The following is a 57671-nucleotide window of genomic DNA, read 5'->3' as shown; positions in this document are numbered from 1 at the left end:
GGATGGTCTTTAAAGGGCTGGAGACTGTGCGTACCGACTGGACGCCCCTGGCGCAGCAGTTCCAGCAAACACTCTATCTGCGGGTGTTTCGCAATGAGCCCTATCAGGATTACGTGCGCGAGACGATAGCCAGCCTGATGGCGGGTGAGCTTGACGCACAGCTGGTCTATCGCAAGCGCCTGCGCCGCCCGCTCGCAGAGTACCAGCGTAACGTCCCTCCCCACGTTCGCGCCGCGCGGCTGGCGGATGAAGAAAACGTGCGCCGGGGTCGTGCGCCGCAGTATCAGAACCGGGGAACCATTAAATATGTCTGGACGATTAACGGCCCGGAACCCGTGGATTATCAACACTCTCCTCTGGATTACGATCACTATCTGACGCGTCAGCTTCAGCCCGTCGCAGACGGAATTTTGCCCTTCATCGACGACGATTTTGCTACACTGGTTACAGGGCAACTTGGCCTATTTTGACGCGTGACGAAATGGCTGCCATCCAGTACCATAGCGCCCTTTCCATTCCCGGACCCATTTTTCGATGACCGTCTTTTTTGACGGGGTCGAACTATTGCCTGCAATTAAAGATTAGAGCCGAACAACTATGCCTTTTACACTTGGTCAACGCTGGATCAGCGATACAGAAAGCGAACTTGGATTGGGAACCGTCGTTGCTGTCGATGCGCGTATGGTTACCCTCCTCTTCCCCGCCACCGGTGAAAACCGCCTGTACGCTCGCAATGACTCCCCTGTGACCCGCGTAATGTTTAATCCGGGTGACACCGTGACCAGCCATGATGGCTGGCAGCTCAAGATTGAAGACGTAAAAGAAGAGAATGGACTGCTCGCCTACATTGGCACTCGCCTGGATACCGACGAGACCAATGTCGTCCTGCGTGAAGTGCTGCTCGACAGCAAACTGGTTTTCAGCAAACCGCAGGATCGCCTGTTTGCCGGGCAAATCGATCGAATGGACCGCTTCTCGCTGCGCTATCGCGCACGTAAGTTCCAGAGTGAACAGTACCGTATGCCGTGGAGCGGCCTGCGTGGCCAGCGCACCAGCCTGATCCCCCACCAGCTGAACATCGCCCATGATGTAGGCCGTCGTCACGCCCCGCGCGTGCTGCTGGCAGATGAAGTGGGCCTGGGTAAGACCATTGAAGCAGGTATGATCCTGCATCAGCAGCTGCTTTCCGGCGCCGCCGAGCGCGTGCTGATTGTGGTTCCTGAAACCCTGCAGCACCAGTGGCTGGTCGAAATGCTGCGTCGCTTTAACCTGCGCTTCTCCCTGTTTGATGACGAGCGCTATGCCGAAGCCCAGCACGACGCGGATAACCCGTTCGAAACGGAACAACTGGTGATCTGCTCCCTGGACTTCGTACGCCGCAGCAAGCAGCGTCTTGAGCACCTGTGTGATGCAGAATGGGATCTGATGGTGGTCGATGAAGCGCACCATCTGGTCTGGAGCGAAGAGGCGCCGAGCCGCGAATATTTGGCTATTGAGCAGCTTGCCGAACGCGTGCCTGGCGTCCTGCTGCTGACCGCAACGCCGGAACAGCTGGGTCTGGAAAGCCACTTCGCCCGTCTGCGCCTGCTCGACCCTAACCGTTTCCACGATTTTGCGCAGTTCGTCGAAGAACAAAATAACTACCGTCCGGTCGCGGATGCCGTCGCCCTGCTGCTGGCGGGCAAGCGTCTCTCTAATGACGAACTTAATACCCTGAGCGATCTGATTGGCGAGCAGGACATTGAGCCGCTGCTGCAGGCTGCCAACAGTGAAAGCGATAACGCAGAATCCGCGCGTAAAGAGCTGATCGACATGCTGATGGACCGCCACGGCACCAGCCGCGTGCTGTTCCGTAACACCCGTAACGGTGTGAAAGGGTTCCCGAAACGCGAACTGCATACCATAAAGCTGCCGCTGCCGACGCAGTATCAGACGGCGATAAAAGTCTCCGGCATCATGGGCGCACGCAAAACTCAGGAAGAGCGTGCCCGTGACATGCTCTATCCGGAACAAATCTACCAGGAATTCGAAGGTGATACCGGCACCTGGTGGAACTTCGATCCGCGCGTGGAGTGGCTGATGGGCTACCTGACCGCCCACCGTTCCCAGAAAGTGCTGGTGATCTGTGCCAAAGCGGCGACTGCGCTACAGCTGGAACAGGTTCTGCGTGAACGCGAAGGTATCCGCGCCGCCGTGTTCCACGAAGGCATGTCCATCGTTGAACGCGACCGCGCCGCGGCGTGGTTTGCCGAAGAGGACAGCGGCGCTCAGGTGATGCTGTGCTCTGAAATCGGTTCTGAAGGCCGTAACTTCCAGTTCGCCAGCAACCTGGTCATGTTCGATCTGCCGTTCAACCCGGATCTGCTGGAACAGCGTATCGGCCGTCTCGATCGTATCGGCCAGGCGCATGATATTCAGATCCATGTCCCTTATCTGGAAAAAACCGCCCAGTCCGTGCTGGTCCGCTGGTTCCACGAAAGTCTGGATGCGTTTGAACATACCTGCCCGACGGGCCGCACGATTTACGATCAGGTGCATGGCGATCTGATCGGCTATCTTGCCGCACCGGAAAACGTGGACGGGTTCGATGAGCTGATCGCTTCCTGCCGTGAGAAACACGAGGCGCTGAAAGCGCAGCTGGAACAGGGCCGCGACCGTTTGCTGGAGATCCACTCCAACGGCGGTGAAAAAGCGCAGGCGCTTGCCGAGAGCATTGAAGAGCAGGATGATGACACCAGTCTGATCAGCTTCTCCATGAATCTGTTCGACATCGTGGGCATTAACCAGGACGATCGCGGCGAGAACCTGATTGTCCTGACCCCGTCCGATCACATGCTGGTTCCGGATTTCCCGGGCCTGCCAGAAGATGGCTGCACCATCACCTTCGAGCGTGATGTGGCGCTCTCCCGTGAAGACGCTCAGTTCATCACCTGGGAACACCCGCTGATCCGCAACGGCCTGGACCTGATCCTGTCCGGCGATACTGGCAGCAGCACCATCTCCCTGTTGAAAAATAAGGCGCTGCCTGTCGGCACCCTGCTGCTGGAGCTGATTTATGTGGTGGAAGCGCAGGCGCCGAAACAGCTGCAGCTCAACCGCTTCCTGCCGCCAACGCCTGTCCGTCTGCTGCTGGACAAAAACGGCACTAATCTGGCAGGACAGGTTGAATTTGAGAGCTTCAACCGCCAGCTGAGCGCGGTGAACCGCCATACGGGCAGCAAACTGGTTAACGCGGTACAGCAGGATGTGCACGCCATTCTGCAACTGGGTGAAACCCAGATTGAAAAATCGGCCCGAGCGCTGATTGATGCCGCGCGCAATGAAGCCGACGAGAAACTGTCTGCGGAGCTGTCACGTCTGGAAGCGTTAAAAGCGGTTAACCCCAACATCCGTGACGACGAACTGACGGCGATTGAAAGCAACCGTCAGCAGGTGCTGGAAAGCCTGAATCAGGCGAGCTGGCGTCTGGACGCCCTGCGTCTTATCGTTGTGACGCATCAGTAAACGGAGCGCAAGATGGTGATGGAGCCGTACAATCCGCCGCAGGATCCCTGGCTGGTCATTCTGTATCAGGATGAGCATATTATGGTGGTCAACAAGCCCAGCGGCCTGTTGTCCGTACCGGGGCGTCTGGATGAGCACAAAGACAGCGTGATGACGCGTATTCAGCGTGATTATCCTCAGGCGGAGTCCGTCCATCGCCTGGACATGGCCACCAGCGGCGTGATTGTGGTGGCGCTGAATAAAGCCGCGGAGCGCGAGTTAAAACGCCAGTTCCGCGAGCGTGAGCCGAAAAAGCAGTATGTCGCCCGCGTCTGGGGTCATCCCGCGCAGGCGGAAGGGCTGGTGGATTTACCGCTGATTTGCGACTGGCCGAACCGGCCAAAGCAGAAGGTGTGCTATGAAACCGGCAAGGCCGCGCAGACTGAGTATGAAGTGCTGGAGTACGCGACGGATAACACTGCGCGCGTCCTGCTTAAACCGATTACCGGACGTTCACATCAGCTGCGCGTGCATATGCTCGCTCTGGGACATCCGATTCTGGGCGACCGGTTTTACGCCCCGCCTGAGGCGCTGGCGTTAGCGCCACGTCTTCAGCTCCATGCGCAGACGCTCACCATCACCCATCCGGCCTTCGGTAACGCGATGACGTTTAAAGCCCCGGTGGACTTCTAAAAAAAAGCCCGACATCGTCGGGCTTTTTTTATTTGAAACCTTTCTTCTCTTTAATGAGCTCGTAGGCCTTCTGGATTTCCTGCGCTTTTTGCTTCGCCATCTCCATCATCTCCGGCGGTAAACCTTTCGCGACCAGCTTGTCCGGGTGATGTTCACTCATCAGCTTGCGATAGGCACGTTTAATAGTGGTGACATCATCCATGGGCTTCACGCCAAGTACGTTGCAAGCATCTTCCAGCGTCGGGCCACGCTGCGCCTGCTGCCAGGTGCCGCCAGACGACTGCTGGTGATAACCGCCGCCAAACTGTGCCCCGCCCTGCATCATGCGCAGGAACTGGTCGAACTGCATACGGGAGATACCCAGCTCTTCCGCAATGACGTACAGCACGTCGCGTTCATTGGGGTGCAGGGAACCGTCGGCGAAGGCCGCCTGAATCTGGATTTCCAGAAACATCCGAATTAAATCAAAGCGACCAAAGCAGATGCTGCGGAACTGACGCATTTTTTCACGCAGCGGATAGTTGTCCGATTTGCCGATGCGAAACGCATTTTGCGCTGCCAGACGGGAGTCACCATGCAGGTTCATGCGATCCATAAAGACGCTGGCAATCTGAATATCGGCTTCTGTCACACGTCCTTTGGATTTGGTTAAGTGCCCCATGACCTCAAAGGTGGTGGAGAAAAAGAGCGACTGACGCTCGCGCTGATTGGCAAACCAGGCCATTTTGCGGCTGCGCGCCTTATCAAACATATGCCCGATAATCAGCCCAAGCACGATTCCCCAGAACCCGGCACCCATGATGATGGCGAACGCAACGCCGATTATTTTACCCCAATACTGCATATACTCCCCGGATAGTCATATTCCTTGCCGACGCAACGTCATCATCACTGTGTTCAAGTCACGGTCAATTGAAGGACATCGCCTATAATTTGCTTTATCATACTCGTCATTCGATAGCGAGCCTAACACTCTGGCACGCAAACAGGCAGGATTAACGCTGGTACTGCGCAGATGAGTAAGATAGTCTCTGAGCGTTTGTAAGCCGTAGCCACTGATGACGGAACAATAAAATACAACGTATGAAAAAACGTATCCCCACCCTCCTGGCCACAATGATTGGCTCCGCCCTGTACAGTCAACAGGGGCTGGCGGCCGATCTCGCCTCGCAATGTATGCTTGGCGTCCCAAGCTATAATCGTCCACTGGTGAAGGGCGATACAAATAGCTTGCCGGTAACCATTACTGCCGACAGTACGAAAGGTACCTATCCTGACAATGCCACGTTTACGGGCAATGTGGATATTAACCAGGGCAACAGCCGCCTGCAGGCAGATGAAGTGCAGTTGCACCAGAAGCAGCCGGAAGGTGCGGCCGAGCCGGTACGAACGGTGGATGCGCTGGGTAATGTGCACTATGACGACAATCAGGTCATCCTGAAAGGTCCGAAAGCCTGGTCAAACCTGAACACCAAAGACACTAACGTCTGGGAAGGTGATTACCAGATGGTGGGTCGTCAGGGGCGTGGTAATGCAGACCTGATGAAACAGCGCGGTGAAAACCGTTATACGATCCTGGAAAATGGCTCCTTTACCTCCTGTCTGCCGGGTTCTAATACCTGGAGCGTGGTCGGAAGCGAGGTTATCCACGACCGTGAAGAGCAGGTCGCGGAGATCTGGAATGCCCGCTTCAAGCTGGGTCCGGTGCCCGTTTTCTACAGCCCTTATCTGCAGCTTCCTGTCGGTGACAAACGTCGCTCAGGCTTCCTGATCCCGAATGCCAAATACAGCACCTCGAACTATTTTGAGTTCTACCTGCCGTATTACTGGAACATCGCGCCCAACATGGACGCGACCATCACGCCGCATTATATCCATAAGCGCGGCAACGTCATGTGGGAGAACGAGTTCCGCTACCTGACCCAGGCGGGTGCAGGCCTGATGGAGCTCGATTATCTGCCGTCAGATAAAGTCTTCCAGGATGAGCATCCGACCGAAGGGGACAAACACCGTTGGTTGTACTACTGGCGCCATGCGGGTGTGATGGATCAGGTCTGGCGTTTTAACGTCGACTACACCAAGGTCAGCGATCCTTACTACTTCAACGACTTTGACTCCAAATACTATTCAAGTACCGATGGTTATGCGACGCAGAAATTCAGCGTTGGCTATGCTATTCAAAACTTTAACGCCACGGTCTCAACGAAACAGTTCCAGGTCTTTAGTACCCAGACGCGAAGCACTTACGGCGCAGAGCCGCAGCTGGATGTGAACTGGTACCAGAACGATGTTGGGCCATTTGACACCCGCGTTTACGCGCAGGCGGTCCATTTCGTGAATACCAACTCGGATATGCCGGAAGCCACGCGTATCCACCTGGAGCCGACCATCAACCTGCCGTGGTCTAACGACTGGGCAAGCCTGAACACAGAAGCCAAGCTGATGGCGACACACTATCAGCAGAAAAATGTGGATGATTACAACGCCAGTAACAACACCGATCTTCAGGAATCGGTTAACCGTACCCTTCCGCAATTTAAAATGGACGGTAAGCTGATCTTTGAACGTGATATGGGGTTACTGGCTGATGGCTATACGCAAACGCTGGAACCGCGGATGCAGTATCTCTACGTGCCGTATCGCGACCAGAGCAAAATCCAGAACTACGACTCGTCCTTCCTGCAGTCTGACTACAGCGGCCTGTTCCGTGACCGTACCTACGGCGGTCTTGACCGTATTGCCTCCGCTAACCAGTTAACGACCGGTGTCACAACGCGCGTATATGATGACGCTGCCGTTGAACGTTTTAACGTTTCTGTTGGTCAAATCTACTATTTCACCGAGTCTCGCACCGGTGATGACAACATTAACTGGGAGAAAGACAACAAGACCGGTTCCCTGGTCTGGGCGGGCGATACCTACTGGCGCATGACGGACCGCTGGGGCTTACGCGGTGGGCTGCAGTACGATACGCGTCTCGACAACATTGCGACCAGCAGTGCGGCAATTGAGTACCGTCGTGATGAAGACCGTATGGTGCAGCTGACGTACCGTTATGCCAGCCCGGAATATATCCAGGCGACATTGCCAGACTATGCGAACAGAGAACAGTATAAAGACGGTATTTCGCAGGTCGGTGGCGCAGCAAGCTGGCCTATCGCCGACCGTTGGTCAATCGTAGGTGCTTACTACTTTGACACCAATACCAGTAAGCCTGCCGACCAGATGGTCGGTTTGCAATATAACTCCTGCTGCTACGCGCTGCGCGTCGGTTACGAACGTAAGCTTAACGGCTGGAATACTGACAACAATCAGAGCAAATACGATAACGTGATTGGCTTCAATGTCGAACTGCGCGGCCTGAGCTCCAACTATGGCCTGGGCACGCAGCAGATGCTGCGCTCGAACATTCTGCCTTACCGCAGTTCCTTGTAATGTGCTTGATTTGCAACGTAATCCGCTTTGCGGTTAATTGAAATGGAAAAAGTATGAAGAACTGGAAAACGCTGCTGCTCGGTGTCGCTATGGTTGCGAATACCAGCTTCGCGGCCCCCCAGGTTGTTGATAAAGTCGCCGCTGTGGTTAACAACGGCGTTGTACTCGAAAGTGACGTTGACGGTCTGATGAAATCGGTGAAGCTCAATTCCGGCGAAGCAGGTCAGCAGCTGCCGGATGACGCCACATTGCGCCACCAGATCCTGGAGCGTCTGATCATGGATCAGATCGTTTTGCAGATGGGTCAGAAAATGGGCGTGAAGGTCACTGACGAGCAACTCGATCAGGCCATCGCTAACATCGCGAAGCAGAACAATATGTCTTTAGACCAGATGCGCAGCCGTCTGGCCTATGACGGAATCAGCTATGCCACCTACCGTAACCAGATCCGTAAAGAGATGCTGATTTCGGAAGTGCGTAACAATGAAGTGCGCCGCCGCGTCACGATCCTGCCGCAGGAAGTGGACGCGCTGGCAAAACAGGTGGGCAACCAGAATGACGCCAGTACAGAGCTTAACCTGAGCCACATTCTGATCCCGCTTCCTGAGAATCCAACCTCCGACCAGGCTGCAGAAGCCGAAAGCCAGGCGCGTTCCATTGTAGAGCAGGCGCGTAATGGCGGTGACTTCGGCAAGCTGGCCATTACCTACTCCGCTGACCAGCAGGCGCTGAAAGGCGGCCAGATGGGCTGGGGTCGTATTCAGGAGCTGCCTTCCATCTTCGCTCAGGCACTGAGCACCGCGAAGAAAGGTGATATCGTCGGTCCAATCCGTTCAGGTGTGGGCTTCCATATTCTGAAAGTGAACGATCTGCGTGGACAGAGCCAGAGTATTTCCGTCACCGAAGTGCATGCTCGCCACATTCTTCTGAAACCGTCACCGATCATGACTGACGATCAGGCACGTGCAAAGCTTGAGCAGATTGCTGCTGACATTAAGAGCGGTAAAACCTCGTTTGCAAATGCGGCAAAAGAGTTCTCTCAGGATCCCGGCTCTGCTAACCAGGGCGGCGATTTGGGTTGGGCGGCTGCAGATATTTACGATCCTGCGTTCCGTGATGCCCTGATGAAGCTGAACAAAGGCCAGATCAGTGCGCCAGTACACTCTTCATTTGGCTGGCACCTTATCGAGCTGATGGACACCCGTAACGTGGATAAAACCGATGCGGCGCAGAAAGACAGAGCCTACCGTATGCTGTTTAACCGTAAGTTCTCTGAAGAAGCGGCAACCTGGATGCAGGAACAACGCGCCAGCGCTTACGTAAAAATTCTGAGCAACTAATGAAACAGCATCGTGTTGTGATCACGCCCGGCGAACCCGCCGGGATTGGGCCTGACCTCGTCGTTCAGCTTGCCCAGCGCAGCTGGCCGGTAGAGCTGGTCGTTTGCGCTGATGCAACACTGTTACAAGACCGGGCAACGCTGCTCGGTCTGCCTTTAACGCTCATCCCCTACGTTGAAGGTCAACAGCCTGCACCACAGCAAGCCGGTACGCTCACGCTCCTTCCTGTTCCCCTGCGTACGCCTGTTATTCCGGGCCAGCTCAGCACGGAAAACGGCCACTATGTCGTTGAAACGCTTGCGCGCGCCTGCGACGGTTGTCTGAAGGGTGAATTTGCCGCCCTGATTACCGGCCCGGTCCACAAAGGCGTCATTAACGAAGCGGGTATTCCCTTTACCGGGCATACGGAGTTTTTTGAAGAGCGCTCGCACAGCCCGAAAGTCGTCATGATGCTGGCAACGGAGGCGATGCGTGTTGCGCTTGTCACAACCCATCTGCCCATCAGAGCCATTCCGGATGCCATTACCCCGGAACTGCTGCGGGAGATCATCGGGATCCTGCATCATGATCTGCAAACCAAATTCGGCATCAAGCAGCCGCACGTTCTGGTCTGCGGCCTGAATCCGCACGCCGGTGAAGGCGGGCATATGGGTACCGAAGAGATCGACACCATTATTCCGGTCCTTGAAGAAATGCGCGCAAAAGGGATGCACTTAAGCGGGCCGCTGCCTGCTGATACCCTTTTCCAGCCGAAATACCTGGATAATGCCGACGCCGTGCTCGCGATGTACCACGATCAAGGCCTGCCCGTGCTAAAATACCAGGGCTTTGGCCGCGGGGTGAATATCACTCTCGGTTTACCCTTTATTCGAACGTCCGTTGACCACGGTACTGCGCTGGATCTGGCAGGCCAGGGGAAAGCGGATGTCGGCAGTTTTATTACGGCGCTTAATCTCGCCATCAAAATGATTGTTAATACTCAATGACTAATCGAGTCCATCAGGGCCACTTAGCCCGTAAACGTTTCGGGCAAAACTTCCTTAACGATCAGTTCGTGATCGAAAGCATTGTCTCGGCTATTAACCCGCAAAAAGGTCAGGCGATGGTCGAAATCGGCCCGGGCCTTGCCGCGCTGACCGAGCCGGTCGGCGAACGCCTTGACGCACTGACCGTCATCGAACTGGACCGCGATCTGGCCGCACGCCTGCAAACGCACCCGTTCCTTGGGCCGAAGCTGACCATTTATCAGCAGGATGCCATGACCATGAACTTTGGCGAGCTGTCGGAGAAAATGGGTCAGCCGCTGCGCGTGTTCGGCAACCTGCCGTACAACATTTCCACCCCGCTGATGTTCCACCTGTTTAGCTATACTGATGCCATTGCCGACATGCACTTCATGTTGCAAAAAGAGGTTGTGAACCGTCTGGTTGCAGGCCCGAACAGTAAAGCGTATGGTCGTTTAAGCGTGATGGCGCAATATTACTGCAACGTGATCCCGGTTCTCGAAGTTCCGCCATCCGCCTTTACGCCACCACCGAAAGTGGATTCTGCGGTTGTACGCCTGGTGCCGCATAAAACGAAACCGTACCCGGTAAAAGATCTGCGTGTACTGAGCCGCATCACCACAGAAGCCTTTAATCAGCGCCGGAAAACGATCCGCAACAGTCTGAGCAATTCGTTCACCGTTGAGGTGTTAGCGGAACTGGGGATCGACCCGGCAATGCGTGCGGAAAATATTTCCGTAGAGCAGTACTGCAAGCTGGCTAATTACATCAGCGAAAATGCGCCGCCGAAGGAGAGTTAAGCCATGATTGATTCGCCCCGCGTATGTGTCCATGTACAAAGCGTCTATGTTGAATCGCAATCCTCGCCGGATGAAGAACGTTTTGTCTTTGCTTACACTGTGACCATTCGTAATCTGGGGCGGGTGCCCGTGCAGCTGCGTGGGCGCTACTGGCTTATTACCAACGGCAATGGCCGCGAAATCGAAGTTCAGGGAGAGGGTGTGGTCGGTGAACAACCCCACATCGCCCCTGGTGAAGAGTATCAGTACACCAGCGGTGCAGTGATTGAAACGCCGATGGGTACCATGCAAGGCCATTATGAAATGGTCGACGTCGATGGCAATGGATTCCGCGTTGCCATTCCTGTGTTCCGTCTCGCCGTTACAACACTCATTCATTAATCTAATGTCTACATATCTGATTGGCGACGTTCACGGTTGCTACGATGAACTGATCGCATTATTAAAACAGGTCGACTTTACGCCAGGGCAGGACACGCTCTGGCTGACGGGCGATCTGGTCGCGCGTGGCCCTGGCTCACTGGAGGTTCTGCGCTTCGTAAAATCACTCGGCGACAGTGTACGCATGGTGCTGGGCAATCACGATCTGCATCTGCTGGCGGTCTTCGCCGGGATCAGTCGCAACAAGCCTAAAGATCGCCTCACTCCGCTGCTGGATGCGCCGGACGCCGACGATCTGATTAACTGGCTGCGTCGTCAGCCCTTGCTGCAGATCGACGAAGAGAAAAAGCTGGTCATGGCGCATGCCGGGATCACGCCACAATGGGATCTGGAGACGGCGAAAACCTGTGCGCGTGACGTGGAGGCGGTGCTGGCGAGCGACTCCTATCCTTTCTTCCTTGATGCCATGTACGGCGATATGCCGAACCACTGGAGCGAGGATCTCAGCGGCCTGGCTCGTCTACGCTTTATCACCAACGCCTTCACCCGGATGCGTTTCTGCTTCCCGAACGGGCAGCTGGACATGTATTCCAAAGAGACGCCGGAAAGCGCGCCAGCCCCGCTCAAGCCGTGGTTTGCCATTCCGGGGCCGGTGACAAGCGAGTACAGCGTGGTATTTGGTCACTGGGCGGCACTGGAAGGAAAAGGGACACCGGAGGGGATCTACGGTCTGGATACCGGATGCTGCTGGGGCGGAGAGTTAACCTGCCTGCGCTGGGAAGATAAAGCTTACTTTGTTCAGCCATCCAACCGACAGCTGGACTTAGGGGAAGACGAGGCCGTTGCCTCCTGATACGTCATTCCCTCTCCCAACCGGGAGAGGGTACATCACTTAACGACGTTCCAGAATCTCGAAGCAGTAGCTGTGGGAGTTCTGAGCATCCGCGTCGTGGAATTCGCTGAATACTGATTCCCACTCGTCCGGATCGTAGTCCGGGAAATGGGTATCCCCTTCCACTTCCGCATCAATGTGGGTCAGATACAGCTTCTGCGCTTTTGGCAGGAACTGTTCATATACACGCCCACCGCCAATCACCATGATCTCTTCGGCATTGCCACACGCAGCAATCGCCTCGTCGACAGATTTTACCCATTCGACGCGATCGTCAGTGCCTGGCTGGCTACTGATAACGATATTCTTCCGGCCCGGCAATGGACGACCAATCGACTCCCAGGTCAGGCGGCCCATCACTACCGGCTTGTTTAACGTAGTACGTTTAAACCATGCAAGATCGGCAGGCAGGTTCCACGGCATGGCATTTTCCATACCGATAACGCGGTCCACCGCCAGCGCTGCAATCAGACTGATCATTGAAAATTTCCCGGATGCAAAAAATTGCCGCCACTATACGGAAAGCTTAATCTTTCGTCGACTGGCGGTAGGGTAAAGATAAAGAAATTTTTTATTATTGCTGGCAACTCCACTTCACGCGGAAGGTTTACTCTCAGGCTCATCAGCCGGATCGCCGGTATGCTTGCCCTCTTCCGTGCCCTGCCAGCCGTGACGCTGGATCAGCGACAGATGATTGCGGTCCTCATTAATGATTTCCGTCAGCATCGCACTGGTGCGTTTGAACACGGCCGCGCGCTCCGTGGCCGAGCTGCCAGCCATTGCCGCCATCTCTTCCACCATCCCGGTATTAAAGCGGCGGAACAGGTCTGCACGCTCGCGCGCTTCATACGCGCCGAGCCCCAGATTTTCCAGCGCCATACGGCCAGATTTCAGCGCACCTTCAAACGTTTCACGCTCCGGTGCTTCTACCCCCGCCTGCCGCAGCCGGATATAGTGATCCACATCGCGGGCGCGGGAGATAATAGTCAGCGCCGGGAAATGTTCTTTGACCAGTTCCACCATCTGCATGCTGGTTTCCGGATCGTCAATGGCGTTAATCAATACCTCGGCTTTTGCCGCGCCTGCAGATTCCAGCAAATCGACACGCGTTGCGTCGCCGTAAAAGACTTTCATGTCGAACTTACGCAGGGTATCGACATGGTCGGGGTCGTGATCGAGGATGACCATTTTCACGCCGCTCGACAGCAGTAAACGGCCCACGATCTGCCCATAGCGACCAAATCCGGCGATGATCACGCGCGGCTGCTCCTCGTCGATCTCATCAGCTTCGCGCTCCTGTTCGCTGCCCGATTTTTCCAGGCGCGTCAGTACAACCAGCAGAACGGGCGTCGCCGCCATCGACAGGGCGACCGCCAGCGTCAGGGCTTTCGCCCACTCCGGATCGAGAACATTTGCCATCTGCGCTGCGCCGAAGACCACAAACGCAAATTCGCTCCCCTGCCCCAGCAGAACCGCAAACCAGCTGCGCTGCTTATTCGGCACCTTCAGCGGACGCGCAATCAGCCACAGCATCGCCATTTTAATAACCAGGAAGCCGACAAGCAGGATGACAATCCGCAGCGGGTGCGTCACCAGCGTGCCGAAGTCAACGGACATCCCCACGCCGATGAAAAACAGCCCCAGCAGCAACCCTTTGAACGGCTCGATATCGCTTTCCAGCGCGTGACGATATTCAGAACTCGCCAGCAGAACGCCGGCAAGGAACGCCCCCATCGCCATCGACAGCCCGGCCTCTTCCAGCAGCAGACCAAAGCCAAACACCAGGAACAGCGCCACGGCGCTGAACACTTCGCGTAAACCGGAGCGGGCAACAAACCGCAGCAGAGGGCGAGTGACATAGCGTCCAAGCAGAACCACCAGCGCCAGCGCACCCACCACTTTCAGTGCGGACAGCGCGAAAGCGCCCAGCGTCGTCGAGGACCCACTGGCCGCCAGCAACGGGATCATCGCCACCAGCGGAATAGCGGCAATGTCCTGGAACAGCAGCACTGAGAACGCACTGCGCCCCATCTGCGAAACCGTCAAATTACGCTCGTTCATCGCCTGCATGGCAATCGCCGTTGAGGAGAGCGCCAGCGTCATGCCGATAAGCTCTGCCACTTTCCAGTCCATTCCCAACAGGATACAGAACCCACCCAGCAGCAGGCCGCAGGCCACCATCTGTAACGCCCCACCACCAAATACCGAAGCGCGAAGTTTCCACAGGCGCTGCGGATCGAGTTCCAGGCCAATCACAAAGAGCATCAGCACGACGCCAATCTCAGCGAAGTGGAGAATCGCCTCGGCATCCGTCACCAGACGAAAGCCCCACGGACCAATGACGCAGCCCGCAATCAGGTAGCCAAGAACAGAACCCAGCCCCAGGCGTACCGCGACGGGCACAATCAGCGCCGCCGCGCCGAGGTAAATCAGCGCCTGTATTAGCGTATGGCTATCCATGATGCGTCTCCTGCCATTCAAGTAAGCGTTGTTTATAATGACGAGCCTGCGCCTGCAGCGTTTCATCATCGCAGACAAACGTACAGTGCATCGCAAATGGCGGGAGCCAGTTCAGACCACAGTAGAGCGCCGTCGCCTGCAGCGGCTGCGCCAGGACGTCAAACCCCGGGAAGGTGCCAATATCAAAATGGCTTTCCCCGCCGCCGGTGGTGACCGCCCACATCAGGCTTTTCCCTTTTAGCGCATGGCCATTGTGGCCATACGCCCAGCCGTGGGAGAACACTTTATCAATCCACAGTTTCAGAAGCGGGGGCGTGCTATACCACTGCATGGGATGCTGCCAGACGATCAGATCGGCACGGGAAAGTGCCTCCTGCTCGGCGGCGATATCGATATTAAAATCGGGATAGAGTTGATACAGGGAGCGTATCTCTACGTTATCAAGCGTCCTTACCTGCTCAAGCATCCGCTTATTCGCATGCGAGTGTTGCGGATAAGGATGGGCGTAAATTATCAGAATCATCAATGGGCCTGCGTTGACTGGCTTATCTCTCTTGTAGGTGTGAGTGTAGACAGTTAACCAGCCTGCTGAAAGTGTTGATTGGCATCGCAGATGCAAAACGCAAGTATTGCTACTCACGGCGCCCCATTCACATGATTATGCCAGCACTTATCTGAACATCGTTAATCTTATTAATCTCACCAATAAATGACTCTTTTTCATTTGCACATATGAAATATTAAGAATAATTAAAATCGCATTTTAATAAATAGATGTATACATAACCCATTGAAAATATAATAATTTAACCCCTTTCCGAATAACAACTCTCTTTAAAAGAGAACATACTTCTTTGTTCTTCAACTTTCATTTTAAATGGATGTGAATATGAGTGACAAACACCACATATTAAACAGGACAACCCAATTACTGGGAAAGTTATTTCCCGTCCTGTTAGTTTTTACGCCAATAATAATCCATGCAGCAACCATTGATCAGTCGACTTCTGTCCCGCAAGATTTTTCCTCAGAATCTGAATATATCATTAATAAAAACGTCACGATTTCCTCTCTCGATAATGTTGCCGCAGTAACTGTTTCTGGTATGGACGTTACCTCTGTCACCAATAAAGGAAAAATCACCGCAAAAGCGGACGGACTTGATATTAATACTAACGCACAGCGTGTTGTGATTAACAACGAGGAGGGGGCAACTATTTCCTCAACAACCGCAAACGCAGTGAACATTCAATCCATGCAGGGCGAACTCAATAACAATGGAAGTATCATTGGTTTTGAAAATGGTATTTATATTGATGAAGAGTCCTCAGCAGTAAATATTTCAAACAGCGCAACAGGCCTTATTGAAGGCAAGACGGGTATGCTGGTGAATATCGGCACGCCAATTAACAACGAGGGTTCTATCAAAGGCACTCAAAATGATGGAATTGCCCTAAGTGACGGAAACTCGAAAATTATCAATAGTGGTATTATTGATGGTTATCAGAATGGTATTAACGTCATGGGCTCATCCAAAATTGAGATCATTAATACTGGTTCAATTGGCGGCGGTAGTACTGCAATCCTGTTCGCCAGCAACAAACATAATACACTGACGCTTAATACAGGATCGTCACTGTCAGGTGATGTCATTTCTACCCTCTCAAAAGGGAACATCCTAAGGCTGGTGGGAACCGGCGCCGAGGACAGCAATTTTATTGGGCTAAACGAAGGTGACGGTTTCGCTTCTCTTGCTATGGACGGGGAAGACTGGACGCTCACTGGTGATGTCGACATTATCGGCACGGGTGATTCACTGCAGGTCAATAGCGGCAATCTGACCCTGGCTGGAACCGTCGCAAATGCGGGGAACACGCTGGTCGCTGAAAATGCGGCTCTGCAATTGGGTAATGGCGAAAGCGTCGCAAACCTGAGTGGGGGACTCACGAATAACGGCTCGGTTATCTTCAACCAGGGTGATAATTTCACCTTCACCACTAACATGACCGGCAGCGGGAGTGTTGAAAAAAGGGATTCGCATACGCTGACGTTGACCGGTAACAACAGCTATAGCGGTGATACTACCCTGTATAGCGGCACCACGCTGGTCGCGTCCGGTGCGACCCTGGGCGTTGAAAACAGTCATGCCACGGTGACCGTGCAGAGCGGAGCCAGGTTTGCTACGGCCGGGACGGTATACGATAACATCACTATTCTTAGCGGCGGCACGCTGGCTGCATGGAATGCCATTCAGGGCAACCCGACATTGCGCAACTCGGGCGCGGATACCATCAACGGCAACGTGACCAACAGCGGTACGCTTTTACTGAGCGCAGCGGATAATTCAGTCGGCAATGACTTTACCATCAATGGAGATTATACCGGCACTGCGGGGAGCCAAATCGTATTGAACAGCACGCTGGGCGCGGATGATGCACCTACCGATCATCTTACGATTACGGGCAGCAGCTTTGGGCAGTCAGGCGTTACTGTCTCCAATATGGGTGGGTTAGGCGCTCAAACGGTCAATGGCATGGAAATTGTCAGCGTGAGTGGAAGCTCTGAAGCTCAGCTGACGCTTGCCAAACCCGTCGTTGCCGGCGCGTGGGAATATAATCTTTATCAACACAGTAATGGCAACTGGTATCTGGAATCGAAGGCTTCACCCTCCGACGATCCGGCTGACGATCCCGATAACGGAGATAACGGAGATAACGGTGATAACGGTGGCAATGGTGACAACGGCGACAATGGTGGCAACGGTGACAACGGCGGCAACGGTGACAACGGCGGCAATGGTGACAATGGCGGTAACGGAGACAACGGCGGTAATGGCAGCAACAATAACCCTGAAGTCATGGCTCCGGAAGTCGGCGCATATTTAGGCAACTACCTTGCTGCTCAAAGCATGTTCCTCCACAAGCGCGACGATCGCGATCAAATCACCTTCCGCAATGAAGATAACCTCAATACCTGGATGTACGTTAAGGGCCGCTATCATGAAAACGACGCAGGTGGCGACAGAGTCAATTATGACACCACCACTACCGTGCTTCAGATAGGCAGCGATTTCATGAGCAAGCCACTGGATAACGGTATCCTGCGGGCGGGCGGCATGTTTGGTGCGGGTCAGGCAAAAACCCACTCGGAGGCCAGACACAATGTGCGTGATGCGCAGGGTAAAGTCGACGGCTTCAATGCAGGTTTATACGCCACCTGGCAGGAAGATCAGAACTTACGCCTTGGCAGCTACATTGATACCTGGGCCGCCTATAGCTGGTACAACAATAAAGTGACCAGCAACCGTAATGACGAAGATTACGACAGTGAAGGTTTCGCTGCCTCTGTCGAAGTGGGTCATGCGTGGGTGATTGATTCAGAAAATGAGCGCACCTGGAAAATCGAGCCTCAGGCGCAGATCGTTTACAGCTACCTTGATCAGGAAAACCATACCGACCGTGACGGCGTCCGGGTGACAACCCTGGACAACGACGGTCTGTTTGGTCGTCTGGGCGTCAAATCAAGCTACTTCCAGCAGAAGGATGTCAAAGCCTGGCAGCCGTACGTTGCCGTGAACTGGCTGAAAGGCGCGGGTCAAAACGATCTGGCGTTTAACGGTGAAACTGTCAGCAACGACACGCCGGAAGACCGTGGCCAGCTAGAGCTGGGCGTTACCGGGAATTTGAACGAGACTACCACCGTTTCTCTGCGGGCCAGCGGCGAATGGGATGAAAACAGTTATGCTGCCTATGGCGGTCATATCCTGTTGAACCACCGCTGGTAAGCGTTCCGGAAAGGCTAAAAGCCGTGGCAAATGCCACGGCTTTTTTTATTAGTTATCCAGCTCGCCCATGGATTTCACCTGGTCACGGTTAATCTGCTCGGTTTGACCGGTTTCGGCGTTTTTGTACGACACCAGACCGGTATCGTCATCCACCTGCGGTTTGCCGTCGGTGACAATGGTTTTGCCATCGGTCGTTTTTACAGCCTGGTTGGATGAACAGCCCGCAACGGTGAACAATGTTGTGGCAGACAGAAGAGACGCGATCAGTAATTTATTTTGCATGGTGTTTTCCCCTGCTCTCAGTTAAATTTCGTTATCGACCTAACAATTTTAGGCTAACTGACTGAATGCGGATGGAAAACCAGAAGGTTCTGAAGAGAGGGAGAGTGCCCGGCAACGCTACGCCGCCGGGCATGTGAACTTACTTATTAATCTGCGCGTGCATTTCCTGAACCGAAATCACCTTCTCGGTGGCATCCGCATTCAGCGCCATAGCCGTCGCGAAACCGCCGTTCAGGGTGGTGTCGTAGTGCACTTTATACTGCAGCGCGCTGCGGCGAATCAGCTTGGAGTCTTCAATCGCCTGGCGGCCCGCAGTGGTGTTGATGATGTAGGTATATTCGCCATTTTTGATGCGATCCTGAATGTGCGGACGACCTTCATGCACCTTGTTCACCAGACGCGGGTTGATACCGGCTTCACCCAGCACAATCGCCGTACCGTGAGTGGCATCCAGTTCGAAGCCCTGCTTAAGCAGCTTGGCAGCCAGGTCAACCACGCGCTCTTTATCGCCTTCGCGAACGGAGAGCAGCGCACGGCCAGATTTCTTCATGGTGGAGTTACTGCCCAGCTGCGCCTTCGCGAATGCTTCAGCAAAGGTGCGGCCCACGCCCATCACTTCCCCGGTAGAGCGCATCTCTGGCCCTAACAGCGGGTCAACGCCCGGGAATTTGTTGAATGGCAGCACCACTTCTTTCACCGAGTAGTACGGCGGAATGATCTCTTTGGTTACGCCCTGCTGAGCCAGCGTCTGGCCCGCCATCACGCGTGCCGCCACTTTCGCCAGCGGAATACCCGTGGCTTTGGAGACGAACGGGACGGTACGCGCCGCACGCGGGTTCACTTCAATCAGGTAGACTTCGTTGTCTTTCACCGCAAACTGAACGTTCATCAGACCACGAACCTGTAACTCGAAGGCCAGCTTCTGCACCTGCTGGCGCATCACGTCCTGAATTTCCTGACTCAGCGTGTACGCTGGCAGAGAACAGGCAGAGTCGCCGGAGTGTACGCCCGCCTGCTCGATGTGCTCCATGATGCCGCCAATCAGCACCATTTCGCCGTCGCAGATAGCGTCAACGTCCACTTCAACCGCATCGTCGAGGAAACGGTCGAGCAGAACTGGCGCATCGTTAGAAACGCTCACCGCCGTCTGGAAGTAGCGACGCAGGTCTGCTTCGTCATAGACGATTTCCATCGCGCGGCCGCCCAGTACGTAGGAAGGACGAACCACCAGCGGATAGCCAATCTCTTTCGCCTTCTCAACAGCCTGTTCAATGGCCGTTACGGTGGCGTTCGCCGGCTGCTTCAGCTTCAGACGATCAACCGCCTGCTGGAAACGCTCGCGGTCTTCCGCACGGTCAATCGCGTCCGGGCTGGTACCGATAACCGGTACGCCAGCGGCTTCCAGGGCACGCGCCAGCTTCAGCGGGGTCTGGCCACCGTACTGCACGATAACGCCTTTTGGCTTCTCGATACGCACGATTTCCAGCACGTCTTCCAGGGTAACGGGCTCGAAGTAGAGGCGATCAGAAGTGTCATAGTCGGTTGAGACCGTTTCCGGGTTACAGTTGACCATGATGGTCTCATAACCGTCTTCGCGCAGCGCCAGCGAAGCGTGCACGCAGCAGTAGTCAAACTCGATGCCCTGGCCGATACGGTTTGGACCACCGCCCAGCACCATAATCTTGTCGCGGTCAACGGACGGGTTCGCTTCGCACTCGTCTTCATAGGTGGAGTACATGTACGCGGTGTCGGTCGAGAATTCCGCCGCACAGGTATCCACACGCTTGTAGACCGGGTGCAGGTCATACTGGTCACGGAGCTTGCGGATTTCCGCTTCACGTACGCCCGCCAGTTTTGCCAGACGCGCATCGGCGAAGCCTTTACGCTTCAGCATGCGCAGGAAGTCCGCATCCAGACCGTTGATACCCAGCTCTGCTACTTTCTCTTCGAGACGTACCAGCTCTTCAATCTGCACCAGGAACCAGCGGTCAATGTTGGTCAGGTTGAATACGCCGTCGACGGAGAGGCCTGCACGGAAGGCATCGGCGATGTACCAGATACGCTCCGCGCCCGCGTCTTTCAGCTCGCGGCGGATTTTGGTCAGTGCTTCCGGGTCGTCCAGGCTCACTTTCGGATCGAATCCGGTCGCACCCACTTCCAGGCCGCGCAGCGCTTTCTGCAGGGACTCCTGCTGCGTGCGGCCAATCGCCATCACTTCACCGACAGATTTCATCTGGGTGGTCAGACGGTCGTTCGCGCCGGCGAATTTCTCGAAGTTGAAGCGAGGAATTTTGGTCACAACGTAGTCGATGGACGGTTCGAAGGACGCAGGCGTACGGCCACCGGTGATGTCGTTCATCAGCTCATCAAGGGTATACCCCACCGCCAGCTTCGCTGCTACTTTGGCAATCGGGAAGCCGGTTGCTTTGGAGGCCAGCGCGGAAGAACGGGACACCCGCGGGTTCATTTCGATAACGATCAGACGGCCGGTTTTCGGGTTCACAGAGAACTGCACGTTTGAGCCGCCGGTTTCCACGCCGATTTCACGCAGTACCGCCATCGAGGCGTTACGCATGATCTGATACTCTTTATCGGTCAGCGTCTGGGCTGGCGCAACGGTGATGGAGTCACCGGTGTGGATCCCCATCGCATCGAAGTTTTCGATGGAGCAGACGATGATGCAGTTGTCGTTTTTATCACGCACCACTTCCATCTCGTACTCTTTCCAGCCAATCAGCGATTCATCAATCAGCAGCTCTTTGGTTGGAGAGAGATCCAGACCGCGTTCGCAAATCTCTTCGAACTCTTCGCGGTTGTAGGCGATACCGCCGCCGGTGCCACCCATGGTGAAGGATGGACGGATGATGCACGGATAACCCACTTCAGCCGCGACGGCCAGCGCCTCTTCCATATTGTGAGCAATACCGGAACGCGCGGTGTCGAGGCCGATTTTCTTCATCGCCACGTCGAAACGGCGACGATCTTCAGCTTTATCAATCGCGTCGGCGGTCGCGCCAATCATGGTTACACCGAACTCGGCCAGCACGCCCTGACGCTCCAGCTCCAGCGCACAGTTCAGCGCCGTCTGGCCACCCATGGTTGGCAGCACCGCATCCGGGCGCTCTTTTTCAATAATTTTACGTACCACTTCCCAGTGAATCGGCTCGATGTAGGTTGCATCCGCCATTTCCGGGTCGGTCATGATGGTAGCCGGGTTCGAGTTCACCAGGATAACGCGGTAACCCTCTTCACGCAGGGCTTTACATGCCTGCGCACCGGAGTAGTCGAATTCGCAGGCCTGGCCGATGACGATCGGGCCAGCGCCAAGGATCAGGATGCTTTTTATGTCTGTACGTTTTGGCATTGTCTTCTCGGCTCCTGATTATTTAGCGGTCTTACGGTATTGCTCGATAAGTTCGATGAAGTGATCGAACAGCGGCGCGGCATCGTGTGGGCCCGGACTGGCTTCCGGGTGGCCCTGGAAGCTGAACGCTGGCTTATCGGTGCGATGGATACCCTGCAGGGTGCCATCGAACAGTGACTTATGGGTCACGCGCAGGTTAGCCGGCATCGACGCTTCATCGACGGCGAAACCGTGGTTCTGCGCGGTAATCATCACCGTGTTGTTATCAATGTCTTTCACCGGGTGGTTACCACCGTGGTGGCCGAACTTCATCTTGATGGTGTTCGCACCGCTCGCCAGCGCCAGCAGCTGATGGCCGAGGCAGATACCGAATACCGGGATGTCTGTTTCCAGGAAGGACTTAATGGCATTGATGGCGTAGTCACAAGGTGCCGGGTCGCCAGGGCCGTTAGAGAGGAAGATGCCGTCCGTATTCATTTTCAGCACCTCTTCAGCGGACGTTTTCGCCGGCACCACCGTCAGGCGGCAGCCGCGGTCAACCAGCATGCGCAGGATGTTGCGCTTGGCGCCGAAATCGTAAGCCACCACGTGGAACGGCAGCTCGCTCTCTTTTTTCGCTTCCGGCAGGTCGCCTTCAAGCGTCCAGCTCCCCTGCGTCCAGCTGTAGGCTTCAGCTGTGGTCACTTCTTTTGCCAGGTCCATGCCGTTCAGGCCCGGGAAGGCTTTCGCTTTTTCCAGCGCCAGAGCCGCATCCAGGTTATCCCCTGCGATGATGCAGCCGTTTTGTGCACCCTTCTCGCGCAGCAGACGCGTTAACTTACGGGTATCAATATCGGCAATCGCCACGATGTTATGGCGCTTCAGGTAAGAAGAGAGGTCTTCAGTGTTGCGGAAGTTGCTGGCAATCAGCGGCAGGTCACGAATGACCAGACCTTGCGCATGTACCTGAGAGGACTCTTCGTCAGCCGCATTGGTGCCGACATTGCCGATATGAGGATAAGTAAGAGTAACGATTTGGCGAGAATAGGAAGGATCAGTGAGGATTTCTTGATAACCGGTCATTGAAGTATTGAAAACGACTTCCCCAACCGCCGAACCCGTTGCCCCTATGGCCCGACCGATAAACTGGGTTCCGTCTTCCAGAACCAATAGCGCTGACTTAATCAAAACACCCTCCAGAGAATATTCACTCACTTTATTTGCATATTAATTCATAACCATGTCATGGATCAATGCAAATGTGTTGCCAGCGGATTTTTGGCAAACGGCGGCATTCTGGAGATTTGGTCGGTAAAAGTCAACTTAAAACGGATATTTTGTTTACTCTTTTGCAGGCCTGAAAGGCGGAATGCAACTTAAGCGACAAAAAGATCAGGTAAATCACTGCAGAAAACGCTTGCGCGGCTGGTTTAATAAAAAATCACGAGATGGAACATGATAAAGTGGACCAAATGGTCAAAATTTACATTTTAGCAACGAAAAATCAGAACAATAGACAGATTTTTAGAGCCTTAAGGGAGAAAATAAAATGTAACAGCAAAAATAAAAGGGCAATAAAATATTGCCCTATGCAATCAATGAATTACGACTGCAATAACCACATCACGATGGGTAATAATGTTTACAGATTATTGAGATCCAGGACATCTTTCATATCAAAAAGTCCCTTTTCTTTGTTTTTTAGCCACAAAGCGGAGCGTACGGCACCATTGGCAAACGTCATTCGGCTGGAAGCTTTATGCGTAATTTCTACACGTTCGCCAATATCGGCGAACATCGCGGTGTGTTCGCCGACGATGTCACCCGCACGGACCGTGGCGAAGCCAATAGTGCCAGGCACGCGTTCACCGGTGTGGCCTTCGCGGGTATAGACCGCGCAGTCTTTTAAATCTTTATCAAGTGCATGGGCGATCGCTTCACCCATCGCCAGCGCCGTGCCTGATGGCGCATCCACTTTATAGCGGTGGTGAGCTTCAACGATCTCAATGTCGGTGTAGTCACCCATGACTTTCGCAGCCTTCTCCAGCAGCTTAAGCATGACGTTAACGCCCACGCTAAAGTTTGCGGCGAAGACAATCGCAATCTCTTTTGATGCATCCTGGATAGCCTGCTTACCCGCATCGTCAAAACCGGTGGTGCCGATCACCATCCCCTTGCCGTGCTGACGGCAAAACGCCAGATGCGTGAGCGTCCCTTCCGGGCGGGTAAAATCGATAAAGACATCGAAGTCATCTTTTACCGCATCCAGACTGCTTTGTACGGTGACGCCCGTCCTGCCCGCGCCCGCCAGCTCGCCAGCGTCGGTCCCCAGAAGCGATGAACCGTCACGCTCCAGCGCTGCGCCAAGGGCGACGCCCTCCATCTGAAGTGCCACCTGAATCAGCTGACGACCCATACGTCCACCCGCGCCCGCAATGGCGACACGGATCTGTGCATCATGCATAGTTATTCTCTTACGTTAAAATGATGTAAACCGTTTTCAGATTAACCAGCCTTTCTGAGCACTGCCAACTGAAAACACCAATAATTAGAATTTAACGTGAAACCGACTTAAATATCAGTAAAAGACATGATTTTGTCGTCACGATAAAGTAACGGGTAAAAAAAAGGCCAGCACAGGAGGTGCTGGCCTTTCATCAGAAAAGGGATTATTCGACTTCCCGGGCATCGATTCTCAGTTCTTTCGGGACTTCGAAAACAATGTTCTCTTCACGTCCTTCCAGCGGCACCGCTTCGCCACCGCCCAACTCCTGCAGACGGGCAATGACGTTCTGTACCAAAATATCCGGCGCAGATGCGCCGGCCGTCACGCCGACACAGGTCGCGTTTTTAACCCACGCTTCCTGAATATCCGTCGCGTCATCAATCAGGAAAGCCGTTTTCCCCATCCGTTGCGCCAGTTCGGCCAGACGGTTTGAGTTAGAGGAGTTTTTCGAGCCGACCACCAGCACCACATCCGCCTGTTCAGCCAGGGCACGCACCGCTTCCTGACGGTTCGTGGTCGCGTAGCAGATGTCATCCTTACGCGGACCGACGATCTTCGGGAAACGCTGGCGCAGGGCGTCAATCACGTCAGAGGTATCGTCGACAGAGAGTGTTGTCTGGGTCATGAACGACAAACGGGCTTCATTTTTCACGTTCAGCGTAAGCACATCTTCTGGCGATTCAACCAGATACATGCCCCCTTCCGGGTTACTGTACTGGCCCATGGTGCCTTCGACTTCCGGGTGACCCGCATGGCCAATCAGAATCGACTCTTCACCACGACGGCTGGCACGTGCCACTTCCATATGCACTTTCGTGACCAACGGACAGGTAGCGTCAAACACCGTCAAATCGCGGCTTTTCGCTTCGTTACGTACTGCCTGAGAGACACCATGCGCAGAGAAAATCAGGATGGCACCGTCCGGCACTTCGCTGATTTGCTCGATAAAAATAGCACCGCGCTCGCGCAGACTGTCGACCACGTAACGGTTGTGCACCACTTCGTGACGCACGTAAATCGGCGCGCCGTAAATCTCCAGCGCGTTTTCAACAATGCTGATAGCGCGGTCTACACCGGCGCAGAAGCCGCGCGGGTTAGCCAACAGGATCTGCATTTCAGGCCTCCAGTACCGGATCAATCTCCAGCACTTCAATATCAAAATGGACAGTGCGCCCGGCAAGCGGATGGTTGAAGTCAACGGTAATAGAGTCGCCGTTAATTTCGCGGATCACGCCAGGCATTTCGCTGCCGTCCATAGCGGTAAAGAGCATAATCGCCCCGATTTCAGGTTCACCCGCGTCCATAAACTCACGACGGGAGAAGTACTGGATCAAATCCGGGCTTGGCACGCCAAACGCCGCATCCGGCTCAAGCGAAAAGGCTTTTTTCTCCCCCTCTTTCAGGCCCAGAAGCTGCTGTTCAAGTCCTTCAGACAGGGAGGTATCGCCCAGACGAAACAGGGCCGGTTTGCCATTATTGCGGGTGGATTCAGCCGTGGAGCCGTCATCCAGTTTCAGCGTGAAGTGAACGAGAACCGCGCTGTTGCTTTGTACGGATTTAGACATGCACATTGCTCTTTATGTTGTCTCGCCTGTGTGCCGGGTGGCGCTTCGCTTACCCGGCCTACAGGTGTCGGCATATTCGGTAGGCCGGGATCGCTACGCGTCACCCGGCTGGTTTTGTTACGCCTGCTCTTTCTCGGTCGGTTTCGGTAAGAAACCTTCCAGCACGATTAACGCCGCACCGATACAAATTGCGCTGTCGGCGAGGTTAAAGGTCGCGAAGTGCCAGTCGCCGACGTAGAAGTCGATCATATCGACCACAAAGCCGTGCCACAGGCGGTCAAACAGGTTACCTAACGCGCCGCCAATAATCAGCGCGTAGGCGATGTTGTTCAGCTTTTGCGTCGCTTTCGAACGGTACATCAGCAGCGTTAGCACCACACAGATACCGATTGCAATACCTGCAAAGAACCAGCGCTGCCAGCCACCGCTGTCAGCAAGGAAACTAAACGCCGCACCATAGTTACGTGCGTAGTGCAGGTTAAGCGACGGGAACAGCGAAACCGTATCCCCCAGCGCAAAATTCTGGAGGATCAGGAATTTGCTGCCCAGATCAATAATCAGCACCACCACAACCAGCCATAGCCAGCGCAGTCCCGTTGAACAGAGAGTTTTACTCATCAGGCAAACTTACGTTTTTCGCCGTCACCGGCGACGTTGCTTACACAGCGTCCGCAGATGTCTGCGTGTTCCGCCACCTGGCCAACATCGGTAGTGTAATGCCAGCAACGCGGGCATTTCTCACCGTCGGCTTTGCTCAGCGCGACTTTCAGTCCCTTGAGCAGTTCGCTCTGCTGAGCATCAGCAGTAGCTTCGGCATAATCCGCAACTTGCGCGCCTGAGGTCAACAGGACAAATCGCAATTCATCGCCCAGCGCCGTCAGTTTCGCCGCCAGCTCAGGTTCGGCGTACAGGGTCACTGCCGCTTCCAGAGAGCCACCGACTTTCTTGTCAGCACGCGCCTGCTCAATCACCTTGTTGACTTCACCACGCACTTTCAGCAGCTCGTCCCAGAAGGCATCGTTCATCGCTTCGGTGCTGGAGAGGTCGAACAGACCTTCGTACCACTCGCCGGTGAAGACATACTTCTCACGGTCGCCTGGCAGATAACCCCAGATTTCATCCGCGGTGAAGGACATGATCGGTGCCATCCAGCGCACCAGCGCTTCTGCGATGTGGAACAACGCGGTCTGGCAGCTACGACGCGCCACGCTGTCCGCTTTCGCGGTGTACTGACGGTCTTTGATGATGTCGAGGTAGAACGAACCCATCTCGATGGAGCAGAAGCGCATCAGGCGCTGCACCACTTCATGGAAGTCGTAAGATTCATAGGCTTTCAGGATATCTTCCTGCGCCGCTTTCGCGCAGCCTACCGCCCAGCGGTCCAGCACCACCATCTCTTCCGGTTTCACCATGTCTTTAGCCGGATCAAACCCGTTCAGGTTCGCCAGCAGGAAGCGCGCGGTGTTACGGATACGACGATAGCTGTCGGCGGCACGTTTCAGGATCTCGTCAGACACCGCCATTTCGCCGGTGTAGTCGGTGGAAGCCACCCACAGACGCAGAATGTCTGCGCCCAGCTTGTTCATCACATCCTGCGGAGACACGGTGTTGCCGATAGATTTGGACATCTTACGGCCCTGACCATCCACGGTGAAGCCGTGGGTGAGTACCTGACGGTAAGGCGCTTTTCCTTTCATGGCGGTGGAGATCATCAGGGATGACATGAACCAGCCACGGTGTTGGTCAGAACCTTCCAGATACATATCGGCGGCGTGACCGGCAAACTCAGGACGCACGTCAACCACGGAAGAGTGAGTGGATCCGGAGTCGAACCATACATCCAGGGTATCCGGCACTTTCTCGTAGTTGTCTGCGTCAGCGCCCAGGATGTCGCGGGCGTCGAGGTCCCACCATGCCTGAATGCCGTCAACTTCGACGCGCTTCGCCACTTCTTCCATCAGTTCCAGGGTGTTCGGATGCAGTTCCTGCGTCTCTTTATGCACGAACAGCGACATCGGCACGCCCCAGGTACGCTGACGGGAGATACACCAGTCAGGGCGGTTAGCAACCATGGATTCGATACGCGCCTGGCCCCAGTCGGGGATCCACTGCACGCCTTTGATCTCTTTCAGAGACTGCGCGCGCAGGCCTTTCTGATCCATGCTGATGAACCATTGTGGGGTCGCACGGAAGATGATCGGCGTCTTGTGACGCCAGCAGCACGGATAGCTGTGCTGCATTTTCTCAACGTGCAACAGCGCGCCGCTGGTGCGCAGCATATCAACGATAATGTCGTTAGCTTTAAAGACGTTGATACCGTCCAGCGCCGGGTAAGTGCCAGGCAGGTAAGAACCATCCGGGCCCACCGGGTTAGCGATTTCCAGACCGTATTTCAGGCTGATGTTGTAGTCGTCAGGACCGTGGCCACCGGCGGTATGGACCGCACCGGTACCGGCTTCCAGCGTGACGTGGTCGCCCAGGATCGCTGGCACATCAAAGTCCAGGAACGGGTGTTTAAAGCGCATCAGCTCAAGCGCGTCGCCTTTCACGGTGCCCAGCACGGTGTAGTCGGTGATATTCGCGCGTTTCAGCACGCTCTCAACCAGATCTTTTGCCAGGATAACCGCCTGACCGTCAACCTGCACCAGCGCGTAGTCGAACTCACCGGACAGGGAGATCGCACGGTTTGCTGGCAGGGTCCACGGGGTAGTGGTCCAGATCACCAGTGAAATAGGGCCATTAACGGAGGAGACGCCAAATTTGGCTTTCACCGCATCCTGATCAACGGCGTGGAACGCCACGTCGATAGACGGAGAGGTTTTGTCGTAATACTCCACTTCCGCTTCTGCCAGCGCAGAACGGCAATCCACACACCAGTGTACAGGCTTAGCGCCTTTGTGCAGGTGGCCATTACCGATGATTTTGCCCAGCGCACGGATGATGTTGGCTTCGGTTTTGAAGTCCATGGTCAGGTACGGGTGCGACCAGTCGCCCAGCACGCCCAGACGGATGAAATCCGCGCGCTGACCTTCAACCTGCGTAGCGGCGTATTCGCGGCATTTCGCACGGAACTCAGCGGCGGTGAATTTCTCACCAGGCTTACCGAATTCCTGCTCCACTTTCAGTTCGATTGGCAGACCGTGGCAGTCCCAGCCCGGAACGTATGGCGAGTCATATCCCGCGAGGCCTTTCGACTTCACGATAATGTCTTTCAGAATCTTGTTAACCGAGTGACCAATATGAATGCTGCCATTCGCATAGGGAGGGCCATCATGCAGAATGAAGGTTTTTTTGCCTTTTTTGGCTGCACGAATGATGCCGTACAGGTCATCATCAGTCCAACGCGCCAGCATTCCCGGTTCACGCTTGGCGAGATCGCCGCGCATCGGGAACCCTGTTTCCGGCAAATTCAGGGTTGATTTATAGTCACTCATCAGATTCTCGGTTCCGTATTTATCACGTAGGCAGTTAAGCCGGTTCTAAAGCCCAAAAAACTCGCGGGCCGTCAATTCATCTCGCGCAATTTGCGCTTTGAGTTCATCCAGCGAACCAAATCGCTGCTCGTTGCGTATTTTTTTACGCAGTATCACATCTATATGGCGACCATAAAGGTCCATTACAACGTCCAGCAGGTGCACTTCCAGCTGTTGACGCACACCGGCGACGGTCGGACGTGTGCCAATGTTGGCAACACCGTAAAACGGCTTATCGCCCAGTCCTGCCACTTCCACCGCATAGACCCCTTTGACCGGGGAAACCTGACGGCGTAGCGGTATATTCGCCGTCGGGAAACCAATGGTACGTCCGAGCGCATCGCCATGGACGACGCGACCGGAGATAGTGAACGGATGCCCAAGCAGGGTTTCTGCCGTCCCCAGTTCATCATCGGCCAGCGCCTGACGTACCGCCGTGCTGCTGACGCGAACGCCGCCTTCACAGAAGGTCATCGCACTGGTGACGTCAAAACCGTACTCCAGACCAGCCTTCTGTAATAGCAAGAAATCGCCCTGACGACCAGCGCCAAAGCGGAAATCATCCCCCACGGCCAGAAACTGCACGCCAAGACGTTCAACCAGCAGGTCGCTGACGAAATTTTGTGCTGTCAGCGCGGCAAAGCGACGATCGAAACGTACGCACAAAACGTAGTCCACGCCGGACTCGGCCAGATAGCGCAACTTCTCGCGCAGGCGAGTGAGACGGGCGGGAGATTTATCGCCCGCAAACAGCTCCAGCGGCTGTGGTTCGAAAATCATCACTACTACGGGCAGGCCACGGGCCTCCCCTTCTTTACGCAATCCCTGCAACAGCGCCTGATGACCACGATGCACGCCGTCGAAATTACCAATGGTCAGCACGCACCCGTGCGGTGCTCTGCTGAGATTATGTATGCCGCGTATCAGCTTCATGTCTGGCTCAAAACAGTGAAAATCGCCAAAGTATACCTTGTACAGCGGTCAAGGTTAACCGGCGATTGTTCGCACAAAACAGAAAGCCGTAATGATTTCATCAGGCTGACCTTTCACAGCGAAAAAATCTGCTCCTGAACTGCGATTTTTATGCCGAAAGGCTGTATTCAGAGAAGACAAGCTGGTAGAATCCTGCGCCATCACTACGTAACGTAGCGTCGCTAATTAACGGCGCTTATTTGCACAAATCCATTGACAAAAGAAGGCAAAGAGGGCATATTCCTCGGCCTTTGAATTGTCCACATAGATCATATTTGGGAGTTGGACTTGGCTAATATCAAATCAGCTAAGAAACGTGCCGTTCAGTCTGAAAAGGCTCGTAAGCACAACGCAAGCCGTCGCTCTATGATGCGTACTTTCATCAAGAAAGTATACGCAGCAATCGAAGCTGGCGACAAAGCTGCAGCGCAGAACGCATTTAACGAAATGCAACCAATCGTGGATCGTCAGGCTGCTAAAGGTCTGATCCACAAAAACAAAGCAGCGCGTCATAAAGCAAACCTGACCGCGCAGATCAACAAACTGGCTTAATTGCCGCTTGTTGTTGCTTGTTTAAAGAACCCGCTTAACGCGGGTTTTTTTATGCCTTCAGATTGCCGGTGGCGTAAACAGCGCCGAGTAGTCGCGATTACAGATACGCTGCACCGCCGGGTGCTGAATCATCCTTTCGGCAAAAATCGCGTGATACTCTTCCATTACGTTATCGACCCGACCAATCTCCGTAATCTTGCTATCTGAATAAAGATCGTGCGCGTAGAGCGTCGGTGCAACGAAGATCGCATTGTGCGCTTCGCCAAAGGCTTTCATCAGCGCCGCATCGTCGAACTCACCGAGGATTTCGACATTCAGCCCCTGAGAGTTAAACCAGTTCAGCAGCTTGCGTCCCAGCATGGAACGTCTTCCTGGCACCAGCAAGCGACGCTCTTCCAGGCAAGCCGGGAAGGGTTTTTCCGGCGGCGGGTTAATACACCAGAAGCTCACGCCGCATTCACCAATCTTCACCGAAAACAGCCCTTCCTGCTGCGTGGAGTCGATCGGACAATCCGAGATGATCATGTCCAGCTTGTGCTGGCTCAGCTGTTCCAGCAGCATCTCGTGGGTGGATTCAAAACAGCGCAGATGGATTTGCTCATCTTCGACCACAGCCGCATCAAGCACGCCGCTCACCAGTCGTTTTGACAGCGCGTCCGCCACGCCAACATCAAAGAGCAGGTTCGACTCTTTGCGGTAGTTGACGATATCCAGCATCTCCTGGCTCAGGGTGAACATTTTATCCGCATAGCGGAAAACCAGCTCACCCAGCTCGCTGGGTTCAATTCCGCGTCCCTTACGCTTGAACAGCTTACCCTGCAGACGTTCTTCCAGCGCCTTGATCTGCCCGGTGATGGTTTGCGGCGTCAGGTAAAGCGCCTCTGCCGCCCCGACCACCGAGCCCTGTTTGTAGACATGCCAGAAGTAGTAAAGATGGTTGTAATTCAAATGAGACATCGCGTCTTCTCTCCCTGAGTGCCTGTCGGGAGAAGGTCACCCTCCTCCCGGTTTTCCGTTATGCCTGGACGGTCTGCCCGGACAACTTCACCTTCAACAAGGTGTAACCGATCACCGCGGCCAGTAATGACCCGATGAGAATGCCGAGTTTCGCCCAGACGATAAGCTCAGGTGCATGCGCACCAAACGCCAGCGTCGAGATAAAAATCGACATCGTAAAGCCTATCCCGCACAGCACGCCGACGGCCATGATCTGCGTAAACGTGGTGCCGTGCGGCAATGATGCCAGCTTAAGCTTCGTCGCCAGCCAGCAGAACAGGCTAATGCCCAGCGGCTTGCCGATAAACAACCCGGCGATGATACCCAGCGGCAGCACGGAGGTCAGCCCGTCCAGCGTCACGCCGCCAAGGGAAACTCCCGCGTTAGCAAATGCAAACAGAGGCAGGATCATAAAGGCGACCCAGGGGTGCAGCACATGCTCCAGCTGCTTCGCAGGTGATTTACCCTCCTGCGGTTTAAGCGGCACGAAGAAGCCGACGATCACTCCTGCCAGCGTGGCATGCACGCCCGATTTCAGCACCGCAGTCCACAGCACCATCCCTACGAGGATATAGATACCGATGCGACGAACATTCAAGATATTCAGCAGCGCCAGAACCGCAATCGCCCCTGCAGCCACACTCAAAGACAGGATCGACAGATCGCTTGTGTAAAACAGCGCGATAATCACAATTGCGCCCAGGTCGTCGATGATCGCCAGCGCCATCAGGAAGATTTTCAGGGCAACCGGAACGCGGCTTCCCAGTAAGGCCAGCACCCCGAGTGCAAAGGCGATATCCGTTGCCGCCGGGATCGCCCAGCCGTGACGTGCAACCGGATCCTGCCAGGTAAACGCGAGGAAGAGCAGCGCCGGAACCACCATCCCACCGAGCGCGGCAATGACCGGGAACGCCGCTCGCTGGCGACTGGCAAGCGAACCCAGTACCAGCTCCCGCTTAACCTCAAGCCCGACAAGCAGGAAGAACACCGCCATGAGCGCATCGTTGATCCACAGCAGCATGTTCTTGTGGATTTCCAGCGCCCCAACCTTCAGCTCGACGGGCGTTTCCAGAAAAGCATGATACAGATCGCGGGTAAATCCGACGTTTGCCAGCACCATCGCGGCGGCGGCAGCCAAAATCAGGATCACGCCCCCGGATGCTTCGCTACTAAAAAAACGGTGTAGTAATTTCACTTTAATTCTCTCTTATACAGCAATACCTCGATAAAACCATAATACCAAGCCTTATAGCTCGGCAAAAACAGATTAATATTGAGTATTGATTCAGTTTAACCGAACAATACCGATAAACAAAAAAGCCCGGAATCTCTCCCGGGCTTTTGCGAATACCTGCGACAAACAGTTTAGCGGGTCAAATCATCGAAGAATTTTTTGACTCCATCGAAGAAGCTTTTGGAGCGTGGGCTGTTTTTCTCACCCGTCGGGCCACCAAAGCTCTCCTGCAACTCTTTCAGCAGCTGTTTCTGCTTATCGTTCAGGCCAACCGGTGTTTCCACAACGACGCGGCACAGCAGGTCGCCCTGTGCGCCCCCGCGAACGGATTTAACGCCTTTACCGCGCATGCGGAACAGCTTACCGGTCTGGGTTTCGCCAGGAATTTTCAGGTTCACGCGGCCATCCAGCGTCGGGACTTCAATTTCGCCACCGAGAGCAGCCATCGCGAAGTTGATCGGCACTTCACAGTACAGGTTGTTGCCTTCGCGCTCGAAGATAGCGTGCTGCTTGACCTGCACCTGAACGTACAGATCGCCCGCCGGTGCGCCGTGTTCGCCAGCTTCGCCTTCGCCAGCCAGACGGATGCGGTCGCCCGTATCGACCCCAGCCGGGATTTTAACGGACAGGGTTTTGGTTTTCTCAACGCGACCGTGACCATGGCATTTGGTGCAGGGATCTTTGATCAGCGTACCGCGACCATGGCAGTGCGGACAGGCCTGCTGCACCGCGAAGAACCCCTGACGCATCTGTACCTGGCCAGAACCGTGACAGGTTGGACAGGTCTGCGGCTGAGTGCCCGCTTTCGCGCCGCTGCCGTGGCAGACGTCACACTCTTCCAGCGTTGGAATACGGATCTCTTTAGTGACACCGCGAACGGCCTCTTCCAGCGTCAGCTCCATGTTGTAGCGCAGGTCCGCGCCACGCGCCGCGCGCTGACGTCCACGACCACCGCCGAAGATGTCGCCAAACACATCGCCAAAGATATCGCTGAAATCAGCGCCGCCGCCAAAGCCGCCACCGCCGAATCCACCGCCGCCCATGCCGCCCTGTTCAAAGGCTGCGTGACCGTACTGGTCATAGGCTGCACGTTTTTGTGCATCGGTCAGGACTTCGTAGGCTTCTTTGATCTCTTTAAATTTGGCTTCAGCCTCTTTGTCACCCTGGTTACGGTCCGGGTGGAATTTCATGGCCAGGCGCTTATACGCCTTTTTGATTTCACGCTCTTCCGCAGTTTTCGGAACGCCTAAAATCTCGTAATAGTCTTGCTTTGCCATTGGTTTTTTTAAGCCCCTTAACATGCGAGCACGGGCGTGGAGAATTCTCCTACGCCCGCGCCGATTAATTACCCTGCATCAGGGCGATTATTTTTTATCTTTAACTTCTTCGAACTCAGCGTCGACAACGTCGTCGTCTTTCGCGTTGTTCGCTGAAGCGTCAGCACCTGCCTGCTGTTGCGCGTGCTGCTGCTGAGCGATTTCCATCAGCTTCTGAGAAGCCTGAGCCAGTTCCTGCATCTTCGCTTCGATGTCCGCTTTATCTTCACCTTTCAGTGAAGATTCCAGCGCACTCAGTGCAGCGTCGATAGCCGTTTTGTCTTCCGCTGGCAGTTTATCGCCTGCTTCTTCAACCTGCTTACGGGTGCTGTGCAGCAGATGGTCGCCCTGGTTACGGGTCTGAACCAGCTCTTCGAACTTACGGTCAGATTCCGCGTTAGCTTCCGCTTCACGAACCATTTTCTGGATCTCTTCCTCGTTCAGACCGGAAGAGGCCTTGATGGTGATCTTCTGCTCTTTACCGCTGTTTTTGTCTTTCGCAGACACGTGCAGAATACCGTCAGCATCGATGTCGAAGGTGACTTCGATCTGAGGCATACCGCGCGGCGCCGGGTTGATACCGTCCAGGTTGAACTGACCCAGAGATTTGTTATCAGATGCGCGCTTACGTTCACCCTGCAGCACATGGATGGTTACCGCAGACTGGTTGTCTTCGGCGGTAGAGAATACCTGGCTGTGCTTGGTTGGGATAGTGGTGTTTTTGTTGATGAGCGCAGTCATCACACCGCCCATGGTTTCGATACCCAGAGACAGCGGGGTAACGTCCAGCAGCAGTACATCTTTCACTTCACCGGTCAGTACGCCACCCTGAACCGCCGCACCGATAGCAACCGCTTCGTCCGGGTTAACGTCTTTACGTGGCTCTTTACCAAAGAACTCCGCCACTTTCTTCTGAACCATTGGCATACGGGTCTGGCCGCCAACGAGGATAACGTCGTTGATGTCAGACACGGACAGGCCAGCGTCCTGCAGCGCTACTTTCAGCGGCTCGATAGAACGGTTCACCAGGTCTTCTACCAGGCTTTCCAGTTTCGCACGGGTCACTTTGATGTTCATGTGTTTAGGACCGGTCGCGTCTGCAGTGATGTACGGCAGGTTCACGTCGGTCTGCTGAGCGGAAGACAGTTCGATCTTCGCTTTCTCAGCGGCTTCTTTCAGGCGCTGCATAGCCAGCGGGTCATTACGCAGGTCAATGCCCTGATCTTTCTTAAACTCGTCAACGAGGTAGTTGATCAGACGGGTATCGAAGTCTTCACCCCCCAGGTGAGTATCACCGTTGGTTGCCAGAACTTCGAAGGTTTTTTCGCCGTCAACGTCGTCGATTTCGATAATAGAGATATCGAAGGTACCACCACCCAGGTCGTAAACCGCGATAGTACGGTTGCCGACTTCTTTATCCAGACCGTAAGCCAGTGCAGCCGCGGTAGGTTCGTTGATGATACGTTTGACTTCCAGACCTGCGATACGGCCAGCATCTTTGGTTGCCTGACGCTGAGCATCGTTGAAGTAAGCAGGTACGGTAATAACAGCTTCGGTTACCGGCTCACCCAGGTAATCTTCAGCCGTTTTCTTCATTTTTTTCAGCACTTCAGCAGAGATCTGCGGTGGTGCAGTTTTGGTGCCTTTCACATCAAGCCACGCATCGCCATTGTCTGCCGCGATGATTTTGTAAGGCATGATAGAAACGTCACGCTGAACTTCTTCGTCCTGGAAGCGGCGGCCGATCAGGCGTTTAATCGCAAACAGGGTGTTTTGCGGGTTTGTCACTGCCTGACGTTTAGCCGGCTGACCAACCAGAGTTTCACCATCCTGGGTATAAGCAATGATAGAAGGCGTGGTGCGATCGCCCTCGGCGTTCTCCAGCACACGTGCAGTAGTGCCATCCATAATCGCTACACAAGAGTTGGTCGTACCCAGGTCGATACCAATAATTTTACCCATCTAAACGTCTCCACTAAAAATTCAGTCAACATGTGGTTGTGTACCTGTAATAAGGGCAGATCGTGCTTTTTCAACTGCCCAGATTTGATTTTTTTCAGGTCCACACACTGCGGTTGACTACAAGATGGGGTCGCTGCGACATCCATCAAGGGGGAATGATAAAAAAAATTTTAATTTCACCCTGATGAGATCATAGACGCCATCGATTGCGCCCATTATGATGCCGCGCCCCGTCAGGGAGAACTGACGCGGGTTTAACCATTTCACCATTTTAATGATGATTTTTTTGAGGACTTATGGGCAACACTAAGTTGGCTAATCCGGCTCCGCTGGGCCTGATGGGTTTTGGCATGACCACTATTCTGCTGAACCTGCACAATATCGGGATGTTCCCGATGGATGGCATCATCCTGGCGATGGGCATTTTTTACGGCGGTATCGCGCAAATCTTCGCGGGCCTGCTGGAATATAAGAAAGGTAATACCTTCGGCTTAACCGCCTTCACCTCTTACGGTTCGTTCTGGCTGACCCTGGTTGCCATTCTGCTGCTGCCTAAAATGGGTATGGCAGAGGCGGCAAACGCCCACTTCCTGGGCGTCTACCTGGGCCTGTGGGGCGTTTTCACCCTGTTTATGTTCTTCGGTACTCTGAAAGGCAACCGCATGCTGCAGTTCGTTTTCCTGAGCCTGACCGTGCTGTTCGCCCTGCTGGCGATTGGCCACCTGGTGGATAACGAAGGCATCGTTCACGTTGCCGGCTGGATTGGTCTGGTTTGTGGCGCAAGCGCTATCTACCTGGCAATGGGTGAAGTGCTGAACGAACAGTTTGATCGCACCGTTCTACCGATTGGTGAAAAACACTGATCCTTCTGTCGTGCCCGCCTCGCGGGCACGACATCCCCACGCCTGACGAAGCCACATCCCCAGTACCAGTCCCATCACCGAAAGTGCAAGAACATACCAGGCGGGCGCCATCGGTGACACGCCCATCAGCACGGTAACCGCAATCGGCGTCAGTCCACCAAAAATGGCATACGACACGTTGTAAGAGAATGAGATCCCGGTGAAGCGAACCTCTGGCGGGAACGCACGCACCATCACATAGGGCACCGCGCCGACAACGCCCACACACAGCCCGACCACGCCGTACAGCAGGAACAGCTGTTCAGGATGGCTGCCTGCAAGGTGGTAAAACGCCCAGCTGGAGGCGGCCAGTAACAGGCTACCGACGATAAAGGTGATGCTGGCACCGAAACGATCCGCCGCCAGCCCGGCGGCCAGACAGCCAAAGCAGAGCATAATGGTTGCGATACTGTTCGCCTGTAACGTCACGGCTGGCGCGAAACCATACTGTTTCTGCAGCCAGACCGGCGACATTAATATCACCACCACAATCCCTGCTGAAAGCAGCCAGGTGAGCAGCATCGACACCACCACCGCTTTTTTATGGCGTACCACGACGGCTTTCACCGGCAGCTCCTGCGCCAGCGCCTTACGCTGCTGCATCTCGAGGAATATTGGCGTTTCCTGCAGCCAGCGACGCAGATACATCGCCACCAGACCAAACGCCCCACCCAGCAGGAACGGCACACGCCAGCCCCAGTCGTGAACGGCCTGCTGCGTCATGCTGGTGTTTACAATGGTCGCGACCACCGACCCCAGCAAGATCCCGACGGTCAGACCCGCCGTTAAGGTTCCACAGGCGATACCTATCCGCCGCGCCGGAACATGCTCCGCCACAAACACCCACGCGCCCGGGACCTCACCACCAATGGCTGCCCCCTGCAGCACGCGCATCAGTAACAGCAGCAATGGCGCGAGAATGCCCATCGAGGCATAGGTGGGCAACAGACCAATCGCCAGCGTGGGTACCGCCATCAGCAGAATGCTGAGGGTAAACATCTTTTTACGGCCAACCAGATCGCCAAAGTGGGCCATGATAATGCCGCCCAGCGGACGCGCCAGATACCCGGCAGCAAAAATGCCGAAGGTTTGTACCTGACGCAGCCACTCGGGGATATCCGCCGGGAAGAAGAGTTCCCCCACCACGGCGGCGAAGAAGACGAAGATGATAAAATCGTAAAACTCCAGCGCGCCGCCTAAGGCCGCGAGCGTAAGGGTTTTATAGTCCTGTCGATTCAGAGGTCGGGTGTTATGTGACATAGCGAACCCTTTAGCTTTAGTTGTGGATTTATTTTTACAGCAATCGTAAAGAAAAAGTTACTATACCGTAAAACCTTTACCACGCCATCGCCGCTTCAGCTAATGTCACATAATCATTATTTTCAGGAGATTGTTTCGCGACGCGCGCTTTTAGGACGAAATGCTGCTACCACTTTCTCATCGGTTTCCACATAAGGACCGTCAAGCAGCTGTATACAATACGGTACACTGGCGAAAATGCCCTGCACGATGACGTTACCGTCGTCCGATTTCAGCCCTTCCAGCGTCTCTTTGATCGACTTCGGCTGGCCAGGCAGGTTCAGAATCAACGCCTGTTTGCGGATTACGCCCACCTGACGGGAGAGAATGGCCGTCGGGACAAAGTGTAGACTGATCTGGCGCATCTGTTCGCCAAAGCCCGGCATTTCACGATCGGCGATGGCCAGCGTCGCGTCCGGCGTCACATCACGACGCGCAGGACCGGTTCCGCCGGTGGTCAGCACGAGGTGGCAGCTCATCTCATCCACCAGCTCACAAAGCGTCTGCTCAATGATTGGCTGTTCGTCAGGGATGAGGCGGGTCTGGATTTCAAACGGGGTGGTCAGCGCGTTGCCAAGCCACTCTTCAAGCGCGGGGATGCCTTTATCCTGATAAACACCGCTGGAGGCGCGGTCAGAAATCGACACTAAGCCGATGCGTAAGGTATTCATATTCATTCCATTCAAAAGTACTGATTAAAGGGAATGATACACGCAGAGGGGAATTTCAGACAGAGTGCGTAAGAAGTCGCGTGGCCGGGAACCCGGCCACGCGGAATGATTACAGCAGGTCGCCGATCATTTTTTCCAGTTTTTCCTGGTCGATAGCAAACTTACGGATACCGTCCGCCAGTTTGTCTACCGCCATTGGATCCTGGTTGTGCTGCCACAGGAACTCGGACTCAGTGATGCGCTCCGGACGTGCTTTCACTTCACCGGTGTAAGACAGTTTACGCTCCAGGGTACCTTCGCTTTCAGCCAGCTCTTTCAGCAGTGCAGGCGCGATGGTCAGGCGGTCACAGCCAGCCAGCTCAATGATTTCGCCGACGTTACGGAAGCTTGCGCCCATAACGACAGTCTCATAGCCGTGCTGCTTGTAGTATTCGTAGATTTCAGTCACGGAAATCACGCCTGGATCTTCAGACGCCGCGTACTCTTTCTTATCGGTGTTGGCTTTGTACCAGTCCAGAATACGGCCCACGAACGGAGAAATCAGGTACACACCGGCTTCTGCACATGCACGCGCCTGCGCGAAGGAGAAGAGCAGAGTCAGGTTACAGTTGATACCGTCTTTTTCCAGCTGCTCTGCCGCACGGATGCCCTGCCAGGTCGAAGCCAGTTTGATCAGGATACGATCGTTGCTGATGCCCGCATCGTTGTACATTTTGATCAGGCGTTTTGCTTTCGCGATAGACGCTTCGGTGTCGTAGGACAGACGCGCATCCACTTCGGTAGAGATACGGCCAGGCACCAGCTTCAGAATTTCCAGACCGATGTTTACGGCCAGTTTGTCAGTGGCATCCACAACCTGCTGCGCGCGGTCGTTGCTCTGCGCTTTCGCCCAGGTCACAGCGTCGTCAATCAGTTTGCGATACTCAGGGATCTGTGCGGCGTTAAGGATCAGAGAAGGGTTAGTTGTGGCATCCTGCGGCTGGTACAGCTTCATTGCCGCGATATCTCCGGTGTCAGCTACGACAGTGGTGAACTGACGAAGGGAGGTCAATTTATCCGTCATGATAGTGTTTCTCTTTTAACGTGCCCTGGATAATTCACGCTACCGACAGCATGCCTGCAGCGGAAAAATGACAGGTTTACTTGTTAGGGGGATGTAACCGGTCTGCCCTGATGATAACACGACAGAGGGGTAGCGCAACCGCAGACAGTGCGCTTAGGCAGAGTATGATAAACTCGGAATATTAACAGCCTGCTAAGCAACAGCATGCTCAATCAGTGGTAGCGCTTACATATTCACTTTGGCATCAACAAGAGGGACGTTAATGCCTGATTTCTTTTTCTTTATTAACGAAGTCCTGTGGGGTTCGATAATGATTTACCTGCTTCTGGGAGCAGGTATATGGTTTACGCTACGCAGCGGGTTTATCCAGTTTCGCTATATCCGCAAGTTTGGCAGAAGTCTGAAAAACAGCGTCACGCCCCAGCCGGGTGGATTAACCTCGTTCCAGGCACTCTGCACCAGCCTTGCGGCACGCCTCGGTAGCGGAAATCTGGCGGGGGTGGCGCTGGCTATCAGCGCCGGCGGGCCAGGCGCAGTGTTCTGGATGTGGGTGACGGCGTTGCTCGGTATGGCCACCGCTTTTGCCGAAAGCGCGCTCGCACAACTCTACAAAGAGAAAGATAAAAACGGTCAGTTCCGCGGAGGCCCTGCCTGGTACATGGCGCGTGGCCTGGGGATGCGCTGGATGGGCGTCCTGTTCTCGCTTTTTTTACTGCTCGCTTACGGTCTTATCTTTAACACCGTCCAGGCTAACTCGGTCGCCCATGCCCTGCGCTATGCCTTCGCGTGTCCGGAGTGGGTCGCCGGTAGCATTTTAGCCCTCGTCGTTCTGCTCACCCTTTCTGCCGGTCTTAAAGGCATCGCCCGCCTGATGCAATGGCTGGTTCCTCTCATCGCGCTGATCTGGATCGCCGCGAGCCTGCTCGTCGCGGCACTGCATCTCGATCAGGTGCCGGGCGTCATAATGACCATCGTTAAAAGCGCCTTTGGCTGGCGTGAGGTCGCATCCGGCGCGCTGGGCTACACCTTCAGTCAGGCGCTGATGGCGGGTTTTCAGCGCGGCATGTTTTCCAATGAAGCCGGTATGGGGTCAACACCCAATGCAGCCGCAGCCGCGGCTTCATGGCCGCCGCACCCGGCCGCACAAGGCATTGTGCAGATGATTGGCGTCTTTACCGATACCATCATTATCTGTTCCGCCAGCGCCATGATTTTGCTGCTGGCAGGCCCTGTCTCACATTCGTCGGGAACGGCCGGAATACAGCTTCTCCAGCAGGCGCTTGTGAACCTCACCGGCGGCTGGGGAGCGGGGTTTGTCTCGCTCATTCTGCTGCTGTTTGCCTTCAGTTCGATCGTGGTAAATTACCTCTACGCCGAAAACAACCTTATTTTCCTGAAGCTTGACTCCCGCGCCGCCATCGGCACGCTTCGCCTGGGCGTGATACTGATGGTGGTAGCAGGCTCTCTGCTCAGCATGCCGCTGGTCTGGCAACTGGCTGATATCATCATGGCGCTGATGGCGATCACTAACCTCACGGCGATCCTGCTGCTCTCTCCCGTAGTGACCCTGATTGCGAAAGACTACCTTCGTCAGCGTAAACTGGGTGTGCCACCGGTCTTTGATCCCGCGCGTTATCCGGATATTAAAGCGCAACTTGCCCCCGGCACGTGGGATGATTTGCCGCGGCAATAACAGCTATCGATCAATTCAGGGCGATTTTTTGCTAAAGTCGCTCTAAATTTCCTGCAAGGACTGGATATGCTGATTCTGATTTCACCTGCAAAAACGCTCGACTACCAGAGCCCGCTCGCCACCGAGCGCTATACCCAGCCTGAATTGCTGGACTATTCCCAACAGCTGATTCACGAAGCGCGCAAGCTCTCCGCGCCGCAAATCGCCTCGCTGATGAGCATCAGCGACAAGCTGGCAGATCTTAACGCAACCCGTTTTCACGAGTGGCACCCGGATTTCACCCCCGCTAACGCCCGCCAGGCCATTCTGGCATTTAAAGGCGATGTCTATACCGGCCTGCAGGCGGAAGATTTTAGCGAAGCTGATTTCGATTTTGCCCAGCAGCATCTGCGCATGCTGTCGGGCCTGTATGGCGTACTTCGTCCGCTGGATTTGATGCAGCCGTACCGTCTGGAGATGGGCATTCGCCTGGAAAATGCCAAAGGCAAAGACCTGTACCATTTCTGGGGCGATATCATCACCGACAAGCTGAATGCGGCGCTGCGCGCTCAGGGCGATAACGTGGTGATTAACCTGGCGTCGGATGAATACTACAAGTCAGTGAAACCGAAAAAACTGGATGCGGAAATCATCAAGCCGGTATTCCTCGACGAGAAGAACGGTAAGTTCAAAGTGATCAGCTTCTACGCCAAGAAAGCGCGCGGCCTGATGAGCCGTTACATTATCCAGAACCGCCTGACGAAGCCGGAGCAGCTAACCGCCTTCAACAGCGAAGGCTATTTCTTTGACGAGGCGTCGTCAGGGAAAGGTGAACTGGTGTTTAAGCGCCACGAGCAGTAAAACAGAACCCCGCCAGCTGGCGGGGTTTTGCATTAAGGGTGTTTCCAGTCCGGGCCCGGACGATGATCGTCATGGCGACGATCGTCATGATGGTGGTCACGCTCGCGATGTTCATCGTGGGGACGCCAGTGGTTATCGCGCCAGTCATAATGCGCCTTCCACCAGTCATGATCGCGCCAGCGACCGCCATCCCAGTAGTGGCCGTTATTATCACGATCGCCAATCTGCAGTTTGACCGCCGGAACCAGAGTAATTTCGGATGCCTGTACCGCCATGGGAGCGACCAGCATCAGTGAAAGCGCAATCAGCGCAGGTTTCAGTTTTGACATCGGTGACTCCTTATTCTCTATGCCCGACATGGGCCGATGTAAGGAGATTACGCGAGGGGAACGGGGGATGTTATTCTCTGCAATCCTAAACGCTAAGTGACCGCATTTATTGGGAATTTCTGCTTTTTCCCTGCTATTTTTCTCCTTAATTTCTTCACAAAAAAGCCGGGTGGCGCTGCGCTTACCCGGCCTACGTTATGAGCTGTTGTAGGTCGGGTGAGGCGTAGCCGCCACCCGACAAAAATCACGCGCGAGCCATCATCAGCTTACGCAGCGCGGCAAAATCCGCCGGCAGCTCATGGGACAGCAGCGGCAGGTCAGCACGCTCGGCCAGCTCTTTCGGCAGCGGCAGCGTTTCGCCGAGGATCGCTTCCACGCTCTCTTTGAACTTAGCCGGATGCGCGGTGCCCAGGAACAGGCCATATTCACCCGGATTCAGCTGGTCGCGCAGCGCACGGTAAGCAATCGCCGCGTGCGGTTCAGAAGTGTATCCGACCGCTTTTAACTCACGCATGGTGGATTTAGTCGTGTCATCCGTCACCGCCGCGTAGCCCAGGTCACCCAGACGCCAGATCTTACGGCGGAACAGCTCTTCCACGCGCGGCCAGTTGTTCGGCTGGGAAACATCCATCGCGTTGGAGAGCGTCGCCTGCGTCGCGTTTGGTGCCCATTTACCGTCTTTCAGGAAGCGCGGCACGGTATCGTTGGCATTGGTGGCAGCGATAAAGCGTTTCACCGGCAGCCCCAGTGATTTCGCCAGCAGACCTGCCGTCAAATCGCCGAAGTTACCGCTCGGAACAGAGATCACCAGCTGGTTGCGGGCTTCCTGCGGCAGCTGCGCCACCGCTTCGAAGTAGTAGCAGATCTGCGCCAGCAGACGGCTGATGTTGATGGAGTTGGCGGAGTTCAGACCCAGCGCCACCTTCAGCTCTTCGTCGTCGAAGGCCTGCTTAACCAGCGCCTGGCAGGCATCGAAGTCACCGTCGATCGCCACGGTTTCAATGTTGCCGCCGAGGGTACAGAACAGTTTTTCCTGCAGCGGACTGATTTTGCCTTTCGGATAGAGGATCACCACGCGGACGTTTTTCAGGCCGTAGAAGGCATGGGCGACCGCCGCGCCGGTATCGCCGGAAGTTGCCGTCAGGATGGTTACCGGTTTGTCGCCGCTGATGTGGGTCAGCATCTGCGCCATGAAGCGGCCGCCGAAGTCTTTAAACGCCAGGGTTGGGCCGTGGAACAGCTCCAGACAACCAACGTCAGGCTCAACCTGCTGAACCGGTGCCGGGAACGCGAACGCCGTACGCACGCGTTCTTCCAGCAGCTCCTGCGGAATTTCGTCGCCGATAAACGCCGACAGAATTTTGGTGCTGCGGGTGACAAAGTCCAGCTTCAGCAGTTCATCAATCTCGGTCAGCTGAAATTCCGGCAGGTCATGCGGAAAGAACAGCCCCTGATTTTTGCCCAGTCCCTGCGTTACAGCCTGCGCGAAGCTGACCTGCTCGTTATGATCTTTAAGATTGTAGAGTTTCATTAATTATCCCAGTACTCGTGCGCCAGCCGTGTCCAGACGGCAAATATGAACAAAGCCTTCCTGATTTTGCAGGTAGTGTTTAGAGAGCCAGTCCGCCACGCGCTGCGCAGTGTCTGGCTTATCGCATAAGGCAAACAGCGTCGGGCCGGAGCCGGAGATGCCGCATGCCTGCGCGCCAATATCCATTGATGCCTGTCGCGCCTCGTTAAAGCCAGGCAGCAGCTTCGTGCGATACGGCTCGGCAATAACGTCTTTCATCAGTTTCGCCGCCAGCTGTGGCTGACGGGTGTAGCAGGCGTGGATAAAGCCCGCCAGATGACGCCCGTGGGCGATACAATCCTGACGACGATACTGCGCGGGCAGGATCGCACGCGCTTCGGCCGTAGACACTTTGATGCCCGGATAGGCCAGCACCCACAGCCACTCATCAAACCCTGGCACCTGCTGACTAATGATGCCATTTTCTTCGATCATCAGCTGCATGCCGCCGAGGAAGCACGGTGCAACGTTGTCATAGTGAATGCTGCCGGAGATACGGCCTTCCAGCTCGCCCATTAGCCCCAACAGACGGCTATTGTTGAGGGGTTTACCGCAGTGCTCGTTCATCGCCACCAGGGCAGCCACCACGGAACAGGCGCTGGAGCCCAGCCCGGAGCCAATCGGCATACTTTTTTCCAGCGTCATGGCGACCGGCACGTTTTTACCGATCTCCTGACAGAAGCGCTCCCAGCACTGATAGACGATATTCTCGCGTGGCTCCGACGGCAGCTTGCTGGCAAAACGCCCTACGTTATTCAGGCTGAAGCTTTCTGCCGCTTCAACCGTCACCGTGTCGCCCAACAGCGAACCGTCTACCGGCGTCACCGCCGCACCCAGCACATCAAATCCGACGCTCATATTGGCGCTGGAAGCCGGGGCATAAACTTTGACCATGTTAAACTCCTAACTTCCATGACAGGGTACGCAGCAGATCGGCAAACACACCCGCCGCTGTAACATCGTTCCCTGCGCCATAGCCGCGAAGCACCAGCGGCAATGGCTGATAATAGTGGCTGTAAAACGCGAGGGCGTTTTCGCCGTTTTTGACTTTGTACAGCGGATCGTTGCCGTCAACTTCGGCAATCTTCACCCGGCACACGCCATCTTCTTCAATGTTGCCAACATAGCGCAATACCTTACCTTCATCACGGGCTTTCGCAACGCGGGCGGCAAAAACGTCGTCAAGCTGCGACAGCCTGGCCATAAAGGCGCCGACATCACCGCTGCTGTCAAATTCTGCCGGCAGTACCGGTTCAATCACGATATCAGAAAGCTCAAGCTCGCGGCCCGTTTCACGCGCCAGGATCAGCAGCTTGCGCGCCACGTCCATACCGGAAAGATCGTCGCGCGGATCCGGCTCGGTGTAGCCCAGTTCACGGGCGGCGCGGGTCGCTTCCGACAGGCTCATGCCTTCGTCCAGTTTGCCGAAGATAAACGACAGCGAGCCGGAGAGAATGCCGGAGAATCGCTGCAGCTCGTCACCCGCGTTCAGCAGGTTCTGCAGATTCTCAATCACCGGCAGGCCTGCCCCGACGTTGGTGTCGTAGAGGAACTTGCGGCGCGACTTGCTCGCCGCCAGACGCAACTGGTGGTAGTAATCCATCGACGAGGTGTTGGCCTTTTTGTTCGGCGTGACCACGTGGAAACCTTCGCGCAGGAAGTCTGCGTACTGATCGGCAACGGCCTGGTTTGACGTACAGTCAACAATCACCGGGTTAAGCAGGTGATACTCTTTTACCAGACGGATCAGGCGGCCCAGGTTGAACGGCTCTTTTGCCTCCTTCATCTCGGCCTGCCAGTTTTCCAGATTCAGACCGTGAACGTTGGTCAGCAGCGCTTTTGAGTTGGCAATCCCGCAGACGCGCAGATCGATATGCTTCTTCTTCAGCCACGCCTGCTGACGCTTCACCTGCTCCAGCAGTGCACCGCCCACGCCTCCGACGCCGATCAGGAACAGCTCGATGACCTGATCGGTGTTGAACAGCATCTGGTGAACCACGCGAACGCCGGTGGTGGCATCGTCGTTATCCACCACCACGGAAATAGAGCGCTCTGACGAGCCCTGGGCGATCGCCACGATATTGATATTAGCCCGCGCCAGCGCGGCAAAGAATTTGGCAGAGATACCGCGCAGGGTGCGCATGCCGTCGCCCACCACGGAGATGATCGCCAGACGCTCCTGAATCGCGAGCGGCTCCAGCAGCTCTTCTTTCAGCTCCAGATAGAACTCTTCCTCCAGGGCGCGGCGGGCGCGCAGGCAGTCAGCCTGCGGCACGCAGAAGCTGATGCTGTATTCGGAAGAGGACTGGGTGATCAGCACCACAGAGATACCGTTGCGGGACATGGCCGCAAACACGCGGGCGGCCATGCCGACCATCCCTTTCATCCCCGGACCGGAGACGCTGAACATCGCCATGTTGTTCAGGTTAGAGATACCTTTCACCGGCAGACCGTCTTCATCGGTGCTGGCGCCAATCAGCGTACCCGGCGCTTGCGGGTTACCGGTGTTTTTAATCAGGCAAGGGATCTGGAACTGGGCAATCGGGGAAATGGTACGCGGGTGAAGGACTTTAGCGCCGAAATAGGAGAGCTCCATCGCCTCCTGGTACGACATCGACTTCAGCAGCCTGGCGTCCGGTACCTGGCGCGGGTCGCAGGTGTAGACGCCGTCGACGTCAGTCCAGATTTCACAACAGTCCGCGCGTAAACAGGCGGCCAGTACGGCGGCGGAGTAGTCGGAGCCGTTACGGCCCAGCACCACCAGCTCGCCCTTCTCGTTCCCGGCGGTGAAACCGGCCATCAGGATCATATGGTCAGACGGAATTTTGCTGGCGGCGATACGGCGGGTTGATTCGGCAATATCAACGGTGGATTCGAGGTAGTGGCCCACCGCCAGCAGTTTTTCAACCGGATCGATCACGGTCACGTTGTGGCCACGCGCTTCCAGCAGGCCGGCCATGATGGCAATCGACAGTTTTTCACCGCGGCAGATCAGCGCCGCGTTGATGCTGTCCGGGCACTGACCCAGCAGGCTAATACCGTGCAGCACGTGCTTAATTTGCGCGAATTCCTGCTCCACAAAAGACTTAAGCTGTGCCAGCGGGAAGCCCGGTTGTGCCTCAGCCAGCCCCTGAAGCAGTTCAGCGAAGATCCGCTCGGCGTCGCTGATGTTCGGGAGTGCATCCTGGCCACCGATGGTCTTTTCAATCATTGCCACCAGATGGTTCGTGATTTTTGCCGGGGCAGAGAGCACGGTCGCAACCTGCCCCTGCCTGGCGTTGCTCTCCAGGATATCGGCAACACGCAGAAAACGTTCTGCATTTGCCACTGATGTACCGCCGAACTTCAACACTCGCATGGTTCTACCTCGTTTCCTTTAGCCGAAAAAAAAGCCCGCACTGTTCAGGTGCGGGCTTTTTTCTGTTTTTCCTGTACGCGTCAGCCCGCATCGTTACCTGTGGTAATGATGATGGTTGTGGTAATGGTGGTGATGCTGATGCGTTTCATGGATGTTGTGTACTCTGTCATTATTATCTGTCTGTGCTGTATTCTTTTAGGGTTAAAGGATCGGGACCCTTAAGTCAATGGATTTTTAATTTGATCACATTTCAGAAGACTCTCACGTCCCGCTGCAGGCAGATTTATTTTCATCCGATTCCCCCAGATGCAACCCTTTGCAACAGACTTATCCGCCATAGTAAAAACTTATGGCAGCATTTTACTCGGCCAATTTTTTTTCAATATCGTGCAGCAAACGATGCAACATTGCGGTGTCCCGCTGCTCAAGACGCCCAAGACGCTGCTGCAGCCAGTCCGCCATTTTGCGATCGTCCGCCACCCCTAACCGGGATAACAGATGCTCAACGCGTGTGCGCAGCGCAGCCAGTTGGTTTTCATTTGCCCCTTCCGCCTGAGGCTGGGGAATTTGTATTAGGGAGGCTAATTGGTAGCAGTAGACCATGACCGCCTGGCCTAAATTCAGGGAGGGGTAATCGGCCACCATGGGTGCCCCCGTTAGCACGTCAGCGAGTTCCAGCTCTTCGTTTGTTAATCCGGAATCCTCACGACCAAATACCAGCGCCGCTCTCTCCAGCCACTGGCTTTTCTCACTCAGCATCGGCACCAGCTCCGCGGGCGTAGCGTAATAGTGGAACTTCGCCCGGCTGCGCGCCGTGGTGGCAACGGTAAAGGAGATGTCGTGCAACGCCGCGGCAAGCGTGTCGTAAGTGGTTATATTATCGAGAATATCGCCTGATCCATGCGCCACCCAACGAGCCGCAGGCTCCAGGTGGGCGGTGCTGTCCACAATACGTAAATCGGTAAAACCCATGGTCTTCATGGCGCGCGCGGCAGCGCCAATATTTTCTGCTCTGGCTGGGGCGACCAGTACAATCGACAGATGCATTTATGCTCTCTTTTTAATCGGTTAGCGGGTAGAAATGTGATGCGCTTCAACATATTACGCAGCGCGAATTTACAAAATTGCAACACAAATCACCGAAATAGCGTTTCATAACAAATTAAAAACGCTAAACTATTCCTTGTCTGAACAATCAGTTAGAATGTTAACAGAACACTATTATCCCTATGTTTTATAATGATAATAGCGGTATGAATACCCTATTCTGATTGGATTCGCTTCGTTTATAAATCAATGACCGCAACTAGTTGGTTTATTGAAAAATTGTGACAAAGGCTAGCATTCCGCTACGATGATTTCATCAAACTGTTAACGTGCTACAATTGAACTTGATATATGTCAACGAAGCGTAGTTTTATTGGGTGTCTGGTGTCACTTAGCCTGTTATGTTGCTGTTAAAATGGTTAGGATGACAGCCGTTTTTGACACTGTCGGGTCCAAAGGGAAAGTACCCAAGACCAAGCTAATGATGTTGTTGACGTTGATGGAAAGTGCATCAAGAACGCAATTACGTACTTTAGTCACGTTAAGCCGATCATGTTAATTTGCGACATGCATCAGGCAGGTCAGGGACTTTTGTACTTCCTGTTTCGATTTAGTTGGCAATTTAGGTAGCAAACATGCAGACCCCGCACATTCTTATCGTTGAAGACGAGTTGGTAACACGCAACACGTTGAAGAGCATTTTCGAAGCAGAAGGCTACGATGTCTTTGAAGCGACCGATGGCGCAGAGATGCATCAGATCCTTTCTGAAAATGATATCAACCTGGTGATCATGGACATTAACCTGCCGGGCAAAAACGGTCTTCTTCTGGCGCGCGAACTGCGTGAGCAGGCGAACGTCGCGTTGATGTTCCTGACGGGCCGTGACAACGAAGTTGATAAAATTCTTGGCCTGGAAATCGGTGCGGATGACTACATCACCAAACCGTTCAATCCTCGCGAGTTAACCATTCGTGCACGCAACCTGCTGTCCCGCACCATGAATCTGGGTACGGTCAGCGAAGAGCGTCGTAGCGTTGATAGCTACAAATTCAACGGCTGGGAACTTGATATCAATAGCCGTTCGCTGATTAGCCCGAACGGTGAGCAGTATAAACTGCCGCGCAGTGAATTCCGCGCGATGCTGCACTTCTGCGAAAACCCGGGCAAAATTCAGTCCCGTGCAGAGCTGCTGAAGAAAATGACCGGCCGTGAGCTGAAACCGCACGACCGTACCGTAGACGTGACCATCCGTCGTATTCGTAAACATTTCGAATCTACGCCTGATACGCCGGAAATCATCGCCACGATCCACGGCGAAGGGTACCGTTTCTGTGGTGACCTGCAGGAGTAATCCCGCAGTTAACGTATTAAAAAACGGCGCTTATGCGCCGTTTTTTTTATTCCCGCCACGGCATAATCGGCACCGCGCTGATGGCGTTTTTCGGTGATCCCTCCACCACTTTGTCAGAATAGGCCAGGTAAGCCAGCGTATTGCGTTTGGCATCGTAGAAGCGCACAACCTGCAGCTTTTTAAACACCAGCGAGGTCCGCTTCTGGAACACCACGTCGCCCTGCGCTTTGCCGTTTTTAATTTTATCGCTCAGTTCAACCGGACCTACCTGCTGACAGGAGATCGCTGCGTCGGAGGTATCTTCCGCCAGCCCCAAGCCGCCCTTAATCCCGCCCGTTTTCGCGCGGCTGACATAGCAGGTGACGTTTTTCACGTCCGGATCGTCAAACGCCTCCACCACGATTTTGTGGTCAGGACCAAACATTTTAAACACGGTATCGACAGAACCAATCTGTTCAGCCTGGGCGGCGCGCCCGACCATCAGCATCAATGCGGTGAAGATCAAAGTCTTGTATTTCATATTGTTACCATTCTTAAAAATTACGCTGAGCGATTATTCAACACTTTAGACAAAAATGTAGCAAGATCACAGGATTAGAATATATTTGCCCATAATGTGCGCCAAAAAGCATGAATGCGCAAAAAAAACACTGAATGCTAAAACATCAAAAAATGCTATTATCCGCTAACCTGTTATCAGGCACCTGCTGTTTTAAGGATGAGGATAGTATATGGATCAGGCTGGAATTATTCGCGACCTGCTCACCTGGCTGGAAGGTCACCTCGACCAGCCTTTGTCACTGGACAATGTGGCGGCTAAAGCAGGCTATTCCAAGTGGCATCTGCAAAGGATGTTCAAGGATGTCACCGGTCATGCTATCGGGGCCTATATACGCGCACGTCGTCTGTCAAAATCTGCTGTGGCATTGCGCCTGACCGCGCGCCCGATCCTGGATATTGCGCTGCAGTATCGTTTCGATTCGCAGCAGACCTTCACCCGCGCCTTTAAAAAACAGTTCTCGTTGACGCCAGCGCTTTATCGTCGCTCGCCTGACTGGAGCTCGTTTGGTATGCGTCCGCCGCTGCGTCTGGGCGAGTTCGCGATGCCGAAATACGAAATCGTCACGCTGCCTGAAACCCATCTGATCGGGACAACGCAGAGTTACTCGTGCTCCCTTGAGCAGATTTCTGAGTTCCGTCATCAGATGCGCGTCCAGTTCTGGCGCGACTTCCTGAGCCACGCGCCGGCGATCCCGCCGATTCTGTATGGCCTCAACGAAACGCACCCAAGCCAGGAAAAGGATGACGAGCAGGAGGTGTTCTACACCACCGCGCTGACGCCAGACATGGCCAATGGCTACATTCAGGGTTCAAAGCCTGTGGTGCTGGAAGGTGGCGAGTACGTGATGTTCGCCTATGAAGGGCTGGGAACGGGTGTTCAGGAGTTCATCCTGACCGTTTACGGGACCTGCATGCCAATGCTGAATCTGAATCGCCGTAAGGGTCAGGACATTGAGCGCTACTACCCGGCGCAGGACGCTAAACCGGAAGAAGGCCCAATCAATCTGCGTATGGAATTCCTGATTCCAATACGTCGTTAACGCTGCAGTTCATCGAGCGCAGGGGCATCAAGATGTGAAATGTCCCCTGCCATCTCCACCACCCAGCCTGACGCCAGCCACGCGCTTTCCTGATAATCAATCCGGGAAATGGAGCAGTTACGTAGACGCAAACGGCGCTCAGCATAAGCGGGTAATCCGAGGATCGTGCTCACCAGGCAACCCAACGCAATCCCGTGACTCACCAGCAGCGGACGGCTTCCCGCCGGCAGCTTCAGGCATTCCGCCAGTGCGGCATGCATACGTACGCTGAGCTCCTGCATGGATTCACCTTCAGGGATACGGCCATCTTCGGTACCGTTCACCAGCGTGCGACGCCAGCCCTCTTCCGTTTCAGTCAGCGTATCGATATGACGCTTTTCCAGCACGCCCATATCCAGCTCGCGCAGACGCGGCTCAAGCATAACATCACAGCCGCAGGCGTCCGCGATGATGCGCGCCGTCTGCTGTGTGCGACCTAAGTCGCTGGTGATGACGTGGGTAATGCCCAGCGTTCTGGCACGCTCTGCCACCTGCCACGCTTGCTGCACACCCTTCTCAGTGAGAGGACTGTCTGACTGGCCTTGAATACGTCGCTCGGCGTTCCACTGCGTTTCACCGTGGCGAACAAGGTATACCTGTAACATGCTTTTTTTCCGTTATACTGCGATGAGTTTTTTTTGAATCGAGCTTAATTATGCACCATGTTGTCTCTGCTACCACTAATCCTGCCAAAATTCAGGCAATTCTAAGGGCATTTGAAGAGATCTTCGGCGCAGGATCCTGCCATATTGAAGCCATCGGCGTCGAGAGTGGCGTTCCTGAACAGCCGTTTGGCAGCGAGGAAACGCGCGCTGGCGCACGAAATCGCGTGGCAAATGCCAGAGCTGCAGCACCAGACGCTGACTTTTGGGTCGCCATTGAAGCCGGTATCGATGAAGGCGCAACCTTTAGCTGGGTGGTGATTGAAAGTCGTGAACAGCGCGGTGAAGCACGTTCGGCCACCCTGCCGCTGCCGGCGATCATTCTGGAAAAAGTGCGTGCGGGTGAAGCGCTCGGGCCGGTGATGTCGCAGTACACCGGCATTGACGAAATTGGCCGTAAAGAAGGGGCGATTGGCGTCTTTACCGCCGGCGCGCTGACGCGTTCAGGCGTTTACCACCAGGCGGTAATCCTGGCGTTAAGCCCGTTCCACAACGCGATTTATCGTTAGGCATTTTTCAACAACACCGCTTCCAGCCACTGGCGCAGCTCAACCGGGGCCGACTTCAGGCTGTTCGAGCCGCGGGTAATCGTTGCGATGCCCGCGCCGAGCTCATTTTTGAGTTCGCGCTGGCTCATCTCACCACGCAGCAACTCTTCAATGATCCGCACGCGCGTGCCCAGCGCCTCGCGCTCGTCTGGCGTGAGCATCAACTGCATCAGGGGTAAATGCAGATCCTGATCGTATGACTGGCGAAGCAACTCCACAAAACGAAGCCACTCCTGGTGACGTTGTTCGGCCATTGCCGAGGAATACGGGGAATGCGGGGTCATGTTATGCTGCCTCTTGTACTCATTAGCGAGTACAGCATAACACAACCCACGCCGATCAGTAACGTCTCTGCCACTCGGCATCGCTCATCAGGGTATCTTTCTGCCCCATGAAATAGCGATAGTAGGCATCATACGCCAGCACGTTTTTCACGTATCCGCGGGTTTCCGAGAACGGAATACTCTCGACAAACGCCACGGCGTCGATGCGTCCGGCGCTGTTGCCAAGCCAGGTACGCACGCGACCCGGCCCCGCGTTATAGGCCGCCGAAGAGAAGATGCGGTTATTGCCAAACTGCTGATACACGTACTGGAGATAGCTGGTACCGATGTTAATGTTGGTATCCGGATCCAGCAGCTGTGACGGGCTGCTGTACCCTGGAATATTAAACATCTTCACCGTATGCGTCGCCGTACCCGGCATGATCTGCATCAGGCCACTGGCACCTACCGGGGAACGGACTTTCGGGTTCCACGCGCTCTCCTGACGGGCAATCGCCATCGCGTAACTTTGCGGGATATCTTTACCGCGGGTGTAGCGTTCGAAAAGATCGTTATAAGCCAGCGGGAAACGCTCTTCGAGATGATCCCACAGCTTACCGGCGATCGTCGCCTGCACGCTCAGATCCCACCAGTGATTATCAAAGGCATAGCGGGCAAGCTGGGCTTTTTCGTCGGTAGTGCGGCTGGTCACCAGATTCGCCCACTCGCTGCGCGCGGTATTGTCCATGTTCCAGTACATCAGCTCGCGCACGCGCGCCATTTCCGGCCCCTGCGTCAGCGCCGGGTTAGCATTCGCGGGCGCTTTATCAATGCGGAAGGTGTACTCCTCGCCCAGACGCTGTGCGGCCGCCATCGGGTAGAACCCTCGCTGCTGCATCAACGCATGGAGGATCTCTTTGGCTTCATCATCACGACCGCGCTCCATTAGCAGATCGGCCTGCCAGTAACGCCATTCGTCCTTCTCTTTGGCTTCCATAGGTAAACGCGCCAGCCAGGTATTCAGCCCCCGGCGATCGCCCGTCCCCAGCGCCATTCGCACACGACGTTCCACCAGCGAGGTGGAGTTTGAGCGCATAATCGCATCGTCTCGCCAGCGCGCCTGTTCGTCGGTCACATCCGTGCCCATCAGTCGCCATGCAACGATGTCGCGCAACTCCTGGGTTTGGTCTTCATTAAGCTGCTGCGCCTGCACCAGCTGCGGGATCATCAGCCGCGCGTTTTCCACATCGTCACGCGCTACGCTGGCAAAGGCTACCGCCGCCATCTGGCGGGTAAAATCGGTCGCCCCCGTACTGCGCGCAAAGGTGAGAACGCTGTTGGGATCGTTTGCCAGTGCAATAATGGCGCCAGAGATGGTCTGGTAATCGGACGGCATCTGCCCCGCCAGCGTGGTCACCAGACGCGTGTTTCCGGCTTTCATCGCCAGACGGATGCGCTCAAGGTAGGCCAGGGGGTCCTGCTTGCCGGAGGCGCGCCATGCGCCAAACAGCGAATCGCAGGCGTTTGGCTGGCTTTTTCCGGTCAGCCACAGCTCTTTCGCCCCAGCCCAGGCCTCCTCCTGCTGACCGGTGGCCCATTTTGCATAGTAGTAGTTACACTGGGCTTCGGTGGTATTCGGCTTATCAGGACTGAACGCCAGCAGGCCACGCCAGTCTTCACGGCGCGCCAGTTCGTTCACAAAGCGAGACTGCAGAGTCCGCGCCGGCGGCAGGGTCGGGTTCGCCTGAATGAAATTATTCACGGTGACGGTCGGTTGATTCATGAGATCGTCCGTGATCTGACGATACTCCAGATACGGATACAGCGGATAATCCTTCAGCGTCGGCATCAGCGCCTGCACGGTCTCCATCTGCTTGTTGTCCCACGCCTGTTTAATCTGGGCGTAGCGGTTACGTTGTTCATCCAGTGAATCGGCATGCACCGCCTGGCTTACCGCCATTACGCATACGCTGGCAGCCAGCAGACGCCAGACCACCCGTTTGGCTTTTTCCACAAGCTCTTCCTCATTGTTTTTTCGTCAATTGCAGCGTCTTGCCACGTCAAAGTCTAATCAACTTATGCTAACCAGGCATCCTGCAACGCGCCACGTCATGGACACTTTTTTACCTTTCTTGCGCGTTTTAACACTCCCGACGTTCCTGGCTGGGATTAGGACGGGAAAAAGGCTACACTTCGAGGCTGAATTCCATTCTCATTACGATAAAAGAGGCGAAGTCCAACGTGGCTCAATTCGTTTATACCATGCATCGTGTCGGCAAAGTGGTTCCGCCGAAACGTCATATTCTTAAAAATATCTCGCTGAGCTTCTTCCCGGGCGCAAAAATTGGTGTTCTGGGTCTCAACGGTGCCGGTAAGTCCACCCTGCTGCGCATCATGGCCGGCATCGATACAGACATCGAAGGTGAAGCCCGTCCGCAGCCTGGCATCAAAATTGGTTACCTGCCGCAGGAACCTCAGCTGAACCCGGAACACACCGTCCGTGAGTCCGTCGAAGAAGCCGTTGCTGAAGTCGTCAACGCCCTGAAAGGCCTGGATGAAGTGTATGCCAAATACGCCGAGCCGGATGCGGACTTCGATAAACTGGCCGCACAGCAAGGCAAGTTTGAAGAGATCATCCAGGCGCATGACGGCCACAACCTGAACGTGCAGCTGGAGCGCGCCGCTGACGCTCTGCGTCTGCCGGACTGGGATGCGAAAATTGCAAACCTCTCCGGTGGTGAACGCCGTCGCGTGGCGCTGTGCCGCCTGCTGCTGGAAAAACCAGACATGCTGCTGCTCGACGAACCAACTAACCACCTGGATGCGGAATCCGTAGCGTGGCTGGAGCGCTTCCTGCACGACTTCGAAGGCACCGTGGTGGCGATTACCCACGACCGTTACTTCCTCGACAACGTTGCCGGCTGGATCCTGGAGCTGGACCGCGGTGAAGGTATTCCATGGGAAGGCAACTACTCTTCCTGGCTGGAGCAGAAAGATCAGCGTCTGGCGCAGGAAGCGTCTCAGGAAGCGGCGCGTCGTAAGTCTATCGAGAAAGAGCTGGAGTGGGTACGTCAGGGCACGAAAGGCCGTCAGTCCAAGGGCAAAGCCCGTCTGGCACGCTTTGAAGAGCTTAACAATACCGAATACCAGAAACGTAACGAAACCAACGAACTGTTTATTCCACCTGGAGCACGTCTGGGGGATAAAGTGGTTGAAGTGACCAACCTGCGTAAGTCCTACGGCGACCGTGTGCTGATCGACGATCTCACTTTCTCCGTACCGAAAGGGGCTATCGTTGGGATCATCGGTCCGAACGGCGCGGGTAAATCGACTCTGTTCCGCATGATGTCCGGTCAGGAACAGCCTGACAGCGGTTCTATCACCCTGGGTGAAACCGTGAAGCTGGCGTCCGTTGACCAGTTCCGTGACGCGATGGATAACAGCAAAACCGTGTGGGAAGAAGTTTCCGGCGGTCTGGATATCATGCGTATCGGCAACACCGAGATGCCAAGCCGCGCCTACGTTGGCCGCTTTAACTTCAAAGGCACCGACCAGGGCAAACGCGTAGGCGAGCTGTCCGGCGGTGAGCGCGGTCGTCTGCACCTGGCGAAGCTGCTGCAGGTGGGCGGTAACGTACTGCTGCTCGATGAACCAACCAACGACCTGGACATCGAAACCCTGCGCGCGCTGGAAAACGCCCTGCTGGAGTTCCCGGGCTGCGCGATGGTTATCTCGCACGACCGTTGGTTCCTTGACCGTATCGCGACCCACATTCTGGACTACCAGGATGAAGGTAAAGTGGAGTTCTTCGAAGGTAACTTCACCGAATACGAAGAGTACAAGAAACGCACGCTGGGCGCAGACGCGCTGGAGCCGAAGCGTATTAAGTACAAGCGTATTGCGAAATAAAAGCAAAACGGCAACTTCGGTTGCCGTTTTTTATGGTTGCTCCCTCTCCCCC

The 57671-nt window shown here is 55.0% G+C and carries 49 protein-coding genes and 1 other annotated feature (1 of these 50 running past the window's edge); of the genes, 18 read left to right on the top strand and 31 right to left on the bottom strand.

The features are described 5' to 3' along the window. From polB to rluA, 3 genes are all read left to right on the top strand, one after another. Window positions 1-470: the end of a DNA polymerase II gene (gene polB / locus EKN83_RS05735; RefSeq protein ID WP_126800494.1), read on the top strand. It extends 1888 nt beyond the left edge of the window; only the last 470 of its 2358 coding nucleotides appear in the window; its start codon lies beyond the left edge, outside the window; the stop codon is at window positions 468-470. A 127-nt stretch (window positions 471-597) separates the two neighbouring features. Next, window positions 598-3504, top strand: coding sequence for an RNA polymerase-associated protein RapA (gene rapA / locus EKN83_RS05730; protein WP_126800493.1), 2907 nt, complete (start codon window positions 598-600; stop codon window positions 3502-3504). Window positions 3505-3516: 12 nt separating this feature from the next. Next, window positions 3517-4176 carry a bifunctional tRNA pseudouridine(32) synthase/23S rRNA pseudouridine(746) synthase RluA gene (gene rluA, locus EKN83_RS05725; RefSeq protein ID WP_047957735.1) on the top strand — a complete coding sequence of 220 codons (660 nt, stop codon included), beginning with the start codon at window positions 3517-3519 and terminating at the stop codon, window positions 4174-4176. A gap of 28 nt (window positions 4177-4204) precedes the next feature. Here the strand turns inward: rluA and djlA are convergent, their stop codons facing one another. Further along, complete coding sequence (djlA, locus tag EKN83_RS05720; RefSeq protein WP_126800492.1) at window positions 4205-5020, bottom strand: co-chaperone DjlA; 816 nt, start codon at window positions 5018-5020, stop codon at window positions 4205-4207. 239 nt (window positions 5021-5259) lie between these two features. Between djlA and lptD the strand changes: the two genes are divergently transcribed. From lptD to apaH, 6 genes are read left to right on the top strand one after another with little or no spacing between them, the layout of a single operon-like run. Then, on the top strand, window positions 5260-7611 hold the full coding sequence (lptD, locus tag EKN83_RS05715) for an LPS assembly protein LptD (RefSeq protein WP_126800491.1): 2352 nt from the start codon (window positions 5260-5262) through the stop codon (window positions 7609-7611). 53 nt (window positions 7612-7664) lie between these two features. Then, complete coding sequence (surA, locus tag EKN83_RS05710) at window positions 7665-8951, top strand: peptidylprolyl isomerase SurA (RefSeq protein WP_047957733.1); 1287 nt, start codon at window positions 7665-7667, stop codon at window positions 8949-8951. Continuing rightward, window positions 8951-9937: a 4-hydroxythreonine-4-phosphate dehydrogenase PdxA gene (gene pdxA, locus EKN83_RS05705; RefSeq protein WP_045284811.1), complete on the top strand. Its 987-nt coding sequence runs from the start codon at window positions 8951-8953 to the stop codon at window positions 9935-9937. The genes surA and pdxA overlap by 1 nt, the downstream gene beginning before the upstream one ends. After that, window positions 9934-10755 carry a 16S rRNA (adenine(1518)-N(6)/adenine(1519)-N(6))-dimethyltransferase RsmA gene (gene rsmA / locus EKN83_RS05700; protein ID WP_025758020.1) on the top strand — a complete coding sequence of 274 codons (822 nt, stop codon included), beginning with the start codon at window positions 9934-9936 and terminating at the stop codon, window positions 10753-10755. The genes pdxA and rsmA overlap by 4 nt, the downstream gene beginning before the upstream one ends. A gap of 3 nt (window positions 10756-10758) precedes the next feature. After that, the gene (gene apaG / locus EKN83_RS05695; protein ID WP_025758021.1) at window positions 10759-11136 is read left to right on the top strand and encodes a Co2+/Mg2+ efflux protein ApaG; all 378 of its coding nucleotides are present in this window, start codon (window positions 10759-10761) and stop codon (window positions 11134-11136) included. Window positions 11137-11140: 4 nt separating this feature from the next. Continuing rightward, complete coding sequence (gene apaH, locus EKN83_RS05690; RefSeq protein WP_025758022.1) at window positions 11141-11989, top strand: bis(5'-nucleosyl)-tetraphosphatase (symmetrical) ApaH; 849 nt, start codon at window positions 11141-11143, stop codon at window positions 11987-11989. 39 nt (window positions 11990-12028) lie between these two features. On the opposite strand, the gene folA is transcribed toward apaH, so the two are convergent. The 3 genes from folA to kefF form a co-directional block, all read right to left on the bottom strand. Then, window positions 12029-12508 (bottom strand): type 3 dihydrofolate reductase, encoded by a 480-nt coding sequence (gene folA / locus EKN83_RS05685; protein ID WP_008502023.1) that lies wholly within the window; start codon window positions 12506-12508, stop codon window positions 12029-12031. Between the two features lie 114 nt (window positions 12509-12622). After that, window positions 12623-14488, bottom strand: coding sequence for a glutathione-regulated potassium-efflux system protein KefC (kefC, locus tag EKN83_RS05675; protein WP_047957730.1), 1866 nt, complete (start codon window positions 14486-14488; stop codon window positions 12623-12625). Beyond that, entirely contained in the window at window positions 14481-15011 is a 531-nt protein-coding gene (gene kefF / locus EKN83_RS05670) for a glutathione-regulated potassium-efflux system oxidoreductase KefF (protein ID WP_025758024.1), read from the bottom strand. Before kefF ends, kefC begins: the two co-directional genes overlap by 8 nt. A 366-nt stretch (window positions 15012-15377) precedes the next feature. On the opposite strand from kefF, the gene EKN83_RS05665 reads away from it, so the two are divergent. Then, a complete protein-coding gene (locus EKN83_RS05665; RefSeq protein ID WP_126800490.1) occupies window positions 15378-18272 on the top strand; it encodes an autotransporter outer membrane beta-barrel domain-containing protein in 2895 nt (964 codons plus the stop codon). A gap of 48 nt (window positions 18273-18320) precedes the next feature. Here EKN83_RS05665 and EKN83_RS05660 read toward each other — a convergent pair whose 3' ends face one another. The 9 genes from EKN83_RS05660 to ribF form a co-directional block, all read right to left on the bottom strand. Continuing rightward, window positions 18321-18554, bottom strand: a complete 234-nt coding sequence (locus EKN83_RS05660; RefSeq protein ID WP_025758026.1) for a YgdI/YgdR family lipoprotein — start codon at window positions 18552-18554, stop codon at window positions 18321-18323. Between the two features lie 139 nt (window positions 18555-18693). After that, on the bottom strand, window positions 18694-21918 hold the full coding sequence (carB, locus tag EKN83_RS05655) for a carbamoyl-phosphate synthase large subunit (protein ID WP_025758027.1): 3225 nt from the start codon (window positions 21916-21918) through the stop codon (window positions 18694-18696). An 18-nt stretch (window positions 21919-21936) separates the two neighbouring features. Then, on the bottom strand, window positions 21937-23085 hold the full coding sequence (gene carA / locus EKN83_RS05650) for a glutamine-hydrolyzing carbamoyl-phosphate synthase small subunit (RefSeq protein WP_126800489.1): 1149 nt from the start codon (window positions 23083-23085) through the stop codon (window positions 21937-21939). A 454-nt stretch (window positions 23086-23539) separates the two neighbouring features. Next, window positions 23540-24361, bottom strand: coding sequence for a 4-hydroxy-tetrahydrodipicolinate reductase (gene dapB / locus EKN83_RS05645; protein ID WP_126800488.1), 822 nt, complete (start codon window positions 24359-24361; stop codon window positions 23540-23542). Between the two features lie 205 nt (window positions 24362-24566). After that, window positions 24567-25517, bottom strand: coding sequence for a 4-hydroxy-3-methylbut-2-enyl diphosphate reductase (ispH, locus tag EKN83_RS05640; RefSeq protein ID WP_025758030.1), 951 nt, complete (start codon window positions 25515-25517; stop codon window positions 24567-24569). 1 nt (window position 25518) lies between these two features. Next, window positions 25519-25968, bottom strand: coding sequence for an FKBP-type peptidyl-prolyl cis-trans isomerase (gene fkpB / locus EKN83_RS05635; protein WP_013095528.1), 450 nt, complete (start codon window positions 25966-25968; stop codon window positions 25519-25521). Window positions 25969-26085: 117 nt separating this feature from the next. Continuing rightward, a complete protein-coding gene (lspA, locus tag EKN83_RS05630; RefSeq protein ID WP_045284816.1) occupies window positions 26086-26586 on the bottom strand; it encodes a signal peptidase II in 501 nt (166 codons plus the stop codon). After that, entirely contained in the window at window positions 26586-29402 is a 2817-nt protein-coding gene (ileS, locus tag EKN83_RS05625; protein WP_045284817.1) for an isoleucine--tRNA ligase, read from the bottom strand. The genes lspA and ileS overlap by 1 nt, the downstream gene beginning before the upstream one ends. 45 nt (window positions 29403-29447) lie before the next feature. Then, the gene (gene ribF, locus EKN83_RS05620) at window positions 29448-30374 is read right to left on the bottom strand and encodes a bifunctional riboflavin kinase/FAD synthetase (protein ID WP_025758033.1); all 927 of its coding nucleotides are present in this window, start codon (window positions 30372-30374) and stop codon (window positions 29448-29450) included. A gap of 327 nt (window positions 30375-30701) precedes the next feature. Between ribF and rpsT the strand changes: the two genes are divergently transcribed. After that, entirely contained in the window at window positions 30702-30965 is a 264-nt protein-coding gene (gene rpsT, locus EKN83_RS05605; protein WP_003856458.1) for a 30S ribosomal protein S20, read from the top strand. A 57-nt stretch (window positions 30966-31022) separates the two neighbouring features. Here rpsT and nhaR read toward each other — a convergent pair whose 3' ends face one another. The 4 genes from nhaR to dnaK all read right to left on the bottom strand — a co-directional run bounded on the left by nhaR (window position 31023) and on the right by dnaK (window position 36473). After that, complete coding sequence (gene nhaR / locus EKN83_RS05600) at window positions 31023-31922, bottom strand: transcriptional activator NhaR (protein WP_045284818.1); 900 nt, start codon at window positions 31920-31922, stop codon at window positions 31023-31025. 58 nt (window positions 31923-31980) lie between these two features. Beyond that, window positions 31981-33156, bottom strand: a complete 1176-nt coding sequence (gene nhaA, locus EKN83_RS05595; protein ID WP_045284819.1) for a Na+/H+ antiporter NhaA — start codon at window positions 33154-33156, stop codon at window positions 31981-31983. Window positions 33157-33326: 170 nt separating this feature from the next. Further along, window positions 33327-34472 (bottom strand): molecular chaperone DnaJ, encoded by a 1146-nt coding sequence (gene dnaJ, locus EKN83_RS05590; protein WP_014830600.1) that lies wholly within the window; start codon window positions 34470-34472, stop codon window positions 33327-33329. Window positions 34473-34559: 87 nt separating this feature from the next. Further along, window positions 34560-36473 carry a molecular chaperone DnaK gene (gene dnaK / locus EKN83_RS05585; RefSeq protein WP_045284820.1) on the bottom strand — a complete coding sequence of 638 codons (1914 nt, stop codon included), beginning with the start codon at window positions 36471-36473 and terminating at the stop codon, window positions 34560-34562. A 296-nt stretch (window positions 36474-36769) separates the two neighbouring features. Here dnaK and satP point away from each other — a divergent pair, with 296 nt between their 5' ends. Beyond that, window positions 36770-37336, top strand: a complete 567-nt coding sequence (gene satP, locus EKN83_RS05580) for an acetate uptake transporter (protein ID WP_025758037.1) — start codon at window positions 36770-36772, stop codon at window positions 37334-37336. Here satP and EKN83_RS05575 read toward each other — a convergent pair. From EKN83_RS05575 to tal, 3 genes are all read right to left on the bottom strand, one after another. After that, window positions 37313-38635 (bottom strand): MFS transporter, encoded by a 1323-nt coding sequence (locus EKN83_RS05575; protein WP_045284823.1) that lies wholly within the window; start codon window positions 38633-38635, stop codon window positions 37313-37315. The genes satP and EKN83_RS05575 overlap by 24 nt on opposite strands. 122 nt (window positions 38636-38757) lie before the next feature. Next, window positions 38758-39345 carry a molybdopterin adenylyltransferase gene (gene mog, locus EKN83_RS05570; protein WP_025758039.1) on the bottom strand — a complete coding sequence of 196 codons (588 nt, stop codon included), beginning with the start codon at window positions 39343-39345 and terminating at the stop codon, window positions 38758-38760. A 109-nt stretch (window positions 39346-39454) separates the two neighbouring features. Then, window positions 39455-40408, bottom strand: coding sequence for a transaldolase (gene tal, locus EKN83_RS05565; protein WP_025758040.1), 954 nt, complete (start codon window positions 40406-40408; stop codon window positions 39455-39457). A gap of 262 nt (window positions 40409-40670) precedes the next feature. Here tal and EKN83_RS05560 point away from each other — a divergent pair, with 262 nt between their 5' ends. Further along, window positions 40671-42101, top strand: a complete 1431-nt coding sequence (locus tag EKN83_RS05560; RefSeq protein ID WP_126800487.1) for an alanine/glycine:cation symporter family protein — start codon at window positions 40671-40673, stop codon at window positions 42099-42101. Between the two features lie 66 nt (window positions 42102-42167). Continuing rightward, complete coding sequence (gene yaaA, locus EKN83_RS05555) at window positions 42168-42941, top strand: peroxide stress protein YaaA (protein ID WP_025758042.1); 774 nt, start codon at window positions 42168-42170, stop codon at window positions 42939-42941. Window positions 42942-42973: 32 nt separating this feature from the next. Here yaaA and EKN83_RS05550 read toward each other — a convergent pair whose 3' ends face one another. The 7 genes from EKN83_RS05550 to yjjY form a co-directional block, all read right to left on the bottom strand. Then, the gene (locus EKN83_RS05550) at window positions 42974-43270 is read right to left on the bottom strand and encodes a DUF2502 domain-containing protein (RefSeq protein ID WP_025758043.1); all 297 of its coding nucleotides are present in this window, start codon (window positions 43268-43270) and stop codon (window positions 42974-42976) included. Window positions 43271-43514: 244 nt separating this feature from the next. Continuing rightward, on the bottom strand, window positions 43515-44801 hold the full coding sequence (gene thrC, locus EKN83_RS05545; RefSeq protein ID WP_025758044.1) for a threonine synthase: 1287 nt from the start codon (window positions 44799-44801) through the stop codon (window positions 43515-43517). A gap of 3 nt (window positions 44802-44804) precedes the next feature. Then, window positions 44805-45734, bottom strand: a complete 930-nt coding sequence (gene thrB, locus EKN83_RS05540) for a homoserine kinase (RefSeq protein ID WP_047957721.1) — start codon at window positions 45732-45734, stop codon at window positions 44805-44807. A 1-nt stretch (window position 45735) separates the two neighbouring features. Further along, the gene (thrA, locus tag EKN83_RS05535) at window positions 45736-48198 is read right to left on the bottom strand and encodes a bifunctional aspartate kinase/homoserine dehydrogenase I (protein ID WP_095449619.1); all 2463 of its coding nucleotides are present in this window, start codon (window positions 48196-48198) and stop codon (window positions 45736-45738) included. Window positions 48199-48222: 24 nt separating this feature from the next. Next, window positions 48223-48340: a sequence feature (Thr leader region), on the bottom strand. After that, the gene (gene thrL / locus EKN83_RS05530; RefSeq protein ID WP_015572623.1) at window positions 48279-48347 is read right to left on the bottom strand and encodes a thr operon leader peptide; all 69 of its coding nucleotides are present in this window, start codon (window positions 48345-48347) and stop codon (window positions 48279-48281) included. (Overlaps the previous feature by 62 nt.) A gap of 211 nt (window positions 48348-48558) precedes the next feature. Next, window positions 48559-49245, bottom strand: a complete 687-nt coding sequence (locus EKN83_RS05525; protein WP_025758046.1) for a tRNA/rRNA methyltransferase — start codon at window positions 49243-49245, stop codon at window positions 48559-48561. 399 nt (window positions 49246-49644) lie between these two features. Next, window positions 49645-49785, bottom strand: a complete 141-nt coding sequence (yjjY, locus tag EKN83_RS05520; protein WP_085928893.1) for a protein YjjY — start codon at window positions 49783-49785, stop codon at window positions 49645-49647. Window positions 49786-49880: 95 nt separating this feature from the next. Between yjjY and arcA the strand changes: the two genes are divergently transcribed. Next, entirely contained in the window at window positions 49881-50597 is a 717-nt protein-coding gene (gene arcA, locus EKN83_RS05515) for a two-component system response regulator ArcA (RefSeq protein WP_003856501.1), read from the top strand. A gap of 46 nt (window positions 50598-50643) precedes the next feature. Here arcA and creA read toward each other — a convergent pair whose 3' ends face one another. Further along, on the bottom strand, window positions 50644-51117 hold the full coding sequence (gene creA, locus EKN83_RS05510; protein WP_045284830.1) for a protein CreA: 474 nt from the start codon (window positions 51115-51117) through the stop codon (window positions 50644-50646). 211 nt (window positions 51118-51328) lie between these two features. Between creA and robA the strand changes: the two genes are divergently transcribed. Next, window positions 51329-52198 (top strand): MDR efflux pump AcrAB transcriptional activator RobA, encoded by an 870-nt coding sequence (gene robA / locus EKN83_RS05505; protein ID WP_025758049.1) that lies wholly within the window; start codon window positions 51329-51331, stop codon window positions 52196-52198. Here the strand turns inward: robA and gpmB are convergent. Then, on the bottom strand, window positions 52195-52842 hold the full coding sequence (gene gpmB, locus EKN83_RS05500) for a 2,3-diphosphoglycerate-dependent phosphoglycerate mutase GpmB (protein WP_008502057.1): 648 nt from the start codon (window positions 52840-52842) through the stop codon (window positions 52195-52197). The two genes, robA and gpmB, sit on opposite strands and share 4 nt — an antisense overlap. Before the next feature lie 50 nt (window positions 52843-52892). On the opposite strand from gpmB, the gene yjjX reads away from it, so the two are divergent. Beyond that, the gene (gene yjjX, locus EKN83_RS05495) at window positions 52893-53408 is read left to right on the top strand and encodes an inosine/xanthosine triphosphatase (protein WP_025758050.1); all 516 of its coding nucleotides are present in this window, start codon (window positions 52893-52895) and stop codon (window positions 53406-53408) included. Here yjjX and trpR read toward each other — a convergent pair. Continuing rightward, window positions 53405-53731 (bottom strand): trp operon repressor, encoded by a 327-nt coding sequence (gene trpR, locus EKN83_RS05490; protein WP_025758051.1) that lies wholly within the window; start codon window positions 53729-53731, stop codon window positions 53405-53407. The genes yjjX and trpR overlap by 4 nt on opposite strands. A 55-nt stretch (window positions 53732-53786) precedes the next feature. Next, window positions 53787-55724 (bottom strand): murein transglycosylase, encoded by a 1938-nt coding sequence (gene sltY, locus EKN83_RS05485; RefSeq protein ID WP_095449616.1) that lies wholly within the window; start codon window positions 55722-55724, stop codon window positions 53787-53789. 227 nt (window positions 55725-55951) lie between these two features. Here sltY and ettA point away from each other — a divergent pair, with 227 nt between their 5' ends. Continuing rightward, window positions 55952-57619, top strand: coding sequence for an energy-dependent translational throttle protein EttA (gene ettA, locus EKN83_RS05480; RefSeq protein WP_045284832.1), 1668 nt, complete (start codon window positions 55952-55954; stop codon window positions 57617-57619). Window positions 57620-57671: the final 52 nt, after the last annotated feature.

This window comes from Enterobacter sp. WCHEn090032 (genome assembly GCF_003986875.1).
GTDB lineage: Bacteria > Pseudomonadota > Gammaproteobacteria > Enterobacterales > Enterobacteriaceae > Enterobacter > Enterobacter sichuanensis.
The sequence above is the reverse complement of the archived record's forward strand: the minus strand, read 5'-3'. Positions and strand labels throughout refer to the sequence as shown.

Bases quoted from the DNA above. Each gene is read 5' to 3' on its own strand.
- rapA (WP_126800493.1), top strand. From the start codon at position 598: ATGCCTTTTACACTTGGTCAACGCTGGATCAGCGATACAGAAAGCGAA.
- rluA (WP_047957735.1), top strand. From the start codon at position 3,517: ATGGTGATGGAGCCGTACAATCCGCCGCAGGATCCCTGGCTGGTCATT.
- djlA (WP_126800492.1), bottom strand. From the start codon at position 5,020: ATGCAGTATTGGGGTAAAATAATCGGCGTTGCGTTCGCCATCATCATG.
- lptD (WP_126800491.1), top strand. From the start codon at position 5,260: ATGAAAAAACGTATCCCCACCCTCCTGGCCACAATGATTGGCTCCGCC.
- surA (WP_047957733.1), top strand. From the start codon at position 7,665: ATGAAGAACTGGAAAACGCTGCTGCTCGGTGTCGCTATGGTTGCGAAT.
- pdxA (WP_045284811.1), top strand. From the start codon at position 8,951: ATGAAACAGCATCGTGTTGTGATCACGCCCGGCGAACCCGCCGGGATT.
- rsmA (WP_025758020.1), top strand. From the start codon at position 9,934: ATGACTAATCGAGTCCATCAGGGCCACTTAGCCCGTAAACGTTTCGGG.
- apaG (WP_025758021.1), top strand. From the start codon at position 10,759: ATGATTGATTCGCCCCGCGTATGTGTCCATGTACAAAGCGTCTATGTT.
- apaH (WP_025758022.1), top strand. From the start codon at position 11,141: ATGTCTACATATCTGATTGGCGACGTTCACGGTTGCTACGATGAACTG.
- folA (WP_008502023.1), bottom strand. From the start codon at position 12,508: ATGATCAGTCTGATTGCAGCGCTGGCGGTGGACCGCGTTATCGGTATG.
- kefC (WP_047957730.1), bottom strand. From the start codon at position 14,488: ATGGATAGCCATACGCTAATACAGGCGCTGATTTACCTCGGCGCGGCG.
- kefF (WP_025758024.1), bottom strand. From the start codon at position 15,011: ATGATTCTGATAATTTACGCCCATCCTTATCCGCAACACTCGCATGCG.
- EKN83_RS05665 (WP_126800490.1), top strand. From the start codon at position 15,378: ATGAGTGACAAACACCACATATTAAACAGGACAACCCAATTACTGGGA.
- EKN83_RS05660 (WP_025758026.1), bottom strand. From the start codon at position 18,554: ATGCAAAATAAATTACTGATCGCGTCTCTTCTGTCTGCCACAACATTG.
- carB (WP_025758027.1), bottom strand. From the start codon at position 21,918: ATGCCAAAACGTACAGACATAAAAAGCATCCTGATCCTTGGCGCTGGC.
- dapB (WP_126800488.1), bottom strand. From the start codon at position 24,361: ATGCATGATGCACAGATCCGTGTCGCCATTGCGGGCGCGGGTGGACGT.
- ispH (WP_025758030.1), bottom strand. From the start codon at position 25,517: ATGCAGATCCTGTTGGCTAACCCGCGCGGCTTCTGCGCCGGTGTAGAC.
- fkpB (WP_013095528.1), bottom strand. From the start codon at position 25,968: ATGTCTAAATCCGTACAAAGCAACAGCGCGGTTCTCGTTCACTTCACG.
- lspA (WP_045284816.1), bottom strand. From the start codon at position 26,586: ATGAGTAAAACTCTCTGTTCAACGGGACTGCGCTGGCTATGGCTGGTT.
- ileS (WP_045284817.1), bottom strand. From the start codon at position 29,402: ATGAGTGACTATAAATCAACCCTGAATTTGCCGGAAACAGGGTTCCCG.
- ribF (WP_025758033.1), bottom strand. From the start codon at position 30,374: ATGAAGCTGATACGCGGCATACATAATCTCAGCAGAGCACCGCACGGG.
- nhaR (WP_045284818.1), bottom strand. From the start codon at position 31,922: ATGTCTCATTTGAATTACAACCATCTTTACTACTTCTGGCATGTCTAC.
- dnaJ (WP_014830600.1), bottom strand. From the start codon at position 34,472: ATGGCAAAGCAAGACTATTACGAGATTTTAGGCGTTCCGAAAACTGCG.
- dnaK (WP_045284820.1), bottom strand. From the start codon at position 36,473: ATGGGTAAAATTATTGGTATCGACCTGGGTACGACCAACTCTTGTGTA.
- satP (WP_025758037.1), top strand. From the start codon at position 36,770: ATGGGCAACACTAAGTTGGCTAATCCGGCTCCGCTGGGCCTGATGGGT.
- EKN83_RS05575 (WP_045284823.1), bottom strand. From the start codon at position 38,635: ATGTCACATAACACCCGACCTCTGAATCGACAGGACTATAAAACCCTT.
- mog (WP_025758039.1), bottom strand. From the start codon at position 39,345: ATGAATACCTTACGCATCGGCTTAGTGTCGATTTCTGACCGCGCCTCC.
- tal (WP_025758040.1), bottom strand. From the start codon at position 40,408: ATGACGGATAAATTGACCTCCCTTCGTCAGTTCACCACTGTCGTAGCT.
- EKN83_RS05560 (WP_126800487.1), top strand. From the start codon at position 40,671: ATGCCTGATTTCTTTTTCTTTATTAACGAAGTCCTGTGGGGTTCGATA.
- yaaA (WP_025758042.1), top strand. From the start codon at position 42,168: ATGCTGATTCTGATTTCACCTGCAAAAACGCTCGACTACCAGAGCCCG.
- EKN83_RS05550 (WP_025758043.1), bottom strand. From the start codon at position 43,270: ATGTCAAAACTGAAACCTGCGCTGATTGCGCTTTCACTGATGCTGGTC.
- thrC (WP_025758044.1), bottom strand. From the start codon at position 44,801: ATGAAACTCTACAATCTTAAAGATCATAACGAGCAGGTCAGCTTCGCG.
- thrB (WP_047957721.1), bottom strand. From the start codon at position 45,734: ATGGTCAAAGTTTATGCCCCGGCTTCCAGCGCCAATATGAGCGTCGGA.
- thrA (WP_095449619.1), bottom strand. From the start codon at position 48,198: ATGCGAGTGTTGAAGTTCGGCGGTACATCAGTGGCAAATGCAGAACGT.
- EKN83_RS05525 (WP_025758046.1), bottom strand. From the start codon at position 49,245: ATGCATCTGTCGATTGTACTGGTCGCCCCAGCCAGAGCAGAAAATATT.
- arcA (WP_003856501.1), top strand. From the start codon at position 49,881: ATGCAGACCCCGCACATTCTTATCGTTGAAGACGAGTTGGTAACACGC.
- creA (WP_045284830.1), bottom strand. From the start codon at position 51,117: ATGAAATACAAGACTTTGATCTTCACCGCATTGATGCTGATGGTCGGG.
- robA (WP_025758049.1), top strand. From the start codon at position 51,329: ATGGATCAGGCTGGAATTATTCGCGACCTGCTCACCTGGCTGGAAGGT.
- gpmB (WP_008502057.1), bottom strand. From the start codon at position 52,842: ATGTTACAGGTATACCTTGTTCGCCACGGTGAAACGCAGTGGAACGCC.
- yjjX (WP_025758050.1), top strand. From the start codon at position 52,893: ATGCACCATGTTGTCTCTGCTACCACTAATCCTGCCAAAATTCAGGCA.
- trpR (WP_025758051.1), bottom strand. From the start codon at position 53,731: ATGACCCCGCATTCCCCGTATTCCTCGGCAATGGCCGAACAACGTCAC.